The 54,000-nt window shown below is 63.5% G+C and carries 59 protein-coding genes (1 of these 59 only partly in view); 29 read left to right on the forward strand and 30 right to left on the reverse strand.

The window, feature by feature from the left end:
- Nucleotides 1–704, reverse strand: the 5' portion of a protein-coding gene (locus tag ACV1FX_RS08480; protein ID WP_473117087.1) for an acyl-CoA desaturase. Its footprint begins 328 nt before the window's first position; only the first 704 of its 1,032 coding nucleotides appear in the window; it begins with the start codon at nt 702–704; its stop codon lies beyond the left edge, outside the window.
- Nucleotides 705–957: 253 nt separating this feature from the next.
- Here ACV1FX_RS08480 and ACV1FX_RS08485 point away from each other — a divergent pair, with 253 nt between their 5' ends.
- Nucleotides 958–1,755, forward strand: coding sequence for a transglycosylase SLT domain-containing protein (locus ACV1FX_RS08485; protein WP_473117088.1), 798 nt, complete (start codon nt 958–960; stop codon nt 1,753–1,755).
- A 154-nt stretch (nt 1,756–1,909) separates the two neighbouring features.
- Here the strand turns inward: ACV1FX_RS08485 and ACV1FX_RS08490 are convergent, their stop codons facing one another.
- Entirely contained in the window at nt 1,910–2,197 is a 288-nt protein-coding gene (locus ACV1FX_RS08490) for a hypothetical protein (RefSeq protein ID WP_473117089.1), read from the reverse strand.
- Nucleotides 2,198–2,466: 269 nt separating this feature from the next.
- Between ACV1FX_RS08490 and ACV1FX_RS08495 the strand changes: the two genes are divergently transcribed.
- Nucleotides 2,467–3,450, forward strand: coding sequence for a hypothetical protein (locus ACV1FX_RS08495; RefSeq protein WP_473117221.1), 984 nt, complete (start codon nt 2,467–2,469; stop codon nt 3,448–3,450).
- 17 nt (nt 3,451–3,467) lie between these two features.
- Here the strand turns inward: ACV1FX_RS08495 and ACV1FX_RS08500 are convergent, their stop codons facing one another.
- Nucleotides 3,468–3,614, reverse strand: coding sequence for a hypothetical protein (locus ACV1FX_RS08500; protein ID WP_473117090.1), 147 nt, complete (start codon nt 3,612–3,614; stop codon nt 3,468–3,470).
- 229 nt (nt 3,615–3,843) lie between these two features.
- A complete protein-coding gene (locus tag ACV1FX_RS08505; RefSeq protein ID WP_473117091.1) occupies nt 3,844–5,250 on the reverse strand; it encodes a DUF5939 domain-containing protein in 1,407 nt (468 codons plus the stop codon).
- A 193-nt stretch (nt 5,251–5,443) separates the two neighbouring features.
- Here ACV1FX_RS08505 and ACV1FX_RS08510 point away from each other — a divergent pair, with 193 nt between their 5' ends.
- Complete coding sequence (locus tag ACV1FX_RS08510; protein ID WP_473117222.1) at nt 5,444–5,794, forward strand: zinc ribbon domain-containing protein YjdM; 351 nt, start codon at nt 5,444–5,446, stop codon at nt 5,792–5,794.
- 34 nt (nt 5,795–5,828) lie between these two features.
- A complete protein-coding gene (locus ACV1FX_RS08515; RefSeq protein ID WP_016840760.1) occupies nt 5,829–6,002 on the forward strand; it encodes a hypothetical protein in 174 nt (57 codons plus the stop codon).
- A 101-nt stretch (nt 6,003–6,103) separates the two neighbouring features.
- Here ACV1FX_RS08515 and ACV1FX_RS08520 read toward each other — a convergent pair whose 3' ends face one another.
- Together ACV1FX_RS08520 and ACV1FX_RS08525 are read right to left on the reverse strand one after the other, a co-directional pair.
- Complete coding sequence (locus tag ACV1FX_RS08520; protein ID WP_449382110.1) at nt 6,104–6,268, reverse strand: Flp family type IVb pilin; 165 nt, start codon at nt 6,266–6,268, stop codon at nt 6,104–6,106.
- Between the two features lie 184 nt (nt 6,269–6,452).
- On the reverse strand, nt 6,453–6,716 hold the full coding sequence (locus tag ACV1FX_RS08525; RefSeq protein WP_473117092.1) for a hypothetical protein: 264 nt from the start codon (nt 6,714–6,716) through the stop codon (nt 6,453–6,455).
- Between the two features lie 249 nt (nt 6,717–6,965).
- Here ACV1FX_RS08525 and ACV1FX_RS08530 point away from each other — a divergent pair, with 249 nt between their 5' ends.
- Nucleotides 6,966–7,529, forward strand: a complete 564-nt coding sequence (locus ACV1FX_RS08530) for a phasin family protein (protein ID WP_473117093.1) — start codon at nt 6,966–6,968, stop codon at nt 7,527–7,529.
- Nucleotides 7,530–7,618: 89 nt separating this feature from the next.
- Here the strand turns inward: ACV1FX_RS08530 and ACV1FX_RS08535 are convergent, their stop codons facing one another.
- Together ACV1FX_RS08535 and pdxY are read right to left on the reverse strand one after the other, a co-directional pair.
- Complete coding sequence (locus tag ACV1FX_RS08535) at nt 7,619–8,095, reverse strand: hypothetical protein (RefSeq protein WP_473117094.1); 477 nt, start codon at nt 8,093–8,095, stop codon at nt 7,619–7,621.
- Between the two features lie 159 nt (nt 8,096–8,254).
- Nucleotides 8,255–9,058 carry a pyridoxal kinase gene (gene pdxY / locus ACV1FX_RS08540; RefSeq protein WP_473117095.1) on the reverse strand — a complete coding sequence of 268 codons (804 nt, stop codon included), beginning with the start codon at nt 9,056–9,058 and terminating at the stop codon, nt 8,255–8,257.
- A gap of 282 nt (nt 9,059–9,340) precedes the next feature.
- On the opposite strand from pdxY, the gene ACV1FX_RS08545 reads away from it, so the two are divergent.
- Together ACV1FX_RS08545 and ACV1FX_RS08550 are read left to right on the forward strand one after the other, a co-directional pair.
- Nucleotides 9,341–9,673 (forward strand): GYD domain-containing protein, encoded by a 333-nt coding sequence (locus ACV1FX_RS08545; protein ID WP_473117096.1) that lies wholly within the window; start codon nt 9,341–9,343, stop codon nt 9,671–9,673.
- 529 nt (nt 9,674–10,202) lie between these two features.
- On the forward strand, nt 10,203–11,528 hold the full coding sequence (locus tag ACV1FX_RS08550; protein ID WP_473117223.1) for a hypothetical protein: 1,326 nt from the start codon (nt 10,203–10,205) through the stop codon (nt 11,526–11,528).
- 22 nt (nt 11,529–11,550) lie between these two features.
- Here ACV1FX_RS08550 and ACV1FX_RS08555 read toward each other — a convergent pair whose 3' ends face one another.
- The 5 genes from ACV1FX_RS08555 to ACV1FX_RS08575 all read right to left on the reverse strand — a co-directional run bounded on the left by ACV1FX_RS08555 (nt 11,551) and on the right by ACV1FX_RS08575 (nt 15,750).
- Nucleotides 11,551–11,931 carry a hypothetical protein gene (locus ACV1FX_RS08555; protein WP_473117097.1) on the reverse strand — a complete coding sequence of 127 codons (381 nt, stop codon included), beginning with the start codon at nt 11,929–11,931 and terminating at the stop codon, nt 11,551–11,553.
- A 29-nt stretch (nt 11,932–11,960) separates the two neighbouring features.
- Complete coding sequence (locus tag ACV1FX_RS08560; RefSeq protein ID WP_473117098.1) at nt 11,961–12,152, reverse strand: hypothetical protein; 192 nt, start codon at nt 12,150–12,152, stop codon at nt 11,961–11,963.
- A 162-nt stretch (nt 12,153–12,314) separates the two neighbouring features.
- On the reverse strand, nt 12,315–12,602 hold the full coding sequence (locus ACV1FX_RS08565) for a hypothetical protein (RefSeq protein WP_371929900.1): 288 nt from the start codon (nt 12,600–12,602) through the stop codon (nt 12,315–12,317).
- A 145-nt stretch (nt 12,603–12,747) separates the two neighbouring features.
- A complete protein-coding gene (locus ACV1FX_RS08570) occupies nt 12,748–13,689 on the reverse strand; it encodes an SH3 domain-containing protein (protein WP_473117099.1) in 942 nt (313 codons plus the stop codon).
- 135 nt (nt 13,690–13,824) lie between these two features.
- The gene (locus ACV1FX_RS08575) at nt 13,825–15,750 is read right to left on the reverse strand and encodes an FAD-binding monooxygenase (protein ID WP_473117100.1); all 1,926 of its coding nucleotides are present in this window, start codon (nt 15,748–15,750) and stop codon (nt 13,825–13,827) included.
- 118 nt (nt 15,751–15,868) lie between these two features.
- Here ACV1FX_RS08575 and ACV1FX_RS08580 point away from each other — a divergent pair, with 118 nt between their 5' ends.
- Nucleotides 15,869–16,333 carry a MarR family winged helix-turn-helix transcriptional regulator gene (locus ACV1FX_RS08580; protein ID WP_473117101.1) on the forward strand — a complete coding sequence of 155 codons (465 nt, stop codon included), beginning with the start codon at nt 15,869–15,871 and terminating at the stop codon, nt 16,331–16,333.
- 6 nt (nt 16,334–16,339) lie between these two features.
- Here the strand turns inward: ACV1FX_RS08580 and ACV1FX_RS08585 are convergent, their stop codons facing one another.
- A complete protein-coding gene (locus tag ACV1FX_RS08585) occupies nt 16,340–16,861 on the reverse strand; it encodes a DUF1993 domain-containing protein (RefSeq protein ID WP_473117102.1) in 522 nt (173 codons plus the stop codon).
- Between the two features lie 172 nt (nt 16,862–17,033).
- Here ACV1FX_RS08585 and ACV1FX_RS08590 point away from each other — a divergent pair, with 172 nt between their 5' ends.
- Nucleotides 17,034–17,465, forward strand: coding sequence for a COG4315 family predicted lipoprotein (locus ACV1FX_RS08590; protein ID WP_473117103.1), 432 nt, complete (start codon nt 17,034–17,036; stop codon nt 17,463–17,465).
- 16 nt (nt 17,466–17,481) lie between these two features.
- Here the strand turns inward: ACV1FX_RS08590 and ACV1FX_RS08595 are convergent, their stop codons facing one another.
- Entirely contained in the window at nt 17,482–17,679 is a 198-nt protein-coding gene (locus ACV1FX_RS08595) for a hypothetical protein (RefSeq protein WP_473117104.1), read from the reverse strand.
- 153 nt (nt 17,680–17,832) lie between these two features.
- Nucleotides 17,833–18,429, reverse strand: a complete 597-nt coding sequence (locus tag ACV1FX_RS08600; RefSeq protein WP_473117105.1) for a L,D-transpeptidase — start codon at nt 18,427–18,429, stop codon at nt 17,833–17,835.
- Between the two features lie 329 nt (nt 18,430–18,758).
- On the opposite strand from ACV1FX_RS08600, the gene ACV1FX_RS08605 reads away from it, so the two are divergent.
- The 5 genes from ACV1FX_RS08605 to ACV1FX_RS08625 all read left to right on the forward strand — a co-directional run bounded on the left by ACV1FX_RS08605 (nt 18,759) and on the right by ACV1FX_RS08625 (nt 21,735).
- The gene (locus tag ACV1FX_RS08605; protein WP_473117106.1) at nt 18,759–19,709 is read left to right on the forward strand and encodes a hypothetical protein; all 951 of its coding nucleotides are present in this window, start codon (nt 18,759–18,761) and stop codon (nt 19,707–19,709) included.
- A 219-nt stretch (nt 19,710–19,928) separates the two neighbouring features.
- Nucleotides 19,929–20,189 carry a hypothetical protein gene (locus ACV1FX_RS08610; RefSeq protein ID WP_473117107.1) on the forward strand — a complete coding sequence of 87 codons (261 nt, stop codon included), beginning with the start codon at nt 19,929–19,931 and terminating at the stop codon, nt 20,187–20,189.
- A gap of 352 nt (nt 20,190–20,541) precedes the next feature.
- Nucleotides 20,542–20,778, forward strand: coding sequence for a DUF6894 family protein (locus tag ACV1FX_RS08615; RefSeq protein ID WP_473117108.1), 237 nt, complete (start codon nt 20,542–20,544; stop codon nt 20,776–20,778).
- A 157-nt stretch (nt 20,779–20,935) separates the two neighbouring features.
- A complete protein-coding gene (locus tag ACV1FX_RS08620) occupies nt 20,936–21,316 on the forward strand; it encodes a hypothetical protein (protein ID WP_473117109.1) in 381 nt (126 codons plus the stop codon).
- Nucleotides 21,317–21,489: 173 nt separating this feature from the next.
- Nucleotides 21,490–21,735, forward strand: coding sequence for a hypothetical protein (locus ACV1FX_RS08625; RefSeq protein WP_473117110.1), 246 nt, complete (start codon nt 21,490–21,492; stop codon nt 21,733–21,735).
- Nucleotides 21,736–21,753: 18 nt separating this feature from the next.
- Here the strand turns inward: ACV1FX_RS08625 and ACV1FX_RS08630 are convergent, their stop codons facing one another.
- The 6 genes from ACV1FX_RS08630 to ACV1FX_RS08655 form a co-directional block, all read right to left on the reverse strand.
- Complete coding sequence (locus ACV1FX_RS08630; protein ID WP_449382128.1) at nt 21,754–21,939, reverse strand: hypothetical protein; 186 nt, start codon at nt 21,937–21,939, stop codon at nt 21,754–21,756.
- Between the two features lie 166 nt (nt 21,940–22,105).
- Nucleotides 22,106–22,387: a cell division topological specificity factor MinE gene (gene minE / locus ACV1FX_RS08635; protein WP_235546703.1), complete on the reverse strand. Its 282-nt coding sequence runs from the start codon at nt 22,385–22,387 to the stop codon at nt 22,106–22,108.
- Nucleotides 22,384–23,199: a septum site-determining protein MinD gene (minD, locus tag ACV1FX_RS08640; protein WP_473117111.1), complete on the reverse strand. Its 816-nt coding sequence runs from the start codon at nt 23,197–23,199 to the stop codon at nt 22,384–22,386. The genes minE and minD overlap by 4 nt, the downstream gene beginning before the upstream one ends.
- Nucleotides 23,200–23,220: 21 nt before the next feature.
- Nucleotides 23,221–23,913: a septum site-determining protein MinC gene (minC, locus tag ACV1FX_RS08645; protein ID WP_473117112.1), complete on the reverse strand. Its 693-nt coding sequence runs from the start codon at nt 23,911–23,913 to the stop codon at nt 23,221–23,223.
- 201 nt (nt 23,914–24,114) lie between these two features.
- The gene (locus tag ACV1FX_RS08650) at nt 24,115–24,918 is read right to left on the reverse strand and encodes an outer membrane protein (RefSeq protein ID WP_473117113.1); all 804 of its coding nucleotides are present in this window, start codon (nt 24,916–24,918) and stop codon (nt 24,115–24,117) included.
- Between the two features lie 489 nt (nt 24,919–25,407).
- Nucleotides 25,408–27,822, reverse strand: coding sequence for an autotransporter outer membrane beta-barrel domain-containing protein (locus ACV1FX_RS08655; RefSeq protein WP_473117114.1), 2,415 nt, complete (start codon nt 27,820–27,822; stop codon nt 25,408–25,410).
- Nucleotides 27,823–28,091: 269 nt separating this feature from the next.
- Here ACV1FX_RS08655 and ACV1FX_RS08660 point away from each other — a divergent pair, with 269 nt between their 5' ends.
- The 3 genes from ACV1FX_RS08660 (at nt 28,092) to ACV1FX_RS08670 (ending at nt 30,863) form a co-directional block, all read left to right on the forward strand.
- Nucleotides 28,092–28,334 carry a hypothetical protein gene (locus tag ACV1FX_RS08660; protein WP_473117115.1) on the forward strand — a complete coding sequence of 81 codons (243 nt, stop codon included), beginning with the start codon at nt 28,092–28,094 and terminating at the stop codon, nt 28,332–28,334.
- A gap of 155 nt (nt 28,335–28,489) precedes the next feature.
- A complete protein-coding gene (locus ACV1FX_RS08665; RefSeq protein ID WP_473117116.1) occupies nt 28,490–29,557 on the forward strand; it encodes a helix-turn-helix domain-containing protein in 1,068 nt (355 codons plus the stop codon).
- Nucleotides 29,558–29,819: 262 nt separating this feature from the next.
- Complete coding sequence (locus tag ACV1FX_RS08670) at nt 29,820–30,863, forward strand: AraC family transcriptional regulator (protein ID WP_473117117.1); 1,044 nt, start codon at nt 29,820–29,822, stop codon at nt 30,861–30,863.
- A gap of 69 nt (nt 30,864–30,932) precedes the next feature.
- Here the strand turns inward: ACV1FX_RS08670 and ACV1FX_RS08675 are convergent, their stop codons facing one another.
- Both ACV1FX_RS08675 and ACV1FX_RS08680 read right to left on the reverse strand, forming a co-directional pair.
- Nucleotides 30,933–31,190, reverse strand: coding sequence for a hypothetical protein (locus ACV1FX_RS08675; RefSeq protein WP_473117118.1), 258 nt, complete (start codon nt 31,188–31,190; stop codon nt 30,933–30,935).
- 66 nt (nt 31,191–31,256) lie between these two features.
- On the reverse strand, nt 31,257–32,285 hold the full coding sequence (locus ACV1FX_RS08680; protein ID WP_473117119.1) for a DUF2778 domain-containing protein: 1,029 nt from the start codon (nt 32,283–32,285) through the stop codon (nt 31,257–31,259).
- A 121-nt stretch (nt 32,286–32,406) separates the two neighbouring features.
- On the opposite strand from ACV1FX_RS08680, the gene ACV1FX_RS08685 reads away from it, so the two are divergent.
- Nucleotides 32,407–32,847: a DUF1810 domain-containing protein gene (locus ACV1FX_RS08685; protein ID WP_473117120.1), complete on the forward strand. Its 441-nt coding sequence runs from the start codon at nt 32,407–32,409 to the stop codon at nt 32,845–32,847.
- A 97-nt stretch (nt 32,848–32,944) separates the two neighbouring features.
- Nucleotides 32,945–35,029, forward strand: coding sequence for a methyl-accepting chemotaxis protein (locus tag ACV1FX_RS08690; RefSeq protein WP_473117121.1), 2,085 nt, complete (start codon nt 32,945–32,947; stop codon nt 35,027–35,029).
- A 2-nt stretch (nt 35,030–35,031) separates the two neighbouring features.
- Here the strand turns inward: ACV1FX_RS08690 and ACV1FX_RS08695 are convergent, their stop codons facing one another.
- Nucleotides 35,032–35,622, reverse strand: coding sequence for an NADPH-dependent FMN reductase (locus tag ACV1FX_RS08695; RefSeq protein WP_473117122.1), 591 nt, complete (start codon nt 35,620–35,622; stop codon nt 35,032–35,034).
- A 60-nt stretch (nt 35,623–35,682) separates the two neighbouring features.
- The gene (locus ACV1FX_RS08700) at nt 35,683–36,630 is read right to left on the reverse strand and encodes an AraC family transcriptional regulator (RefSeq protein WP_473117123.1); all 948 of its coding nucleotides are present in this window, start codon (nt 36,628–36,630) and stop codon (nt 35,683–35,685) included.
- Between the two features lie 271 nt (nt 36,631–36,901).
- On the opposite strand from ACV1FX_RS08700, the gene ACV1FX_RS08705 reads away from it, so the two are divergent.
- The 3 genes from ACV1FX_RS08705 to ACV1FX_RS08715 are packed head-to-tail and all read left to right on the forward strand — an operon-like array spanning nt 36,902 to nt 39,507.
- Complete coding sequence (locus ACV1FX_RS08705; protein WP_473117124.1) at nt 36,902–38,041, forward strand: DUF2336 domain-containing protein; 1,140 nt, start codon at nt 36,902–36,904, stop codon at nt 38,039–38,041.
- Nucleotides 38,038–38,367 carry a PilZ domain-containing protein gene (locus ACV1FX_RS08710; protein ID WP_473117125.1) on the forward strand — a complete coding sequence of 110 codons (330 nt, stop codon included), beginning with the start codon at nt 38,038–38,040 and terminating at the stop codon, nt 38,365–38,367. Before ACV1FX_RS08705 ends, ACV1FX_RS08710 begins: the two co-directional genes overlap by 4 nt.
- Nucleotides 38,368–38,388: 21 nt before the next feature.
- Complete coding sequence (locus tag ACV1FX_RS08715) at nt 38,389–39,507, forward strand: HD-GYP domain-containing protein (protein ID WP_473117126.1); 1,119 nt, start codon at nt 38,389–38,391, stop codon at nt 39,505–39,507.
- Between the two features lie 392 nt (nt 39,508–39,899).
- Here ACV1FX_RS08715 and ACV1FX_RS08720 read toward each other — a convergent pair whose 3' ends face one another.
- Nucleotides 39,900–40,577: a nitroreductase gene (locus ACV1FX_RS08720; RefSeq protein WP_473117127.1), complete on the reverse strand. Its 678-nt coding sequence runs from the start codon at nt 40,575–40,577 to the stop codon at nt 39,900–39,902.
- A gap of 140 nt (nt 40,578–40,717) precedes the next feature.
- On the opposite strand from ACV1FX_RS08720, the gene ACV1FX_RS08725 reads away from it, so the two are divergent.
- From ACV1FX_RS08725 to ACV1FX_RS08735, 3 genes are all read left to right on the forward strand, one after another.
- Nucleotides 40,718–41,680 carry an alpha/beta hydrolase gene (locus ACV1FX_RS08725; RefSeq protein ID WP_473117128.1) on the forward strand — a complete coding sequence of 321 codons (963 nt, stop codon included), beginning with the start codon at nt 40,718–40,720 and terminating at the stop codon, nt 41,678–41,680.
- A gap of 89 nt (nt 41,681–41,769) precedes the next feature.
- Entirely contained in the window at nt 41,770–42,648 is an 879-nt protein-coding gene (locus ACV1FX_RS08730; RefSeq protein WP_473117129.1) for a dienelactone hydrolase family protein, read from the forward strand.
- Between the two features lie 87 nt (nt 42,649–42,735).
- Complete coding sequence (locus ACV1FX_RS08735) at nt 42,736–42,984, forward strand: hypothetical protein (protein ID WP_473117130.1); 249 nt, start codon at nt 42,736–42,738, stop codon at nt 42,982–42,984.
- Nucleotides 42,985–43,086: 102 nt separating this feature from the next.
- Here ACV1FX_RS08735 and ACV1FX_RS08740 read toward each other — a convergent pair whose 3' ends face one another.
- The 3 genes from ACV1FX_RS08740 to ACV1FX_RS08750 all read right to left on the reverse strand — a co-directional run bounded on the left by ACV1FX_RS08740 (nt 43,087) and on the right by ACV1FX_RS08750 (nt 47,215).
- Nucleotides 43,087–44,022 (reverse strand): CobW family GTP-binding protein, encoded by a 936-nt coding sequence (locus ACV1FX_RS08740; RefSeq protein ID WP_473117131.1) that lies wholly within the window; start codon nt 44,020–44,022, stop codon nt 43,087–43,089.
- 3 nt (nt 44,023–44,025) lie between these two features.
- Entirely contained in the window at nt 44,026–45,516 is a 1,491-nt protein-coding gene (locus ACV1FX_RS08745) for an amidohydrolase family protein (protein WP_473117132.1), read from the reverse strand.
- 76 nt (nt 45,517–45,592) lie between these two features.
- Entirely contained in the window at nt 45,593–47,215 is a 1,623-nt protein-coding gene (locus ACV1FX_RS08750; RefSeq protein ID WP_473117133.1) for an ABC-F family ATP-binding cassette domain-containing protein, read from the reverse strand.
- A 300-nt stretch (nt 47,216–47,515) separates the two neighbouring features.
- Here ACV1FX_RS08750 and ACV1FX_RS08755 point away from each other — a divergent pair, with 300 nt between their 5' ends.
- The 4 genes from ACV1FX_RS08755 (at nt 47,516) to ACV1FX_RS08770 (ending at nt 53,480) form a co-directional block, all read left to right on the forward strand.
- Nucleotides 47,516–50,287, forward strand: a complete 2,772-nt coding sequence (locus ACV1FX_RS08755; protein ID WP_473117134.1) for a xanthine dehydrogenase family protein molybdopterin-binding subunit — start codon at nt 47,516–47,518, stop codon at nt 50,285–50,287.
- Complete coding sequence (locus tag ACV1FX_RS08760; protein WP_473117135.1) at nt 50,284–50,808, forward strand: (2Fe-2S)-binding protein; 525 nt, start codon at nt 50,284–50,286, stop codon at nt 50,806–50,808. The genes ACV1FX_RS08755 and ACV1FX_RS08760 overlap by 4 nt, the downstream gene beginning before the upstream one ends.
- A gap of 8 nt (nt 50,809–50,816) precedes the next feature.
- Nucleotides 50,817–51,434: an Isoquinoline 1-oxidoreductase subunit gene (locus tag ACV1FX_RS08765; RefSeq protein ID WP_473117136.1), complete on the forward strand. Its 618-nt coding sequence runs from the start codon at nt 50,817–50,819 to the stop codon at nt 51,432–51,434.
- A 264-nt stretch (nt 51,435–51,698) separates the two neighbouring features.
- Nucleotides 51,699–53,480, forward strand: a complete 1,782-nt coding sequence (locus tag ACV1FX_RS08770) for a caspase family protein (RefSeq protein WP_473117137.1) — start codon at nt 51,699–51,701, stop codon at nt 53,478–53,480.
- The last annotated feature ends 520 nt before the right edge of the window (nt 53,481–54,000 follow it).

The raw sequence follows: 54,000 nt of genomic DNA on the forward strand, positions 1-54,000 counted from the left end.
GTGGCCATGGTCATGACGTAGCTGCGGAACAGGCCGGAGAACAACACGCAGCCGATCATCGTGCGCACGCCGCCGAACGCGTAGCCGATCGCGCCCGGAATGATCACCGCCGACAGCGCGTACCAGTACCAGCGCGTCCTCGTGAAGAACATGGAGATCGGGTCGGCCAGAATATCCCTGGCGTAATATTCGCCATCGGTCGTCGCCTGGTCCCACACCCAGCCGCCTTGTGCATGCATGAACCCCTTGACGAAGCTGAGATAGCGGTTGCCGGAACCGTCATAGTACGGGCTGTGGACGTCGCCGGGCTTGTCGGAGTGAAGGTGGTGGCGGCGATGGTTGCTCACCCACTTCAGGATCGAGCCCTGCACCGCCAGCGTGGCAATCGCGGCGAAGATCGCTCGCATCACCGGACTGCAGCGAAAACTCCGGTGCACGAAGTAGCGATGCATGAAGCCGATCCCGACCGTGGTCAGCATGAACATGCCGACGAAGACCGACACCTCCACCCGGCCGATGCCCTGCCAGAAGGCCCAGACCAGCGCAGCGATCGAGCCACCGACCATCAGACCGAACGCGATATAGGAATCGAGAAACTTGGCGTCGACCACCGGGCCTTCGAGCAGCACTCCCGGGGGCATTCTCCGGTCCGCACCTTCTTCCGACGCCAAACCTTCCGACGCCAAGCCCCGAACTGCGGTCATTTTAGCCGATCCATTCATGGAAAATTAACTCTACTGCAGCGCAACCTATAGGCGCAGCCTGTTTCTCGCAAGGACTCGATCGGGCCGCTGGAGCGCGGAACCAGGAGCGAACTAGACGGTGTCGGAGGGCGGTGACGCCAGATTTCACGGCAATACCATCGACTTCGCAGGTGATGGTCGCATGGGCTCAACGCATTAACCCTGCCTCCAAAAGCCATGCCAAGGAGACTGCCAAGGACACTGCCAAGGAAACATGCCAAGGAAACGCAACAGCCTCCTCCCTCGCCTGCGCAACCTCCGGCGAAGCATCCGGTGGATGCGAAAGACATTCGGGCGGGCACCGCGCGTGTTTCGGATCGCGTGTGGCGTCGCGATGCTGCTTGCGACCATCGCGCTCCTGAACATCGCCTATCAAATGATCCGCAAGCCGACCGAGCTGTTCTTCTTTGTCGGCAACGCACTCGACAAGGAGCCGGCCGAGAATTGGCGGCAATACGGGCCGCTGTTCCGCAAGCTTTCCACCACGACGATCACGCCCGAATTGCTGGCCGCGCTGGCGCAGATCGAGAGCTCGGGCAATCCGGTGGCACGCACCTATTGGCGCTGGCGATGGAGCATCAATCCGCTCGCGATCTACCGGCCCGCCTCCAGCGCCGTCGGCCTCTTCCAGATGACCGACCCGGCCTATGCCGAGGCCGCGCGGTTCTGTGTCCGCGGCAACGCGGTCACGGATGCCGGCTGTGGGTTCACCAGCCTTTACACCCGCGCGATCCCGAGCCACGCGATCGAGCTGGCATCGGTGTATCTGGACCGCAACGTGACTGCGGTTCTCGCCCTCGCGGGCGATGTGAAAGCAAGCGCGCAGCAGAAGCAGGATCTGGCCGCGCTCATCCATCTCTGCGGTGCGGGTCCTGGCCTGGCCTACGCACGCCGTCACTTTCAGATGCTGGCCGGCGAGCGCTGCGGCGATCACCTCGTTGCGGGCTACGTCGCGAGGGTCAATGCGATGAAGCGGCAGTTTCTGCGCCTCGCAGCGGATGACGGCAATTAGCCTGCGGCCACTCAAGCCATTTGTTCTGCATCCGACTCCGCTTCGTTCTCAAAGAACGAATCGGAATCGCGCAAATCAGCCGTCGGCGAGTCTTAACGTTCTCTTGTCTTGCCGAGACTTTGAATGAGCTTGCTTGCCGCCATTCGCCTCCGCCCTACCTGATCTTCGCCAGGCAGTCCTTCAGCCGCTCCAGCTCCGAACGAACCTGCGTCTCCATCGCGTCCTGGAGTGCGGTTACGCCTCTGCTGGACAATTCCGCGGAGGCCTTTCTATCCAGGTTCTGCTTCCAGTCCCGGATGGCTTGCCTGGTGGCTCTTTGCGCCTCTGACGTCGCCTTGACGTACTCCTTCATGCAGGCCTCGGCCATCGCGCATGTCTGGCAGTCCTGAGCGGCCGCCGGACTCGAAAGAAGCAGGGCGAGTATCGCAGCAAGGACCCTCATTGCTCATCCTCCCCGCCACAGCATAGCACGTCGCAAGATGCCTGGGGGAGCAACGCGCAGCTATTTCACCTTTAAGGCGATCGGGCCACGAACTGCAGTTACGAACTGCAGCTCGCTGTCGAAGTTCAATCCTCGCCGATCGGCCGAAGGTCGCCATAATTTCTCCCTCGCGCCCGCGTTGTCTTGGGCGGCGGCGAGAACTATCCTCCTGATCGGACTGCCGTACTCATTCCGTTGACGACTGGATGGAGAGCGCTTCGGTGTCTGAGATGCACGACCCTAAACCTGACGATCCGAAGCCGGATGATGCCAAGCCGGATGAACAGCAAGGCCCGCAGCGCGCCGATGGCGAGCTGACGCGGGCCTATGAACGGATCAAGAGCGCCAATGAAGAGCTTGCACGGCTGGACCGGCTGGTTTCCGGATTGGAACGCGGCAGCGACAGCCCGCCACCTCCGCCCCCGCAGGCAAAGACCGATGCTGAGCCGGGCGACCCTGCCCCGGACAAAGCTCCGGCGCCGGAGAGCACGGTTCGCCATCAAGGCCTGAAAGAGGATCGGCCCATGCTGCGCGCCTTCGTTGGCCTGTTGCTGGCGATCGGCATCCTTGGTGCTGCCTTCGCCTCGCAATATCGCGATGAGGCCAAGGCGATCATGGCGCGATGGTCTCCGCAGGCCACGAGTCCGCGCCCGGAGGTATCGGAGGCTCGCAGCTCGGCGCAGCCGCCCGCAGTCCAGCTAGCCGCTGCGGATGAGCCGACGTCGGTGCCGGCACCGCCGGTCGCGAAAAACACGGAAAAGGAACCGGAAAAGAAGCCGGAAAAGGAACCAGACAAGCAAGCAGACAGCGTTCCGCCCGCGGCCGCCCCACCGACCGACCAGACATCCGCCGAGCTCGCGCAATCGCTCAAGACCATCACGCAGTCGCTCGCGAGCATCAACGAAAAGCTCGAGCAACAGAAGAGCCGCAACGAGCAATCGCTTCGCGAGCAGGCTGACGTCATTCAACAGCTCAAGACGGCGCAGGAGAAAGGTGCGCAGGACAATGCGCGCCTCGCCGCGCAGGTCCAGGCGCTGCAAACGCAGCTTGCTGCGTCATCCGCGAAGCCCGTCGCCCGGACCGTGATGAGGGAGAACGATACCGCTGCGCGCCAGCACGTGCCCGTAGCCGCACCTCGGCGGCCCAGGCCGGCGCGAGGCCCCTGGATGCCCCCGCCCTACATGGACGACCCTTACGGCTATCCGGATTGGTGAGTCCCTACGATGAGGCTTTAGAAAAGTCCCGGGCTGAGATCCAGCCCGTAGGTCAAGCCAAGCACGAACACGAACAGCACGGCCGCAGCGAACAGCGCCAATTGCCTGACAATGAACGTACGTGGTGACGGGGTGGCAATGGCAGCTTTCTGCGCAACGGGCATGACGGACTCCAGTATGATTTCTAGAAATGGCCGCTTAGGATGCGGCGGCCGCATCAAGCCGCGCGATCTGCAAAACAACCATTAAAGAGATCATGTCCGTTTTGAACGGCCGTACATAACGAGCCGCGTAAGCCCGGATGTCGTCAACACTCGCCTCAGCCCGCCATCGGCTACTTTGGACGGGGTTGTTTTCCGCGCTTTTTGTTTTGTCTCACCAACCCTCCCCGCGTCAGGGAATCTCGTACACCGACACCCGGTCCGCGATGCCGCTCAGGGCAACGCTGCGGCGCGTCGGCTGCAAGCCGCCGGCCTCGAGCAGGGTCCGCGCGCCGGCATGCTCCACCACAGGCTCCGTCACCACGATCGCGCGTGAGGCGGCCAGCCCCTGGACGCGCGAGGCGACGTTGACGGTCTGGCCGAAATAGTCCTGCTGGCCGTTGAGGGTGACGGCGAGGCACGAGCCTTCGTGGATGCCCATCTTGAGCAGCAGGCCCTGATGCTGGCGCTCGGCGCCGAGGTCGCTCATCGCCTCGCGCATGCGGATGGCGGCGGCGATGGCCCGGTCGGGCGTCTCGAAGGTCGCCATCACGGCATCGCCAATGGTCTTCACAATGGCGCCCCGCTCGGAAACGATGATCTCCTGCAAGAGGCGGAAATGCTCGTTGACGAGATCGAAGGCAACGAGGTCGCCGACATGCTCGTAAAGCCCGGTGGAGTCGCGCAGGTCCGAGAACAGGAAGGTCAGGCTCAGGATCTTCAGGCGCTGGCCGATGGCGAGCGTGTCGGTGCGGTAGAGATCGCGAAAGGTCTGGTTGGTGAGAAGGCGCTTTGCCGTCAGCGCCGGCTTGCGACGTGTCAGGAGATCGTCGAGCGCCTTGTTCGCGACCCACACCGCGGGCAGCACACGGCCGTCGGTGCGGTTATCCAGCGCCAGCCGCAGCGGCCCGGGGCGCAGGCTGACCGCCTCGGCGGGCGTCTCGGCCTTGTTGAAGATCATCGAGAGGTTTTGCCGCTCGCTCGTCTCCTCGCCCTTGACGTCGAGAAACTGCGCGGTGTGCGTCACGGGATCGAACACGATCAACGTGCCCTCGGGCACGTGCAGGGACAGGATGGCCCGCTCGCCCGGCGGCAGGTCGAAAGTCTCCAGCGTGACATCCCGCAGCAGCGTCTCCACGTCGCCCGGGAGATCGATGGCCGAGCTCCAGAAGATCTGGCGATAGTAGTCGGCCAGCGACAAATCATCGGGATTGTGGGCAGCGATCTTGCGCACGCGCGGGCTGATCGTGAAGGTCACCTCGACGAGATTGTCGAGCGTCGTCTCATGGCCCGCGGCGCAGAAGGCGCAATGATAATGCGGGCTGTTGAGGGTCTTCAGGCTCTTGTTGGCGGAGAGCACGCCGGCGCAGCTCGGGCAGATCACGCTCCAGGTCATCTCGGCCATGCCGAGCTGCACCGCGTGCAGCAGGCCCGCAACGACGCGCTCCTCGTCGAGGCCAGCATTTGCTGCGAGGTCCAACGCGTTCATGCGGTTCAAGGCATGGTCCGGCGCCTCCCGCACCATGCGCTCAAGCATGTCGACGACGTCCTCGTCGGCCGACTGACGCAACACACCAAACAGGGTTTCGATTTCGCTCATGCGATGATGTTACCTGGAAGAGGCGCAAGCGGTAATCCGCTCCCTCTCAGCTATGTCTCGTGAGGCAGGGCACAAGCCGTATCAGCCAATTGCTGCGTCACGATGATGGGAGCAACGCACCGCCCGGATTTCCCTTGCTTTCCCCTCCCCGGCCCCTACGGTGCGCCCGCCTGAGAAGGGGACAAGCTTGACGATGGACGATGTCATGAAATGCCCGAGCTGCCACTCGGAGCATGCCTACGAGGATCGCGGTCTCTGGGTCTGCCCGGAATGCGCTCATGAGTGGAGCACGGCGACTGAGGCGGCGCCGGAAGCAGCGCAGGAAGCGGGCGTGCGCGATGCCAACGGCAACGTGCTTGCCGATGGCGACAGCGTCGTCGTGATCAAGGATCTCAAGATCAAGGGATCGTCATCGGTCGTCAAAGGCGGCACCAAGGTCAGGAACATCCGCCTCCAGGACGCCACCGACGGCCACGACATCGCCTGCAAGATCGACGGCATCGGCGCCATGAATTTGAAGTCGGAATTCGTGCGCAAGGCGTAAGCCCGGACCCACGACCTGCAAAGCGAGGACGACCATGAATGGCAATCGCTACTACGGAGTTCGGGTCGAGGGCGCCAAATACGGCGTCGGCTTCGGTTCGGCCCTCGCCATCGCGATCTCCTACACCAAGAACCATTCGATCCTGTGGGCGATCATCCACGGCATTCTGGGCTGGCTCTACGTGATCTACGCCGCGCTGTTCGGCTGATGGGTCTTTCGGGGCGAAGGATCTCCGCTTACAAAACTTCTGATTTACGATATTTCTGGAATGGTTGCAGCCCGGATGATCCGGGCTACGCATTCACCGCTTTACTTCAACGCGGTCGCCAGCGCGGTGAGCTTCTCAACCAGATTGGTGCCGAGCGCGTAAATGACTTCGATGATGGCAAGCGCGATGCCGGCGGCAATCAAGCCGTACTCGATCGCGGTCGCGCCGGACTCGTCAGCGATGAATTTTGCGAAAATGCGCTTCAAAAGAGTATCCTTTCCGGTTGTGCAAGGCATAGCCCGCACGCAACCGGATAGGACGCGCAATCTACGATTGAGTTAATTCAGGTCCGTCAATTTGACGATATGCGAGACCCAGGCTGGGCCTGCATCGTGCTCGCAGGATGGGTCCGGCCAACGGCTGAACCCACCCTGCCCGTTAGGATCTGGCTCAGCGCGCGGTGCCGGTCGTGACCGGCGCGGTCGTTGCGGTCTTCACCCTGGCGCGCGGCGTCAGCACAGTCACCTGATGCGGAGACGGCGCGGTGGTGACGGCCGCCTGCTGGTTCACATGGGTGGCGCCGAGCAGGCCAACCTGCACGGGCGAGGCCGGGAAGCCATTGGCCTCATAGCTCGGCAACTCCGCGGCAAAAGCAGCAGTGGCCGCAGCAACCGACATGGCGGCGGCTGCAATGGTTAACGAAATCGTCTTCACACCGAATCTCCTGGGTAGAACTTGAGATCCGGAGTTATGGCCTCATGCTGCAGCGCGGTAGCCTATCTTGCTGCATTGCAACAATGCAGATTTCGCAGATGGCACTGGTGCGGGGATTCTCTCCGGCCCGCGTTCATCCAGCCAAATCTCATCACAGGCCCGCCACGCCGGCGACAAGCCGCAATCGCGATTTCAGCGCAAATACGGCGGAGGCTTGCGGCTTCATCGATATTGGGGAGTCATTTTGTAATGTTGAGTGCTGACCATACCAAGCCGACCGGGAAATCCGGCCAGCGTAACCGGAAGAAAAAGGCAAGGCAGACCAAGGCGGAGGAGCAACACGCGACCGCAACGGATCAGCTGCAGGAACCCGCGCAGGAAAATCCCGCCCTGCAGGAGAATCCCGCCTTGGAGAGCAGTCAAGCGACCGAGCTGGAGACCAGCGCGTACCTCGAACCGCAGTTCCCGTCGACTGAGGTATCCGCCGCCGAGCAAGCAGACGTGCCAGCCGCTTCGACGGAGTTCGTCCCGGTCAGCATTCAGTCGATTGCAGATGCCTATGGCGACTACACCAGAAGGTCACTGGAACACGCCTGGTCCTTCGTCGGAAAGCTCGCGAGCGCGCGCTCACCCGCGGAGGCGTTTGAGCTTCAGATGGAATTCGCCAAGCAGGCCTGCGAGGCCTTCGTCGCAGAATCGCAGAAAATCGCCGACCTGCAGGGGCAATTGGTCAAACAGCGGGTCGGAAACCTCGAAGGCTTCGTGGCGAGGATCACCCAGACCACGCTCGAAGTCCGCGCAACACGCCACTAGCTGGCCGTATTCCGGCACTCGCAAAAAAAAGAGACCGCCCGAAGGCGGTCTCATATCCCTCGGATCAAGGGGACCGGATCCGGAGGGACCTAGGCGCTTTCGGATACCTGCTCCTGCTCGGCCGGCCCATCCTCCTCCGAGGAAACGCTGCCCGCAGCTTCCATTCTGCGCTTCACCTGCTCGCATGTCTTGCGGACGTCCTCCGTGAACAGGGCGCATTCTTCAATCCTCTTGAAGATCTTGCGTCCTTCTTCACGGTAACCCGCCGCCGTTTCGCGCATATACGCGATCGCATCATGCACCTGGGCCGTCAGCGCCTCGCATTTTTGCGCAGCGCCGATCAACTCGGCCCCCATTGCTTCAATCTCTTTTGCGGCGGATTCATAATCGCGAATGACCGCCTCTGCGCTGAGGGCGCCGACGCGCGTGACACCCTCCGTGTGCTCGACATAATCAGGCAATGCAATTGAAGCTAATGAACTTCCCTGCCGAACTGACGCAATGTCCGCCTCAAGTTGAACCAGGTTTACCGAGTCCTTTCTTCGCAATTGTTCAACACTTGCCATGGGTAGGTTCTCCCGATACGCGCCCCGAACAACCCCAACGCTCCCAATGTATTACGGGGGTAACTTGCCTTCTAATTGTATCTGTTCTTGACGGCCCAAAGTTTGCCGCATTTTAGCAATCATCGGCGAGACACGTGCAGATTAAAAGGTTAGCACTTCTCAACCTTGCGGCGCGACAAGGCAGATTTCCTCCGATCCCGTGCGATGCGTGCGCGAAAGGGCCGCAAATACCCCATCTACCGCCTGCCGAACCGCGATCTCGACAGTGGCTCCCTTCGCAAGGCCCGCCGCCAGGAGCCCCGATAGCAGATCACCCGTCCCGCACGGACGTATCGGCAACCGCGCTGTCGCAAAGCGCGACAGCTTTTCGCATTGGCAGAGGATTGTCTCCACCTGCCCTTCTTGCGTATCGGCGAGCGTGCAGCCGGTCGCGATGATGCCTCGCGGGCCCTGCGCCGCGATGGCGGCGCTCGCGGCCAGCAAGCCGGCGGCATCTTTCACCCCAATACCGGACAACAGTTCCAGCTCGAACTGGTTCGGCGCGACGAAGGTCGCGGCCGGCAGCAGCCGCTTGCGGATCACATCCAAAATACCGTCGACGACGTAGACCTTGCCGTCGTCCCCAATCACGGGATCGCAGAGATAGATAAGCTTTGGATTTCGTCGTAGCGCGCGCTCGACGAAATCGGCGATGACCTCCGCGTTTGCAGCCGAGCCGAGATAACCGGTGAGAAGCACGCCTGCCCGCTCGATCAGGCCGCGCTCCTCGACGCCGACCAGAAGATCGGCCACGAGCTCCGCATCCAGCACGCGGCCGCGCAGCGTCGGATAGCGCGGGTGGTTCGATAGCAATGTCGTGGGCACCGCCGCGACATTCACGCCCTCGGCCTGCATGGGATAGACGGCGGCCGAATTGCCGACATGGCCGTGAACGACCTGGCTTTGAATGGAGATGACGAGCATGTGCGCGATTTGACTTAGAGGATGGATGGAGCGACAGCGATAGCCGTCAATTGCTCCACCAAGATGATACCTTTCGCAAGAGCTGAGCGGTCCTTCTGCGCAAGGTGGATGCATTGTCGTGCAGGAAAAAGAGACTATAGTCCCTCGCTGCTGCCACACCGGACATGCCGAAGTCCGCTTCGTTCTCAGGCAGTTTGCATGCCGTCGGCAGGCCTGATCCTCGCCCTTGCGGGCGCCTTTTTCAAAAGCTCATTGTGCGATCATCACCCAACGGAGGGAACGATGCCATTGTTCATCACCTACGTCTCATACTCGAACGCCGGCGTGAAGGGGCTCGTCGAGAAGCCGTCTGATCGTTCCGAGGTCGTCAACAAGCTGGTCGAGAAGGCCGGCGGCAAACTGCTTGGCGCGTTCATGACCACCGGCGCGCATGATGCTGTTCTTGTCACCGATATGCCCGACGGCTCCGATGCCATTGCGGTCGGCATGGCCGCTGCTGCAAGCGGTGCGGTGGCGAAGATCGAAACGGTGCGCGCATGGAAGATGGGCGAGTTCAAGTCGGTCGCCGAAAAGGCTTCGCGACTCGCTGCGGCCTACACACCGCCGGGCAAATAGAGTCGGCGATCGCGCGCGACGCTGGCGCGCTTTGGCACAAACTGCACATCGTCATGGCCGGGCGCGTCCCGGCCATGACGATTTCTCGCGCTGCATCGCGCGTTAAGTGTGTGCATTAATTGAAGTCACAGTTCTTCCGTTGCAACACGCATTTCGTAATTACGCGTGCAACAATTTTCGATTATGGTCGACACGACCGGGCAGGACGTTTGAGCTCGTGCGGATTTTGAAAACCCCGGGGCTGGCTTTGCGGTACCTACTTTCATTGGCTCTGCACTCATGACTTCAAAGGCCGCCGTTAGGCGGCCTTCTTGTTTCGACGCATCGCGATCGTGCGTCAGCTGGCGGTGGCCGTTCCCTCCGAGAAACACATGGAACCCGCGCGTGTCCGCCGGGCCACACTTGCGCCGAAAAGCTCCACACTCGCCTTTTGCGCCATTGCGCTGCCATATCCTCGCCCGAACAATTGCTGCGTCGCATGCTTGGCTGTTGCATCGGGTTCCGGCGGGAGCCTTCGGAGGCTGGGATGATGAACGATCAGCGCTCTCTCATCGTGGCGGTGTCGTGCCCTGCGGCGGTTGTCGCGGGCTCGTTTGCATTCTGGCTCGTCGCAGTTGCCCCAGCGGCAATCCAGAACAGCAGCGCCAACCTCGCTGCGGAACTCCCCGCGCAATCCATCGTCGCGCACACCGAACTTGCCGACGTCCCGCATGCGACGAGCGCGAGCGAGCCCGCCGCCGAGATCGACGTGCCGACGATCGCACTGCCGGCAGTGAGCGCAACGACCGATGTGACGCCAGCCGCGACCGCATCCGAACCAGTCACGAAGCTTGCGTCGGTCGATCCCGTGCAAATGCCGCCCGTGGAAACTTCGCCGCAACCGGCGACTTCAAACGCACCGGAACCTGTCGCCGCCGATGTTGCACAAACGCACGAGCCGACCGTCAAGCTCGCTTCCGCCGATCCGACGGACGTGCTGCCTGCTGAAGCGCCGCCGCTCGCCGCAGCCAGCGCGGCCACGCCTGAGCCCGCCGCGACTGACGCGAAGGCAACGACGCCCGAGGGTCCGGATCCGCTCGAAGTCGCGGACGAATGTCTCGTCGTCGACGTCTGCATCGACCGCTATCTCTGGGCGCTCTATCAGCGCACGCCCAAGGAGGACTCGATCAAGGAGCAGGACCGCCGCAGCGTCACGATCAAGCGGCGTGGCAGGATGGTGACGGTCACGAGGACCTTCACCAAGCTCGTCGACGAGGATTTCGCCTGGAAGGATCCAAAGGCCGCGGACAAGGCCGGGATGTCACTGATGGACTACGTGATCGGCGGCATGGACCGCAGCTTCAAGCTCAAGCTCTTCCACGCGCTGCACGCCGCGCAGGCGGCCGGTCTCGAGCCCGGCATCACCAGCGCCTTCCGCGACGACTATCGCCAGTCGATCGCGAGCGGCCTGAAAGCCGCCTCCAACCGGTCGTACCATGGCGGCAGCACTCGTGGCGGCTATGGCCATGGGCTCGCCGCCGACATCGTGAGCGTCAAGGGCGAGAACCGCGCGCAGCGCTGGGTCTCCACAGAGGCACTGTGGAAGTGGGTCGATGCCAATGGCAAGGCGCTCGGCATCGGACGGCCCTATCTCGACCACGATCCGCCGCATGTCGGCCCGATCGACGGCCAGGAATATGTCTCGCGCCGCGGCGGCGCGACCTCGAAGCAGGCCGTAGCCGAGGCGAAGCCGCACAAGAAGGTTGCCGCGCGGAAGCTCGCTGCCGCACGTGCGGCCAGGCACACCGCTGCGCGCGAGACGCGCGGCTCCAAACAGCCGCAGGCGGCCAGAGCCTCGAAGGTGCGCGCGAGTTGAGCAGGTAGCCGCGTAGGGCCGTTTACCTCTGCGGCACCGATGCCGGCGGCCGCGGCGACGACCGAGGTACAGCGCCAGACTTCGACGATTTCGCGGCCGCGCGCGGCTTGCCGGCCGGCGGGCTGTCGACGCTCTCAAGATACGCAGCGAGCGCCTTCGCCGAATCCGCGCTGCTCGCATAATGGTCCTTCAGGAACCAATAGAGCGTAAAGCTGAAACGTCCCTTGGCCAGACCGCGCGGGCTGCGGTGACAGCTCGCGCAACCATCGGCAAACAGTTTTTGCGGCGGCTTGCCCTCGTCGAGATTTTGCGCGCGCGCAATGGTCGCGGTCAGCAGCACTGCCGCGGCCACGCCAAACAGAGGCGCGACGAGCCCGCGCCCCGATCGATCAGATGACGTCAAAATAGTCCCCTGTCCCCATCAAGCGGCCGTCAGGCCGCCAGCAACGCCTCGAACTCCGCCGGCGCGTAGGCCTTGCCATTCTGGTCGGTAATCACGACCTGCCAGCCTTCGCTGGCCCACACCCGCGCCTTCGCCACAATCACAAGCCGGCTCTCACGCTCGAACCTGTACGTCTCATTGTCGCGTTCTGCGACCATCTTGTAAGCCACGATTGTCCCCATCGCACGTCCCCTGCACCCGCCTCTCACGTGCCAGCGGGCTTTGGCGGCAATTCGCCGGGAGCGTGGCAATTTGGTGCCGTCCAGAGCATCGTGCAGCCTCGCGACCGCCGCCGCGGCACGCGAAACCGTCACGTTATGGATGTCGGACGCGCTGGGCGGCGGTCAGTGCACGCGAATGACGTGCGGCCGGCCGAGGTCGATCAATCCCTGCACCGCCGAGAGGCGGTCTTCCAATGCTGCAATCGTCACAAGCAAATTATTGCGCCGCTCGTCCAAGATGCCTTTTTCGGCGTCGGACAATTTCGTCCTCGTCCGCTGCTGGTCGAGATCGAGAAGCGAGCCGCGATAGCCTGCAATCACGCGGGCGAGTTGCTTCGCTTCCTTCGACATCGATTTCATCGCGACATTTTGCCGGCGCGTCTCCGAATGGCCTTGCTGTCTCATCGTCATCCTCCCGTAAGCCCCTTGCCCCGAGTGGACGAGCGAATCATCCGGTTAAGTTGTTACGTTCAATAAAATCTACCTCTGCGCAATTACCTCAAATTGTGCAGGCCGGAAAGGAAAAGCCCGGCTCTTGGCCGGGCTTTCGCTCTTGTCAATGCCGCTCGCGGCCCGGAGGTCCGCCGGCCGGTGCTCCGCCACCATGCGGCGCAGCGTTGACGTGCGGGGCACCGCCGCCGCCGGCATGGGGCATCGCGGGCGCTGCTGCACGCGGAGCCGGTGCCTGCGCATGTGCATTCATCGGGGAGCCGTGGCTGACATTGGGCTGCGCGACGTGCGGCATCGCGGGACGTGCCGCGGGCGCCGCCGAGATGCGCGGCGCCTCGTGACCGCGCGCGGCCTGCGGCTGCGGCCGCGCCATCGGTTGCACGCGGGCAGCGGCGCGGTTGTTCTCACGGACAGCGGCACGCGCATTCTCATGCGTCGCTCGCACCGCGTTCGCGTTCTCATGCGTCATCCGTGCCTGTGCATCCGCCGGGCGACCACGGATCTCGCGAGCCTGCGATTGCTCGCGCGTCACACGCGCGGCTTCGCCGGCGCGGGTCCCGCCTCCGACCGCGATCGCACCTTCGCGCGTCGCGGCGCGGCCGATGCGCGCGGCCCGCGGATCGAGCGTCATCCGCGTCGCGTTGCGCTCATGCGACGTCCAATAATTCGTCCAATAATCGCGGCGATGATACCAGGGCCGGCCGGCATAGTAGCTCGACCAGTACGAGTTCAGCACGAACGGCACCACGGGAACGTCGACCTCGTCGACATAGTCGGGCAGATAGACGTAGTGGTTGCGGTAGAGATATTCGAGGTATTGCGACGACACCCAGCCGCGATCATCCGACCAGTTCACATCGCACCAGGCCTTGCCGTCAAGGCAACCGTGGACATTGACGCGGGAGCCTCCGGGAATCCGATCGACCATCGGAAAGCCGGGCCCCGGCCCTGCCCTCAATCCGACGGACGCAGTGACGATGCCGGGCGCCGCAAGCGCGGCAGTCGGCGCGAGCAGCACGGCTGCCGCAAAAACAAGTCTAAGCTTCATGGCGTGATCCTCCTCATGCGAGCACGAACGTTCGAGCGGAACGAGCGTTCCGCGCCATCGCGTCGAATGAGCCGAAAGATGAAAAGGTCGCTGGCGGACGGGTTCAATATTCATCCGCCATTCATCGCGCGCCGCTCAATTCAGCTGCAACATGAAGCCGTCGAAGAATGCCGCCAGCTCTGCATAGGCATCGAGCGGCAGCACATGTGCGACGTACTGGTCCGGACGCACCACGACCATGCATCCCGCATTGCGATCGATCCCGCGCATCGCAAAGATGTCGTGCCCGCCCTTGAGATCAGGGCAGAACATCTTTTCGTAGTCGCGAAGTCCATACCGTCCCTTCGCCGGCAGAAGCAGTGACGGCATCGCACCGATGGCGAGCTCGCGATGATCCTGCTGGAACACCGCGCGCACATCGATCACCGAGTCGATATCCGCATCCCCCGGCGTATAGCGCCGCACCGGAGACTCCCGTCCCTGGCTCAGGAAATTGCAGAGCGCGGCAACCGGGCCCTCGCCGGCCGCGGGATTGCCCGCACCCGCAAAGGCGAAGATGCGCCAGCGGCCGTCGGTTTTGGCGACGTGCCCGAGCTGGAGAGGCTTTGCATCGGCGAGACGTATCACCGGCGCGGAATGAAAGCGCCTGCCGATCACGAATCCGCTGGCCAGGTGCTGATGCGTGGTGTTGCCGGCGAGGAGACCTGGTCGATAATGCGTCGCCGTTCCCGCGGTATAGCGCCCGTGGCGGACAAAATAGTCCTGGGTCTTCGCCGCATCCGCGGCCTTGCCGTCGCCCTTGGCCGAGGCCAGGATCGTCGCCCATTCGCGATCGAACTCGATCAGCTCCTTTGCCATCGCCTGGCGTTCGGCCGAATAGCTGTGCAGGAGGTGCGGCGCGCACTGCTTGCGCAGGACCGAGGCGAGCTTCCAGCCCAGATTGAAGGCGTCCTGCATCGAGACATTCATGCCCTGCCCCGCCTTGGGGCTATGAGTGTGGCAGGCATCGCCGGCAATGAAGACACGCGGCAGCCGCGTTGCTGTCTCCGCGTCCGGCACGTCGTCGAACTTGTCCGTCAGACGCTGGCCGATCTCGTAGACCGACCTCCAGGCGATCTCCTTCACCTCGAGCGTGTAGGGATTGAGAATGCGGCGCGCCTTGGCGATCAAATCGTCGGAGGTGATGTTGCGGTGAGCGACGCGTTCGCCGATGTCGAGCGTCGTCAGCTCGACATAGAGGCGCACGAGATAGCCGCCCTCGCGCGGGATGACGATGATGCTGCCGTCCTTGGCCGACTGGATCAGTGCCTTGAAGCGGATGTCGGGAAAGTCGGTCACCGCGAGCACGTCCATCACGCCCCAGGCGTGGTTGGCGGAATCGCCGTGCAACTCACGGCCGATGGATTTGCGCACGGTGGAGCGCGCTCCATCGCAGCCGACGACATAGCGCGCCTTCACGGTCTCGATCTCGCCCTTGTGATCGGGATCGACCCGTTCCAGCCTCACCGTCACCGCGTGATCCTCGACGTGCGCCGCGGGATCGACATGGAGATCGATCAGACGCCGCGCGTAGTGGGGCTCGAGCTTCGCCGGCGACTTGCGCATGACGTCGAGAAAGCCGTCATGCACGCGCGCCTGGTTGAGGATGACATGCGGAAATTCGGACAGCCCATCCTCAACGTCCTGTACCCGTCCGCTGCGCACGATGTTTGCACTGTGCCTGTCGTCGGATTTCCAGAACGTCGTCTCGTTGACCCAACAGGCCTCCTTGAGCACGCGCTCGGCAAAGCCGTAGGCATGGAACATCTCCATGGTACGGCAGGCAATGCCGTCGGCCTGGCCGACGAGAAGCCGCCCGGGCTTCTGCTCGACGATGCAGGTCTTGATGTCGGGAAACGCGGCGAGCTGCGCCGCGAGCGTAAGGCCTGCCGGACCGCAACCGACGATCAAAACATCGACCTCGCCCGGAACCGAACCGGTCATGCCAGAGGCCTGAATGCGCTCTGCGGGGTCGGCGATATCGGGGTCGCCCGGCACAAAGCCGTTGAGATGGAACTGCATGAGACCTGCTCCTCCCGTGTTGCGCGGCAAACGGACCTTGTTAGGCCCTTCTTCAATATTGATCAGCATACTGACTATCAGTATACTCGTCAATAGCCCCCATCTGAAGGAGAGGCCCGTGAAAGACAACGACGACATGCCCGGCCATCTGGCCCGTCGCTTTCAGCAGATCGCAGTGGCGGTGTTCCTTGCCGAGGTGGAGGACGCAGGCTTCGATCTCACACCCGTGCAATATGCGGCGCTCGCAACCATCAAGGCTAATCCCGGACTCGACCAGGTAACTTTGGCAGGCCTGATCGCCTACGACCGCACGACGATTACCGGCGTGATCGATCGCCTCGTGCAGAAGGGACTTACCGAGCGTCGCGCCAGCAGCCGCGACCGCCGCGCGCGTGAACTCGAGATCACCGACGAGGGACGCAAGACGTTGCGTGCCATCACGCCGGCAGTCGAGGCGGCGCAGCGGATCATGCTGCGCGGTCTGACCGATAAGGAAGCCAATGAGTTGATGCGGCTGTTGCGCAAGGCGATCGCCGCAGGCAACGAGCTCAGCCGAGCGCCGCTGCGCGAGGCGCCGACCTGAGCGCGCTCACGTCTTCAGCTTCAACCGGCCGATGAAATCGCGTTTTCCGAGCGGCGCGCCCTTGTGACGAAGGATCGCGTAGGTCGTGGTCGCATGGAAAAAGAAGTTCGGCAGCGAGAACGACATCAGAAATCCTTCCGCGGTGAATGGCACCGTGCGGTCGCCGACCTTGAACGTGACATCGCGGCCGATCAGCGTATCGACGGCATCCGGCGTCAGAGCGGAGATCTCATCGCGCGCCTCGATCACCAACGCCTGAAGCGCTGCGTAATCGAGATCGGCCTTGACGCTCGGCGGGACGAACACCCCGTCCCTCGCCGCTGCAAGCGCGCCGCGCGAATGATGCGCGACCGAGACCACCTGGGCACGCAGCGGCCACATGTCCGGCGCAAGACGCGTTTCCACGACTTCGGCCGGATCGATGCCCTTCTCCTTGAAATGGACAAGGCTCTTGTCGAGGAAGCCGCCGACCGCGCCCAGAATCTGGAGATAATTTGCGACTGTTGCGTCGTAGAGCGAAAAGGCCATGGTGGATATCTCCCCGGTTGGATGCCGCGATAGGGTTCCGGCAAATCCTCGCCGATTGCAACCAATGCCCAAATTTGTCACAGCGCGGCGAAACCTGGAACTAACTTTCGGCTGCTACGGTCGCTTCGTTCTGCGCTTAACGCGCGATTAACTTTGCGATCGGGGGCCTTGGATGTTCAGGTTCGTCATGGCGGCAGCCGCCGCGCTGCTCCTTTCCGGGCAGGCGCTCGCAAACGGACATGGCTCGGATGCTCCGCCGCCCCCAAAACCCGATGCCACGACCGCACCGGCGCGCGTGATCCTGACCAAGCAAGGCCCCAAGCTCGTCGATCTCAAGGGGATGACGCTTTACTATTACGAGCGCGACACCAGCGGCAAGACGTCGAACTGCGACGGCAAATGTACCCAGAGCTGGACGCCGCTGTCGGCGCCGACCGACGCCAAGGCCGTCGGCGACTTCACCGTGATCACCCGCAATGACGGTAGCAAGATGTGGGCCTACCGCTATCGCCCGCTCTATACGTCTCCCGCCGACAAGGCGCCCGGCGATACCAATGGCAACGCCACCACCCTGCAATGGCGGATTGCCCGGCCCGACGAATAGCGTAGCCACTCGAAGCTCAATGGCTTGAACTGCTCGCGACCTTCGCATGTGTCACGGAATCGACGGCGGCGTAATTCACCTCCGGATTCCGATGCAGCGCCACGTACACGACCAGTCCTGCGAGGACTGAGCCATAAAAGCCGACGCTCGCCCACCGCCATTTTCGCGCAATGCGGCGGTCGTCCTCATTCAATTGATAAAAGAATTTCTGCATGGTGCCTCCGATGGCAGCTAGCCCATGAGGGATAGCGCACCCGCGGCAAATCCGCTGTGAGGCAGTTCACGTTTCAAGGTTCCATGGCGGAACGCAGAGGCCGATTCCGTCCGCCGCCGCTATGCGTTAAAGCTTGATGCGACTGGATATGCTCTAGCCGCGCAAGCCGTCCCCCGCCCCGGTTTGCGCGGTCCGTCCTGGGGGCAACACCACCACGGTCGAGCCGAGTTTGACCCGGTCATAGAGATCGATCACGTCCTCGTTGCGCATCCGGATGCAGCCGGACGAGATCGCCTGGCCGATATATTCCGGCTGGTTGGTGCCGTGGATGCGATACAGCGTGTCCTTGTTGCCGGCGTAGAGATACAGCGCCCGCGCACCGAGTGGATTGGCCGCACCGCCGGGAACGCGCGAAGGATAAGGCCCCAACCGCTCCTGGATCTCCGGCGTCGGGATCCAGTCCGGCCATGCGGCCATACGGCCTACGCGTGCCACACCGGAAAACGCCATCGCCTCCTCGCCGACCGCCACGCCGTAGCGGATCGCCTTTCCGTCCGGCAGGACATAATAGAGATAGCGCGCGTCGGTATCGACCAGGATCGTCCCCGCCTGCTCCTTGCGCGAATAGTCGACGATATGGCGGAGATATTGTTCGGGCACATTCGCCTGCGCGTACGGCGTATGGGCCAGCAACTGCCGATCGCGCGGCGTCATGCTTGCATCGTTGGATGGCGCCAGGGTTGCCTGCATGCAACCGCCCAGCGACAGCAACGCAACCGATAGCATCGAGAGAGAGGATTTTTGCACAGCCTGCCCCAGGTTGCGCCCCCAAACCTTCGACACATCTGTTGCCCAAATCGTGCTGAAAAAATGGCGGGGCGGAGGGAACACCGACATGTGTTCGGCAGCCTTGGGGTTCCAGCGGCCCATCCGGCAAAGGGGGCGGCCCCACACTCTCCTTCCTGCTGCCTTGCTTTGGTCAAACCCGGCTGGACTCGTGCGCATTGGGGGCGGAGGACCGACTGATCTCTTTCAATCGGCTCGCGCGAATGCGGACGACCAAGGTTTAAGGAGCTTCGATGCTCGCGACGCTGAACAGCAAGCAAATCGTCGATGAAATCGTCAAGGACACGGTGAAGGATAACGATCCGCACGACGTGCTCGATATCGCGCCCGAAATCATCCTCGCCTCGCGCGCAGACAAGGCCGCGCCCGCGCCCACACTGGTGCCTGAGAGCGCCATACGTCCGGTCCCGAAGATCAATCTGGTGACCGGGGCTCCGGCGGCGGCGCCGTCGGTCGATACCGCTGTTCGCGCAGCAGCCAGCGATCTCCACGTCAAGCGGAAGCGTTCGTCGGTCGGCAGATGGCTCAGCGGCGCGTTTGTCACCCTGCTGTTTGCCGGAGGCAGCGCCGCCGCGACCGTCGCCTGGCAGACCCATGGCGATGCGGCAAAGGCGATAATCGCTGCATGGATGCCGACCCTAGTGGCTTCGCCGTCGCAGGCAACGCCGCCGGCGACGGAGCAGCCCGCCTCTACAGAGCAGCAAGCGACTGCGGCCGATCAGCCCGCCGAGCAACCGGCAACTCCGGCTCAGGCGCAGGACAACAGCAACACGACTCCATCACCAACGGCGCCAGACGCGACACAGTCGCTGCAGTCGATGACGCGCGATCTCGCCGCCATGACGGAGCAGATCGCGCAGCTCAAGGCTAACATCGCCGAACTGAAAGCGAGCCAGGAGCAGATGGCACGCGAGATCGCGAAAGCCGCACCGCCGAAACCTGTCGAGGCAAGGATTGCCGATCCGCGCGCCAAGCTCTCAGCTTTGCCACCGCGGCCGCCGGCAGCGCCTGTGCGCAAACCCAGGCCCGTGGTCGCGAGCCCGGCCTACGCACCGACCTACGCGCCAGCGCCGATCGCACCTCCGCCGCAAGCGGCTGCCGTTCCACCGCCGCCGCTTACCTCCGCCTCGCAGCTCGCCGATGACGATGGGCCAGTGGTGCGGCCACCGATGCCGGTGCACTAAAGTGCGATGAGATGAAGTGAATCGTGATCGCGCTTTAGGTTGTTGGTTGCGCATGATCTCCGCGCAAACGCATTCCGCGTTTGTCGCGAGGGAGGCCGCTTCACACTTTTCCGGATCATGCCTTAGCCTGTCAGGCGCATGAACCGACCGACTGCACGGCGGTCCAAGGCTCAGGACCGGTTCGCTCACCGACCGGACATGCGCCTCGAGCTGACAGTCATGTTGACGATCGGACGTTTCGCTTCATCTCTATGGCTCGCGGCAGCGCCGTTGGTCATCCTGCTCGCGACCGTCGCACTGCTCGTGCCGCTCGGACTGGCAAGCTGGGTCATTTCAATGGTCGCAGGCGCGCAAGCTTCGAACAACTTCGTCGCCAACGTCATGACGCTGTTCGGGATGCTGGTGCTGTTCGCACCGCTCGCAATTCTGATCCATGCGCTCGTCTCGCTCGTGCGCTGGCTCATGCCGAAGCAGCGGTGAGGCTGTCCGAGTCGTGGCGAGGCGTTGAGTCCGGACGACTACGGTGGCGAGGATTCGTGCTTTGCTCGCCAAAGAGAAAAGGCCGTCGGGATCTATGCCGCCGGCCTTCTCTTGCAACTGCCGGTTCCCGGAGCCCGGTTCTGTTGCAATTCCATGCTGTGAGCATGACCCGCGCATACTTAATAAAATCCTAATGACCTCACGTGCTGCACATGCTTTTTGCGTCATAAGCACAGAGATTGCGCGGACGCTTCGTTCGAGAAAGATCGACTCAGTGGTACCATCAGCTTCGTGAGACTTGTCGTCGGACGTGAGTACTCACGACTCGGCAGTGAACACTGGGGGACCTCGGATGCCTTACTACTCTTTCGATCTCGTAGTTGGTGAAGAGTTCAAGAACCAGGGCGGCATTATCCTCGAAGACCTCGAGGTCGCCTCCGATCGCGCTGAACAACTCGCCAATGAGTTGTCGCAGGTAAATCCCGATCTTCAGCACAGGGGCTGCGCCGTGCGCGTCACTGACCGCGATCACAACGAGGTCTATCGCACGCCGCTCGATCCCGTTCCGAGCTGGCAACGGCCCGGCTAGGTCGTCGCGCATCGCCGCCTCCGCATTCACCTGCGCAGGTCGGGGCAGAATCGCGTCCCGACCAGACGGGCCCGGACGAGTGCGCGCGATCTTCCACCCCCCATTGCGCAGCGGAACGCCGGACGCTAGCCTCCCAAAAAAACGGGAGGACGTCGGAATGCGCTACGGTTGGTTGATCGCAGGCTTGGTGCTTATTGCTGCGCCCGCCCAGGCCGCGCCGCCGCGGTCGGTCTATGTGACGATGGTCCTGCAGGCCTTCGCCGCCAAGGTGGAATGCCCCGGCACCGATCTCGCCTACCAGGACCTGGTGAAGCGAGCGCAGGACATGCAGCTGCCCGACGGCACGACCGAAAAAGTGCGCAAGGCCATCGCCTTCATGCATACCGGCGGCAAGATGGGCGAAAAGCAGGACGATGACCTCATGGCCGAGGTCGCTGTCGCAACCCAATCGACCGATCTCGACCAGCGGCGACTCGGGATGAGCAGCTGGTGCGAAGCACAGAAGACCAACCTCGCCGGGCTCATTCACACGAAGTGACCATCGCGGCTGGCTGCACGCCTGGGCCCGCCGCAACGGCATCGTCATCGCGCGGCGCGAAACAGTGAGGCGTTCGCGCAAACGTTAGCCATGCCGCAATGGAACCGGTGGTCTTGGCCAACAATCGTCACAATCCTCGCAAGCATGCAGGCAGCTTCGTCAAGGAGACCCCGATGCGGACTGCCCACATCCTGCTTGCAGGTGTGCTCGCAGGTGCGTTGATCGCACCCGTGCTCGCCAGGAATTCCAACACCGAGCAGGCCGAAGAGAAATCGGCTGCGTCAACCTGCAGCGCCTATCAGCAGGCGCCGGACGGCGCGTGGACCCAGCTTCCCTGCAAGGAGACTGGCGAAGGCCGCAGCCAGGCACAGACGCAGCACAAGCCGCCGGCGCCGGGGGCCGAGCCCGACGCGCACTGAGGCGAGCGCTGAGCCCGTTTAGCTCTGGTGGGGGCCCTTCATGATCTTCATGGCGTCCTCGATGTGACGCCACTCCTTCGCCTCCTCGGCCTCGCCGCGGCTCTCGCAGGCCTGCGCCAATTGTGCGGCCTGAGCAATCGCAGCAAAGCCATGCTTCTCGAGCATCTGACGCGCGATGGTATGAACCTGGACCTCCGACATCATGGGCGCTCTCCCGCTTGACGCATCGCGAGCCGCAGCGTTGATGCCGCCGCGGCCTCTGTCAAACGGTCGAGCGCAAGTCGGGTTCCCGCCAAACGCAAAGAGGCAGCCCGCTGTCGCCAGCGGGCTGCCTTCTCATCCACCCCAAGTTAAACGACCCGGCCGGACCCTACCCGACCGCCACCCGCTTGCGCTCGATGTCGTTGGGCACCTCGATGTCCACCTCGAGCGTCGAGACTTCGTCGCCACGCTCCAGCCGCACGATCACCTTGGTCGGATCGAGCGTGACGTGTTTCGAGACGACGGCGAGGATTTCCTCGCGCAGCACGCCGAGCAGATCGGGCTGGCCGCGCAATCCACGTTCATGGGCAAGCAGGATCTGCAACCGTTCACGTGCGACCGGAGCAGACGCCTTGTTGCCGCGGAGAAGCCGAAGCAGACCCATGCTCATGCTGCCCTCCGTCGCAGAAGGCGATCCATGAAGCCTTTCTTCTCCGCAGGCACGCTCATCCGGATGCTTTCGCCGCACAACCGCTTGGCCGCATCCATGTAAGCCCGCGCCGGCGCACCGTCCGCATTGGACAGCGTCACGGGCGTACCGACGTTGGAGGCCTTCAGCACGTCCTGGCTCTCGGGGATGATTCCGAGCAGCGGCGTTGCGAGTATCTCGAGGATATCGTCGATGTTCAGCATCTCACCGCGCGATGCACGCGAGGGATCATAGCGCGTGATCAGGATGTGCTTTTCGACGCGTTCGCCCTTCTCGGCCCGCACCGTCTTGGAGTCGAGCATGCCGATGATGCGATCGGAGTCGCGAACCGAGGAGACCTCGGGGTTGGTGACGATCACGGCCTCGTCGGCGAACCGCATCGCCATGAAGGCGCCGCGCTCGATGCCGGCAGGGCTGTCGCAGATCACCCAGTCGAAGCGGCTGCGCAGATCGGCGATGACGGCGCGAACGCCCTCCTCCGTCAGCGCGTCCTTGTCGCGGGTCTGGGAAGCCGGCAGCAGCCAGAGATTCTCCAGCCGCTTGTCGCGGATCAGGGCCTGCGGAAGCTTTGCGACCCCCTGCACCACGTTGATAAGATCGAACACGACGCGGCGCTCGGCGCCCATCACGAGGTCAAGGTTGCGCAAGCCGACGTCGAAATCAACTACCACGACCTTGTCGCCGCGCTGCGCCAGCGCTGCCCCCAAGGCTGCGGTCGTCGTGGTCTTGCCGACCCCGCCCTTGCCTGATGTCACGACCAGTACCTTACTCATCTGAAATGTCTCCTTTGCTGGTCAGTTCAGTGCTGTAATTCGCATGGTATTCCCCTGTAGCCAGGCCTGCGCCGGCTTGCCGCGCAGGGCGGCGTCGATGTCGTCCGCGGTCTGGTAAAATCCATCAATTGCAAGCAGTTCAGCCTCGATCTTCTGACAATAGATACGCGCGGATGAGTGTCCGTTGACACCCGCCATGGCGCGCCCACGCAGCGCGCCATAGACGTGGATGGAGCCCCCTGCGACGACCTCGGCACCGGAGCCAACCGAGCCCAGGATCGTCACGTCGCCTTCGGGAAAGATCACGGTCTGGCCGGACCGAACGGGATTTTCGAGCAGCAACGAGCTCGGCTGCTTCGTGACTTCGACCTTCTTCGGTGCGCTCGGCTCGAGCCCGCAGGAACGTCCACCCGAGAGCAGCGGAGGCATGTTCGGCGTCAGCCGCGCGTCCTCCACCCCCTCGAGGCCGAGCACGCGGATATTGCGCTCCTGGAGGCTTCCAAGCAAATGCGTGATGCCGGACTGGCTGAGATCGACCGAGGACAGGTCGACCACCACGGGGCGACCGGTGAAGAATCCCGGCGAGCGCGCGATCGTGGCATCGATCTCCTTGAGCCAGTCGACGATGGGAACCGTCGGCACGAACACGAAAGCGACGTAGGAGCGGCCGCGGAGGCGCACCAGTTGGCGTTGAGGTCTTGCTGCTGCCTCCATGGCTGCCGACTCGTCCTTGTTATTGAATGGTTAACGATGCGACCGAGATGGTTAACGGCGAGTTAATGCCTCCGGCTGATTACGTGGACGAGTGCGCACTCTCAAGGCAAATCAAGCATTGCCATGACCGACGCATGGCAAAACGAAAAAGCCCCGGACGATGCCGGGGCTTTGGGTTCGTTCGAGCGCGCGAAGTCCTGCTCAATATCGGGCGAGGACCGGGCCACCGAACTTGTAGCTCACGCCGGCGCGGACGCTGTCGTATGTCGTGCCGCCCAGGGCAAACACGCCACGCGCTCCAGCGACGAACCCTGGATTGGTCGCGCCAACGATACGCGCGCCGCCGAAGTCGTAGTGCAGGTATTCCGCGCGGAAAATCCAGCTCGCGGTGGCCATGTATTCGGCACCGACGCCGGCAACCCATCCGGTGTGAGAGCGAGTCTCGTCGTATGGCCCGCTGACGGCGAGCCCGAAGCCATTGGTGACGTAGCCGCTATATCTCGTTTGGGACAACGCTGCGCCGCCCGTGACATAGGGCATGAACGAACCGGCGGCGTAACCGAGACGGCCTCTGACGCTCGCGAGCCAGTTCAGCCGGTCCGTAACATTCGAGGCAGATGCCAGGAAAGGAGCCCCAAGGACGAGCAAGGCATTGTTGCTGGCGTGGCTGACGGACGTCCAGTCGAAATCGCCTTCGATACCGAGGACGACGTTCGAGGCGGTCTGCCAGTTGTGGCCACCATGGATACCGGCGATCCAACTCGAGGAGCGCGGACTCGTAAACGCCGGACCGAGATCGTAACCGTCTGACGTGAAATCGACGAGGGTGCTACGTCCGCCGCCCCAGATCCCACCCGCGTTGGCGCCCAGGTAGAACCCGGTCCAGTCATAGACCGCCGTCGGCGCGAGCGGCGCCTTCGAATAGGGTTTGGCAGCAAGGTCGGCCGCAGAGGCCGTCCCCGTGATCGCCGCAACCGCGGTCAGCGCCAGCAAAAACGTCTTCATTTCAAAAATCTCCAACCTTGGTTTACTTGGCGGGCAAGCGCCGTTCAAATCAGTGTTTGAACTGTAGCGGGGCATGCGCGGAATTGCTGTGATCGGTCGGGTACACGCTCCCCGTCGCGACTTGGACTGTTGCGAAGTCGGCATTGCCAATAGTGAAATCGTCCTTGCGCAGGGGCGTTGTCGCGGCGGACGGATGAGCTCGCTGCGTGCCACAATAGAAAGTCCCGGACGATGCCGGAGCGGCTTCGCCTCGACGAGGCGCAAGCGCTTCGCTGGCAATACTTCCGACATAGGCGCGGCAGCTGCGCTGCGTGAGCGCAGCCGCCGCGCGACATTCGCCGGGCGCGACCGGGGCTGGCGTTGTCGCGCCGACGAAATCTGGTAGCGGTCCGAAAGGGCGAAGTATGCATGTGGCGCGCCGCCTTGAACTTGCGCATCCGATCGAGCAAGCGCCCGACGGGTGAGCGCTCTCCGCTCCGGACCATCCCGCTACCAGGCATATCGCAGGCTCGCTGTTCCCGAATAAGTCTGCGCCCTGCTCGCGAACTCGCCATCGAACTTGCCCGACAGCGTGATGCCGCTCGTGAGCTTCAGCTCGGCGCCGGCGGAGGCGAGCGCTGCGTTCTTCGCAGGTGTTGCGCCGTTGACGATGAAGCTCGCACCGGGCAGAGCCTGGAACGTCGCAGCAAGAGTCGGATCGCTCACCCAGTCGTGCGCCCAGGCCGCGCGGGCGCGCAGCGTCAGAGCGGCGTCGGGCGCGATCATGGCCGCGTGGTCGAAGCGCGCGCCGAGTTCGCTGCGCGCATCATAGGCGGTGCGGCCGTTGTAGCTCAGCCCGAATCCGGTGCCGGTGAGATCGGTCTCGCTATAGGATGGCGTCCGGAAGTTCTGCCCCTGCAACGCCGCGTAGGGCGTCACGCCGACGATCGACGTTGCGAAGCGATAGCCGCTCTCGATGCGGGCGCCGATGGTCTGGGCATTGAACCTCGCAGTGAGATGATCGCCAAGCGGCGCGAAGCGATCGATCGACATCCAATGATTAGCGGCGGCAATCGACGCAGCAAGATAGGCCGGTCCTGAGCGCACCGCCGTGTAGGCGCCGGCCTGGAACGCATCGCTCTTGCCGCCGCCGATCCCCTGCGCCAGATCCCATTTGGTGCCGCCGCCGGAGAGCGCAAAGCCAAACACCGCATCGCGGCTGAAGTGATAATCGAGCCCGGCCGCGAGGCCCATAGCGCGCGCGGTGAGGTCCTGGCTGCCGGCCACGGCATTGCCGTTGGTCTTGTTGTAGCCGCCGAATGACCCACCCCATGCGGTCCAGCGTTCTTCGAAGGCCGGCGCTGCCGGCTCCTTTATCGCCTTGCCGTAGGCCAGTACGATGTGGGCAGGCAGGCTCGCGCGCTCCGGCGCAAAGCTGAACGCCGCCTCCCCGGCCCCTCCTCCCAGTCCGCCGCGGCCGTCGACGAACGGATCGAGCATCAGGCCGAGAAACTGCCCCGTGAATTGGAACGCCCCATGTTGAGCACCGGTGGCGGCCTCGCCCGAGAGCTGCGTCAATGCGGTCGCTAGGTTGCCCCCTGCGAGACCGTAGATGGTTACGAAATTCGGCGGCAACGAACCGCCATTGTTGAAGAAGTTGTCGAGCGAATTGGCAACGTTCTGTTGATTCTGGTTGAGATTGGAGCCGGGAAGTCCGCCGAGGTTTGCCGTGAGGTTCAAGAACACATCATTCGACGAGTAGCTCAGGCTTTCGGTGAAGCCGACGGGCACGTTGCCGGTGACGCCAAGGAACTTCGTGCCCTGGAGGCCGAATGTCGAGTGCAGGATCGTGTACTGCTTCGAGACATAGCTACCGGGCGCGAATACCGTCTGAACGTTGCCACTGAGATACGCGGCTTGGGAAACATTGACCATCGAGGCCGTCGTCGGGTCGAGATGCACCAAATAGGTCGTGTTGTTTTGGAACCCGAGATCGCCGTTGACGGTGAGCGTGCCGCCGGGCGTACCAAGACCAGGCGCGAGCGTGCCGCCGTTGTTGACCTGCGCCCCGCCTACCGTGCCGGTGCCGCCGAGCACGCCTCCGTTGACGATGGCTTTGATGTTGACCATCGCGCCGTTGACCAAGAGAGTGCCGGCCTGGACATGCATGAACGCGGTATCGGTCGTCGTGCCGGTCAGCGTCCAGGTCGAGGTGCCGGTCTTCTCCAGCAACTCGAATTCGCGATACTGCTTACCCGCACCGAAGGTGGACAGGTCGAACGCACTGCTGAGATTGCCGCCGAAACGCAGCGTGTCCGTTCCGTCGCCGCCGATGACCCATCCGGTGATGTTCGATCCGGCTCGCAGTTCGAGGACATCGTCGCCGTCCCGAAGATCCATGGTCCGTCCGAGGAAATTACCGCTGATCGTGCCGGAATTTACGATGGTCTCGGCGTTGTTCGAACCATAGATCGCATAGCTCGAGGTACTCGAGATTGTGCCCGCATTGTTGATGACATTCCCGCTGCCCGCCGTATTGAGCATGATCGTCGGCTGATCGGCAGATTGAACCACGCCGCTCGACAGGACGTTCACCTGGTTGTTGGCCGAGCCATTGATGATGATCATGGCGGAAGCACCGGAAACAAGGCTCCCGATCGTGCCCCCGATGTTGATCGTATTGTTGCTGGAGTTCTCGACGACGAGATTGCTCGAGCCAAAAGCTCCGGCAGTCATGGTCGCGCCGGCATTGATGTTGACGATGTTGTTGCTGCCGCCCTGCAAGTAGATCGCCGCAGGGGTGGTGATCGTCGCCTTGTCGAACAGGGTGATGGTGCCGTTGGACGCGAAATCGAAAAAGACCCCCGGAACGACACCACCAGCCAGCGAGGTCGGCGTGCTCCCATCGCCAACCTTGACTGTCACGCCACTTGCCCCGGGGTCCGTTTCGACCGAGGTGTTACCCGCCCCTGTGCAGGTGATTGCGTCGCTCGACTCGAGTGTCAATTGCGACCCGCTTCCCACCACCACGCACGCTGCCTGCGCCGGTGCCACGAACCACGGCAGCCCCCCTCCCACGGCTAACGCGCCCATCGCGGTGCTCAGAAATGGCCGCCGCGCGGACTTTTTCGTCCGCGGCGCCGGCCAGATGCCGCGATCCTGTTCGCCCCATCGACGAAAGATGATACCGGCACGTGACGGGCATTCTCGAAACATCATTGATTCCCCTTCAACTTCCAATGTCGGGGCACCGTAGGAGGAAAGCCGCGCCGCGCGCTTGGGCAGGAGAGAAGCGCGGAACGGACGAAAATGAAATGCCGACTGGTTTTGAAGCCGCGTTGCAAGAGCGCCACGGCAACGCCGGGACTTCAGAGAAATCCGGATTGGCCTATAGGGAAATCTCGATCCCCGTCTCGGGAGAACAGCCCGAAGTTTGACCTTGCTGGGCGACAATGCGACCCGATAACCTCGATCCAGGGGAGGGCTGAAATCTAGATCAGGATGGGCGGACGTCGTGTGTTTGCGACGTCGCGTTAGCCGGATTTCCGAAAACTGCTATGGCGACCAGAATCAGAGATAGAGGGCAAGGTCAGTGGCGAAAATCGCGGACGACAATGCAGGAGAACTGAAGACCGCTACGCCAAGCATTCCACAGTCTGTCTTCGATCTGACGCCGTTACCCGTTAACGATGCCATTGCAGCCTGGCGGGAGGGTTTGGGGAGCATGTACGATATCCGGCTCTACAAGGATGGGCCCGATGAGCCGCTTCGCATTCGTACCAATGCGTACCACTTTGATAGCTTCATCCTTGGTGCCCTGCAGGTCAGAGTTAAACAGGACGTCGCACGCTCGCGTGCACGCTTCGCACGGGACGGACTCGATGGCTACACACTTCACTTCCATAGCAGGGAGTGCGTTGCCTCGCCGGAGAACCGATCCTACGAGCAAATCCTACCCGGCGACTTGCTGATCCTCGACCAAGCGCAGACGAGTTCATCCAAGCTCAATGGCCAGGACGATCTTTATATGGTCGTACCACGCCCGATGCTGGCTCCGCTGCTAAAAGCGCCAGATGAGCACAACGCTCACATCATATCTGGAAAGAGCCCGTTGGTTGCGCTGTTCCGCAGCCATTTGCACGCCTTGTACCGAGCGAGTTCTGACCTCCACCCGGAAGCCGCTCGCGCTATCACCCATCCAACGCTTGAGCTCGCCGCGGCCGTAATCAATGGGAGTGTTCGCGAAGAGAACTCCTTCGGGCCGCAGATGGCTTTGACGGCAGAAATCTGTCGCTACATCGACGATAATGCGATGGAGCGAGGCCTGGCTGCCGACAAGATCGCCGCTGCCTTCAGCATGTCGGAGCGGAGGCTCTATTATCTCATGCGCGGCCATGGCGGCGTTGCGGCCTATATCCAGAAGGTCAGGATGCGCCGTGTGCGTGCCGCACTTGTCGACCCTGCCAACCGGCACAAGACAATTGCCGGAATCGCGGAAGATTATGGGTTCACAGACCCCACGAATTTCAGCCGCGCCTTTCGCCGCATGTTCGGCATGAGCCCACGCGCAATGCGCGCCTTCGCAAACGCCGGCTGGCATGGCGAACTCTCCTCGCGCCATGGCGCCCGCACCGTGTGGGATTGGATGCGTCGTATGTGATGGCGCCCGTAAGGGTGATTCTCAAAAAGGATCTGAGCTTTACCAGGGCCTGTTTCGGACGTCCCGATTGGGATGCACGCGCCACGAATTTTTGCAGTAGTGGACGACTATTTGCAGCCGATGACAAATTGACAGCTTTGCCTGCCGATTTTCTTGAACCCGACGGCTCGGCCCCTCCAAGCTCAACAAGAGCGGGGCATCCGTTCTTGGACGGCGCCTGTTCTTTGTACCCGCGCGATGGCCTGCCTCGGAGCAACGCCTGATGCTGAAGGCGCGAATGGGATGCCGCCTGTTTGCGACATCGCGTTTGAATTTGCTTAGGGGCACATCATTGGTCGATCAACCGGACTTCCGAAAATTGCAATTCGATCTGCCCGAGACATCCGATCGTAAGACGCTGGAATGGATTCGCGAGGAATTCGGTCGCCGGCACTTCAAGGTCGATATCGAACCCGATGAAGATGTCCCGCTCCGGCTCAGTGGCGTCAGTCGTGCCCTCCCCGACTTCTCCGTCTACCGCGGCAAGTGCTCCGCGCTGCGCAGCCGGGCCATGGTCGATCCGTCTGCGCCCGAAGGCCTCGTCATCACTGTGGCCGTCGCCGGTGAGGTATCTCTGCATTTCGATGACGGAGATGTCATGCTGACGCCGGGCACGGCAGCAACGGGGCGCGGCAACGCCGGAGGTTGCCTTCGGATCGGAACGGATGCGGAATTCATGACCATTAGTGTCCGGCACCACCTGATTGAGCAGCTCGTGCCCAACCTTTCCGATCTGACTCATGCGCCAGTCGCCTCCAACTCTCAGGCAATGCGGCTCCTGTTAGGCTACGTGCGCACGCTCGACGCTGAGGACACGATTGATAGTCCCGAGATGCGCCATCTCGTAACGACACATATTCAGGATCTGGCCGCACTGACGCTCGGCCCGACGCGCGACGCGCAAGCCATCGCCGAGCAACGCGGCGGTCGCGCCGGCAGGCTGGCTGCGGTGAAGGCGGACATTGTTGCCAACCTTTCGAATCCGAACCTGTCGGTCGCGAGTGTTGCCACCCGTCAGAGCTTGACGTCACGCTATATTCACATGCTGTTCGAAGTCGAGGGAGTGACCTTCTCCGAATATGTCCTCACAAGGCGGCTGACGCGCGCCCATCGGATGTTGAGCGATCCGCGCTTTGCCAGTCGGATGATCAACACCATCGCGCTGGAGGTCGGATTCGGCGATCTCTCATATTTCAACCGCACCTTCCGTCGTCACTTCGGCATGACGCCATCGGACGCGCGCGAAGCGGCGCGGCAGCGAGGATAGTCAGGATTCATCGAGGAAAGCCGACAGCGCCCACTGCAGTTCGCCGAACGCGCGCGGTCCGACCTCCGCTCAGAGCAGCTTCGCGCTCACGAACAGCGCACGTACGGCGTTCGTCGCCTGCACGGCAAGCATCGCGTTCTCGGCGGCGCCTTCGAGCGCGGCGACCGCCTCCTCATGCAGCGAACGGAATTCCATCCACTCCATCGAATTGTAGTTGGTGAGGAATTGATAGGCCTGGCCGACGGTCGCGATCGCCAGCGTGTTGCCGTTCAGGCGAATCTTGAACGTCGTGCGCAGCGGGGTGTCGGAACTGGATGGATCGCTCATGGGCTGCTTCTGCACGAGGACGGCTTAACGAAGGGAAAACGGCAGCCCCCGCCGTTGGTTCAGACTTCAGGAGTCCGAGGCCGATGCGCGCTGCGACACCGACGTGGCGCCCTTCAAGTTCGGCACCACGATCAGACGGTTGAACTCGCCGTCGTCATAGGCCTTCAGGAAGCGCTCGTAGAACTTGATCGAGACGCAGCCGTTGGAGTCGCCGCGCGGTCCGAGCATGTAGGGGTGCGTGAGCAGCCCGACGCGGCCAAGGGCACTGGTCCCATCGACCGGCGTCATGCGCAGCGCGCGCACGCCATGGAACAGCTTTTCGCGCGGCTTCAGTTCGTAGGTCGCCGGCGGTGTCGCGCCGACCATGCGTTGGTCGACGTGGTCGGGGTCGTCCATCATGGAGCCCATGCCGGAATGCGCTTCGAGCGCCACTCCGCTCGGCAGGTACACCGCCTTCGCCGAGAGGTCGTAGATCGCGGTCTTCGGATCGTAGCCGAGCGCGGCGAGGTCAGGCCCCTGGCGGAACAGGCCGCTGTCGGGCGTCAGCGAGGCCAGCCTGACCTTGCCAGGGAACATGTCGGAGAATTTTTGCAGCAGGCTACGGTTGTCGCCCTTCGGCAGCGAATCGGCGAAAGCCTGGCTGGAGGCTACCTGGGAGGCGAGATCGGCTTGGACCGGACGCGATCGGGGCATCGGGACGTCAGGCTTTTGCGATGGGGGCGCCACCGCCTCGGCCACCTGCTTGTCTTCCTCGGTCAGGGTCGAGCGCCAATCGTCACGGACGAGCTGCTGGGCAAGCATCGCCTTGGCATCGCGGAGCTTGAGCTGGAGCATGCTCACCGCGGAGCGCTCGACGGCTCGCAAACCGGCCTCCCGCGGCGGCGAAATGGGCTGGAATCGATCGTCAAAGGAGGTCGTCGGGCCGCTGGGCGGCAAGGCGGCGGAGGCAAGCGAGGCGGTCTCGTTGCCATAGGCAATCCAGGCGGCGGCCCCGACCGACAGCGCCATCGCGGCCAACGACAGCAAAAAGGTTTCCGACCGCCCGATACGGCGGCGCGACAAGAGCGTCTTGGCCCGTGCTGCGTCGGAAACCATCAGATCCCCAAAACCCGACCCCGGGGGGTGCCCAACCCCCATCGAGACTCTATACCAGCTATCACATCAGGAACCAAAAGTTAGGCATAATCGCGGCCAGGGTGGTAGCCGGAGGTGGTTAATGAGCGATCCTTTTGACCTCGAGCGCTTCGTCCAGGCCCAGAACGACGTTTATCCGGGCGTCGTCCGGGAGCTTTCGGCGGGACGGAAGCGCAGCCACTGGATGTGGTTCATCTTCCCGCAACTGGCCGGGCTCGGCTTCAGCGCCATGTCGCAGCGCTATGCCATCGCCTCCCGGGCGGAAGCCGAAGCCTACCTCGCCCACCCCCTGCTCGGACCGCGCCTCCACGAATGCACCGGCCTCGTGCTCGCGGTGAAGGACCGCAGCATCAATGCGATCCTCGGCGCGCCCGACGACGTCAAGTTCCGCTCATCGATGACGCTGTTCGAATCCGTGTCGGACGAGGCGATCTTCGCCGAGGCGCTCGCCCGCTATTTTGCCAGCGCGCGCGATGACGCGACGCTCGGGATTCTCGCGGCGATGGGCCGCAGCGCCGGCTGACCGGCCGGGACGGCGCGGCCTATCATCGTAAACCCCGGATTAAGCGGACCCGCGTACCCTTTGGAGCGATTTACTCTCGACCATTGCCGGGCAACTCATGAAAATTGGTACGCTTCTGACTGCCGCCATCGTCTCGCTGTCGACCGTCGGCGGCGGCCTCGCCGTCTATGTCGCGGTGACGAAATATCAGACCATGGACCGGATCGCGGAGGCGCAAGACAGGCTTCAGGTCGTACGCGCGGTCGGCGATATCCCGCGCTATCTCAATCCCGAGCGCGGCTACGCCACCAACATTCTCTACGGCCCGGCGACGGTCGATCCGGCTATGCTCGCCGAGCACGAGAAGCTACGCAAGCTGACCGACGGCGCCCGCGACAAGATGAACACGCTGCGCAAGGATCAGCTTCCGGGCAGCCTCGACGACGGCAACACCATCGCAAGCGGCATCGATGCGCTGAATGCGAAGTTCTCCGCCATCCGCGAAGCCGTCGACAAGGCGATTGCTGGACCTGCGGACGCGCGCAAGGATGCCGCGCGAAAGATCGTCGCCGACAATGCGGTGTTCAACAGCGGCATCACGGCGCTTCTCAACGAGCAGGTCCGCCGCATGGCAATCCTCAATGGCGACGCTTACCGCCAGGCGAGCTACGCCAACGTGGCCTGGGCACTGCGCGACGTCGGCGGCTTCAATGCCAGCCTGTACAAGAATCTCGTCGGCTCCAAGAAAGCCGCGACGGAGGCCGAGAAGATCGACATCAGCCGCGCGCAGGGCCGCAATGACCAGATCCTGATGTCGCTCCAGGAATTGCGTGGCAATCCGACGACACCCGCGAACGTCGCGGCCGCGCTCGAGAAGATGAATTCCGACTATGTCGAGAACTTCGGCCGCGACCTCAAGCTCATCAAGGACGGTGCGGCGAGCGGCAAATACGACATCGACGTCGACACCCTCTACGCGAGCTCGCAGCGCGGCCTTGGCGCCATCATCGGCGTCCGCGAGGCGTTCTATGACAATGCCGAGCAGATTCTCGGTGCCGCCTATTCCGCTGCGCGGCTGAGCTTCATGATCGCACTCGCCGGCCTTGCTGCCGTGCTCATCGCAAGCATCGGGATGATCGCCATGGTCGGCCGGCGCGTCTGTGCACCGATCGTCGACCTGACGACGCGGATGTCGCGCCTCGCCGCAGGCGAGATGGCTGACGAGATTCCGGGCGCCGCGCGCTCCGACGAGATCGGCGCGATGGCCGCCGCCGTGCAGGTCTTCAAGGACAACATGATCAAGGCCGAGCAGCTCGCTGCCGAGAAGCAGGCCGAGAACGACGGCAAGATGCACCGTGCCCAGACCCTCGACGAATTGACGCGGGCGTTCGAAGCAAAGGTCTCCGAGCTCGTCGGCGGCCTGTCCTCGGCATCGGCCACGATGGAAAGCACGGCACAGTCGATGACCTCGACGGCGTCCACGACCAACAGCCAGGCCGCGGTCGTCGCGGCCGCCTCCGAGCAAACCTCGACCAACGTGCAGACGGTCGCGAGCGCGACCGAGGAGCTGACCTCCTCGATCGCCGAGATCGGCCGCCAGGTCGCCCAGTCCACCGAGATCGCGGCACGTGCCGTCGACAATGCGCGCCGCACCGGCGATACCGCCCGCACCCTTGCGGAGGGCGCGCAGAAGATCGGCGACGTCGTCACGCTGATCCAGAGCATCGCCGAGCAGACCAACCTGTTGGCGCTGAACGCGACCATCGAGGCCGCACGCGCCGGCGACGCCGGCCGCGGCTTTGCGGTTGTTGCGTCGGAGGTCAAATCGCTCGCCGGCCAGACCGCGAAAGCCACAACCGAAATCTCCGAGCAGATCACTGCGATCCAGTCTGCGAGCGACGAGACCGTCGCTGCGATCCGCAACGTCGCCGACGTCATTGCCGAGATCGATCAGATCGGCACGGCCATCGCCGCTGCGATCGAGGAGCAGGGCTCGGCGACCAAGGAGATTTCGCGCAGCGTCCAGGAGGCAGCGCGAGGCACCCAGGAGGTCAATTCCAACATCACAGGCGTGCAGCGCGCCGCCGACGATACCGGAGCCGCCGCCAATCAGGTGCTGGGTGCGGCCGAGCAGCTTTCCTCGCAGTCACGCGACCTTGCCGGCCAGGTCAACCGCTTCCTCGCGGAAGTCAGGGCTGCGTAACGTCAATACGGCGGCGGCTTGCGCGCGCGCTGTGCCTTGGCAGCCTCGACCCACCAGGTGAGATCGTCGGCAAAGCGCGGGAACGAGCGTTCCAGAGCCTTGCCACCCTCGCCCGTCGGCTCGCCCTCGGCCGACAGAGTCTGCGCGATCGGACCGACCGCGATCGTGCTCGAGATCACCACCATGCCCATTTCCGACAGCGTGCCGTGCCAGGCGGTTGCTGCACGTGCGCCGGAGAAACGGCCGGCTGAGTAGCTGACGATTGCGGCCGGCCGCCAGAACCATTCCTCGAGGAAATGGTCGGTGAGGTTCTTCAGCCCCGGCTGAATGCCCCAATTGTATTCGCCGGTGACGAACACGAAGCCGTCGGCCTCGCGGATCAGCGTGGCCAGCTTTTCCAGCGCCTCGGGCGCCTTCCCTTTGGGATGCTCCTTGTACATGCGGTCGAGCATGGGAAGGCCGACTTCCTTGGCGTCGATGAAGGTGACGTCGTCGCCGCGGCCGCGCAGGCGGTTCACGACGAAATGCGCAAGGCGAATGCCCATGCGGTCGGAGCGGTAAGAGCCGTAGAGAACGAGGATGCGATTACCCATGGTCGGTCATTCTAGCATGAAGCACTAAGCCAACCTATTCACGAAAGCCGCGACGAAAGCTCAGGCCTTTCGGGCGCGCTCCAGCGTCTGCGAAGGCGTTTCACCGAACTGGTGCCGATAACTTCGCGAGAAGTCGCTGAGGTGCCAGAAGCCGAAGGCAAGCGCCGCCGCCTTCACGCTCTCAGGCCGACCCAGCAATCGCTTGCGAACGAGCCACAGCCGCCACAGCCGCAAATAGCGGTGCAGGCTCATACCGCGATAGCGCTGGACCGCATCGTGCATGCTGCGCACGGACAGGCCGAGCTTCCTGGCCAGCTCCTCGCTGTAGATCGGCTGAGCGAGATCATCGCGCAGCAGCGCCCGGATCTCCTGGAAGACCCTGAAATGCCGCTCGTCGTTGGCCCGCGCGGTCCATTGCGCCGGCAATATGCCTTCGAACGCTGCGTCGATCCGGGCCAGGAGAGATTCCCTCATCGCCGATGCCTGCATCGGCCATTCGACGGCATCGATGGGTTCCGACGCCGCAGCGATCACCTCCCTGATCAACCCGCGCAGCGAGCTCAGCGCCAGGACGCTCGTTTCGCAGATGCGGAAGTTTGCCTTCGTCTCCGGCCAGCCGCGCCCCGTCACCTCGGGAGTGAACATCACCGAGGCGTATTGCCGCTCGACCTCCTCGACGCTGTTGTAGGCAGCGCCACCGCCGCCGATGACGATGGCTGCCCGATCGCGCTGCGCTCCATTGAAACGGATGGGAACCTCGTGGTCGTCCATCGTGAAGCCGATCGCGGTGCAGTTCTTCACGAGCTGCGCATCCACGATACGTGGAAAGGATTTCGTGAAATTGACGTCGCAGCCCGGCAGATTCAGGATGGTCTGCTCGGCCGCGATCTTCCGCACCAGCGGCGTGAATTCCACGTCCAGCGTTCGTATGGAACTGCGGAATTCATCAACGTCGTCAAATCGAAATATCTTCGGCCCCAAAGTTGGCGCCCCAAAATTGTCGTTCACAGCGAATCGAAAAAATCCAGTCAGCAACCGTGACCCGATTTGGTCGTCCACTCAATTGTATCTTCGGTTCTGTGCGGCGCTTGCCTGAGCGCGCAGAAGGTCGGTGGCTCGAAGGGGTTTCGAAGGCGCTTCTGCCGAATTTCGATATCGATTCAAATTTGATTGCGGTGCAAAGACACCGCCGCCCGCTCCAACGTAACCCATGTTTAACAACTTTAGCGCGCAATCAGCCCCGTAGAAACACAGTCGTTTTTAGCGGATCAGGCCCGCCATGAATGCCATTTTGCCTGCCGATATTGTTGCCGAGCTCGAGAGCACCATCGCAGGCTGCGCCTACGAGCGACGCGTCCGCATGCTCCGGCGGACGACCGACCTGCTCGTTGCGGGTCGCGATCGTCTTCAGGAACCCGAGATCAGTGCGCTGGACGAGGTCCTGCTTCGCATTGCGGAACGTATCGAGCCGAAGGCGCTTTCGCAGCTGAGCGCAGCTCTGGTCGATCTGAGCTTGGCTCCGCGGGAAACGTCGCGGCGCCTTGCCTTCCATGACGACCCGATGGTTGCGGGCCCGCTCCTTCTCAAATCGCGCACGATCTCGGCGATGGACCTTGAGACAATTGCGACCTCGCGCGGGGAACAGCATCTGCTGGCGATCTCCGGAAGGAGCTCGGTCGATCCGGCCCTGACGGACGTCCTGCTGAAACGCGGCGGCAAGAATGTCGGCCGCGCGCTGGTGAACAATCCGGGGGCCGCTTTTTCCGCCGGGGGCTATGCCATGCTGATGGCTCGGGCCGAACATGACAACGAGATCGCCAAGACGCTGGCATTCCGGCCCGACACGCCCGACAAAATTATCCGCGGGCTGTTCCCGAGGCTGAGCCCGGACGCAAGGACTTCGATACTCGATGCAGCGGCCCCCGCTTTGCGCGAGCGGATCGAGACCGTGCTCAGCCCGACACCGGCCGCGGCACGGCCAAAGCTTCCGTCATCGGTCGACTATGCGGAAGCGCGGCTGTCCGTCGTCGCGCTCAACCGCGTCGGGAAGCTCAACGACTCGACTGTCAACCGCTTCGCGATCCGGGCGGAGGCAGCCAATCTGATCGCCTCGCTCTCGGTGCTGTCGGGTGCGCCGATCGAGGTGATTGAAAAAATCATCATCGACGAGGATTGCGAAGGGTTGGTCATGGCCTGCCGCGCCTCGCGCCTGAACTGGCAGACGACGCTTGCCATCCTCTGTAATCGCGGCGGCCCGCGCCTTTCCTACGAGCAGCGTGAGCGCGCCCAAAAGCTGTTCGACGAGCTCTATCTTTCAACAAGCCAGTGGGCGGTGCGCTGGGGCGAAATGGCCGCAAGCGATGGCGCAGTGGCTGCCGACAATAACAATAAGCGCGGGAAATCCGGGGGCAGCCGATGAAATTTGACGGTCGCAAAGCACACCGCGTTCGGATGGATCACAAGCAGGCCGTCAACCTGATGGGTGCGGACGGCACCTGGCGCCGCGCCTGCGTGCTGCTTGATGTTTCGGACAGCGGCGCCAAGATCGAGGTCGAAGGAACTCTCGACGTTCTGCAAGCGAGGGAGTTCTTCATGCTGCTGTCCTCGACAGGACTTGCCTATCGTCGCTGCGAGTTGGTCTGGATCGACGGAACGATGGCAGGGATTCACTTCATCAAGGCGGGAAGCAAGAAAGGACCGGCGAAGGCCGACGACGAACGAGCGACGAAGAGCGCGAGCAAATAGCCGCCGCCGAAAGCCTCAGTCGTGCCAAGTTCCAGTCTCGTCGCGCCAGTAAAAACTCAAGGCAGCGTCCCGGAGCCTCGGGCGGCCTCCTCGTTCGTCCATGTGCTGGCCGACAGCTCGGACAAGCTCTCGGGGATTTGCTCGATCGTCGAACAAAGATTCGCCGTTGCGGGTGAACGGCTGGATGCCGAGGCACGACTGCCGCACTCGCCGCTTGCCGTTATCGTGCGCGCGGACCTTCGCGACGTCGACAATATCGCTGCGTTGAAGAAGCGAGCTGCGCGACTGGCCAAGGCGAGCAAGCGCATCTTCCTGGTCGAGCCGCCCTCCCACGTTTGCATCTCGCAGGCCTATGCGCTGGGCGCCACGCACGTGCTCCCGGGCGCGCCCAACCAGACCAAGCTCCTCGCCGCGCTGTTCGGATCGTCCACCCCGGATGCCTCATCCCTCGACGGTCAGTCGCAGCCTGACGATGCCGTCGAGGCGGCCGCAACCGCCATTGGCTCGATGTTCAGCTCGGTCATGCTCGGTCAGACGATCGATGTCGACGGAACGAAGGACGCCGGACGCAAGATCGCCAACCGCATCGCCGAGCACGGCCTGTCGGAATGGCTCACGACCGTGCGGCGTCATCACGAGGGAACCTACCAGCATTGCTTGCTGGTCACCGGCGTCGCCATCGACTTCGGGCTGAGCCTGGGCGTCCGGAAAGACGACCTCGAACGGCTATACTCCGCGGCCATGTTCCACGACATCGGCAAGGCTAAGATTCCGCTGGCGATCCTCGACAAGCCGGGACGCCTCGACGACCGGGAGCGCGCGCTGATCGAGACCCATCCGGTCACTGGGTACGAGGTTCTGAAGGAGTATGCCAACATCTCGCCCGAGATCCTCGATGCGGTGCGTCACCACCACGAATATCTCGACGGCAGCGGATATCCGGACGCACTTTGCGCTGACAGCATTACGGATGTCGTTCGAATTCTCACCATCTCCGACATCTTCGCCGCGCTGATCGAGCACCGGTCGTACCGACCGACCATGCCGCGCGAGGAGGCCTACGGCATTCTCCTGGGAATGCAGGGCAAGCTGGAAAAGGCGCTGGTCGCTTCATTCAAGCAGGTCGCACTGACCCGCTGACCGCGCGCATCGGCACCTTCAATGCGCCAGCCTCAGTGCGTCGCACGATATTTGGCGCGACGCGGGATCGACCGGCATGCCAAGCCCTCAGCCAGCCGTTTCATGTCTTCATGTTTGCCACTGCAAATCAACCGGCCGAATTCTTCGGGGGAGAACGGGAGAGTTGGATCGTCATCAACCGGATACCGCACTCGCGGCCCGAGCAACCAACGCACCAGGCTAGCCAGCCGCCGCATGTGAATTCCCTCGCGTCAGCAACAAACCTTCCACAGCGCTTATTGTTCCTCCCGGCGAGTCGAGATTGCAAGAGCCGGTTGGGAGTCCGCACCAAAAATTTCGACGGAAGAATCTTGTCTTGGTAAACCGCGACGCGCGTCTTGAACGTGCAACCTTTAGTCGGCAAATCCGACGAAACGCACGAACTCGCTGTTCTCCTCCCGATCGGATCGCACGGCATTGGCGGCAAACGCGTCGTCCGGATATCCCATCGCAACGCAGGTCATGATGACCTCGTCGTCCGGGATCTCAGCGACCTCGCGCACGATGTCGGAGCGCATGATGCCCTGCCCGTTGATTACCGAGCCAAGGCCGCGATCCCATGCCGCGAGCACGATGCCGTAGCAGAGCGCGCCGAGATCGAAGTGGCAGACCGCGCCGGGGTCGAGCACGCGATCATAGGTAAGCACCAGCGAGACCGGCGCATCGAACTGACGGAAGCCGCGCAGCACCCAATCCTGCCGCATCGGCTTGTCATCGCGCGCGATCCCCATCGCGCCAAACAATTTCTTGGCGATGTCGACCTGACGCGTGCGATGAATGCCCTGGTATTCGCCATGGCTGACGATGTCGCGCTTGACCTTGGCGCCCGCGACCATCTCTTCCATGTTGCGTCGGCGGACCTGTTCGAGCGGTGCGCCGGTGAGCACATGAACGTGCCAGGGTTGGGTGTTCATCGAGGACGGCGCGCGCTTGGCCACATCGATGATCGCCTCGATCTCCCCGCGCGGCACCGGGTCCTTTTTGAAACCGCGCACGCTGCGACGGGACTGCACCAGCTTTTCGAAATCCACTCTCTTCCCCCTGCCTCTCCTGCTTTCCGTGCCACGCAATTCGGCATGACGCGGCCGCCGGTTGCCCAGGCGGCGCGCGAAACCTATGCTAGCGCGCAAGCAAAACCAAGAACCCCGGCAAGAACTGGAAAGACCCGACGATGCCCGCACCGCTCGATCCCGTCATTGCAGAGATCATCCTGACGCTGCCGCTGCGCGATCCCGCAACGATGACGCCGCAGAGCGCCCGCGATTCCCTGCGTTCACTCGCCGCCGCTCGCGCCGCTGTGCCGCCCCCGCCGGTGGACGAGGTTCGGGATAGCGAGGTAAAGGGCGGCGCGGGACCGCTCGCTGCGCGCATTTATCGCGTCGGCTCGACCCCATCGCCGACGGTCGTCTTCTTCCACGGCGGCGGCTGGGTTGCAGGCGATCTCGACACCCATGATCGGCAGGCGCGATTCCTTGCGATCGAGACCGGCGCGGTCGTGATCTCCGTCGACTATCGACGCCCGCCGGAGACGCGCTTTCCCGGCGCATTCGAGGATGCCTTTGCCGCCGTGCGCGACGTATTCGACCGCATCGCGGAATTTGGCGGCGACTCGAAGCGCGTCGGCGTCGCCGGCGACAGCGCCGGTGGCAATCTCGCCGCCGCCACCGCAATCGCCTGCCGCGACGCCGGGATCGGACTCGCAGGACAGTTTCTGGTCTATCCCGCGACCGACGCGACCGGCAATTATGCCGATACGGCCGAGAACGCGCGCTTTCCCTCGCGCACCGAAAACGCGGAGGGTTATTTTCTGTCGCGCGCGGTGATGGAGTGGTTTGCCGGCCATTATCTCGCCGATCCCGGCCACGCGCAGGACTGGCGCGTCTCGCCGCTGCGAGCCAGATCGCTCGCCGGCGTTGCGCCGGCCGTGGTCACGACGGCCTGGTTCGATCCGCTGCGCGACGAGGGCGCGGCCTATGCGCGGGCGCTGGAAGCTGCTGGCGTTGCCGTCAGGCATCACGAGGGCGCCGGCCTGATCCACGGCTATTTCAGCATGGGTGAAGCCTCCGCGGTCGCGCGCCTCGAGGCTCAGCGTGCGCGTGCCGATTTCAAGGCGTTGCTCGCCCGCGGCGTCTGAGCCGCCGGTCAGCGCGCGCTGCAGCAAGCGGAGTTGAATCTTCGCCGCCACCAGTGTCTCCTACCGGCAGACCAGCGATTCCGACGAGCATGCCAGCCCATTTCCTCCGTATTGTCCTGGCCGCAATCACCTCGATATGGCTGATCTCCGATGCGGCAGCCGCACCGGAGACTGTCTATTTCCGCAGCGCCGACGGCCGCACGCAGCTCGTCGGCTACCTGTTCCGGCCACAGGCGGCGGGTCCAGCTGCCGCAATCGTGCTGCTGCACGGCCGCGGCGGGCCCTATTCCAGCAACGTCAACGCGGACTGCACCGTCGTTGGCCCCAAGATCTCCTCACCCTGCAACGCCGCAACCCTGTCGAAACGGCATGCGATGTGGGGGCAATACTGGGCAGCGCGCGGCTATCTCGCGCTGCTGCCGGACAGTTTCGGCCCGCGCGGCAAGGCCTACGGTTTCGGCCGCTTCACCCATGACGATCCCGATCGCGATGACGTCAACGAGAAGACAGTGCGCCCGCTCGACGCCGAAGGGGCGCTTGCCTATTTGCGCAGCCGTGGCGACGTGATCGGCAACCAGATCTTCCTCCAGGGCTGGTCGAACGGCGGCAGCACCGCGCTGAACGCGATGATCCGGCAAGGCGCCAACCTGGCAGCCGGCTTTCGCGGCGCACTCGCATTCTATCCGGGGTGCGGACCGAAGGCGCTGTTGCAGCCGACGATCTCCACGACCGCGCCGATTGCCATGTTTCTGGGCGCCAGCGACGAGGAAGTGTCACCCGCGTTCTGCCAGGAAGCCGCCGACCGGGCGCGCCAGGCCGGCAGCAAGATCGACGTCACGATCTATCCCGGCGCGACCCATGATTTCGACGATCCCTTGCCGCGGCACCAGTCGGTCGCCGCAAACCAGGCCGCGTTCAGCGACGTGCAGACCAAGGCGATTGCAGCAGTAGCACGCTGGAAAAATTGAAGCGATCGCCACACCGCGCGCTGATCCTGCTTGATTGCGCCACGATTTGGAGTTCCAATTCCCGAACCATTGTTTAGGGAGACACCCATGATGAAGCGGATTTTCCTGGCTGCCGTCGTCGCCACCTTCGCGGCCGGTTCGGCCTTCGCGGAAGATACGTGCGAAAGCAAAGCGGTCGGCAAGGACGGCAAAGCCTTGGCGGGCGCCGCCAAGACCTCGTTCATGAAGAAGTGCAAGGAAGACGCCTGCGCGCCCAAGGCGGTCGGCTCGGATGGCAAGCCGCTCGCCGGCGCCGCGAAGAGCAGCTTCATGAAGAAGTGCGAAATGGGCGCTTGAGACGCGGGCGCGATTTGCCCTCGACCCAGATACGCCCGCTTACTTCGGGCGTATCTTGCTTTTGAGCAACCGCGTCCCGCTTGAAGCGGTTGCCGGAATCCCTCACGCGCCTTCAGCGTCGAAGCAACCTTTCATGATCCGGTCGATCTCCTCGCGCGCGAGGACGCCGATCTCGGCAACGAAGACAATCCGCGTCCGCGGCGTTCCCACCGGCAGCGTACCACCCGCAGCCAGCGTCGCCCTGCCGCCGGCGAGTTGAAACACCATCACCCGCCCGGGCTGCTCGACGGTCTCGAACAGGCCCTTCGCCCGCGCCAATCGCGGCGCGAGCCGGCCGATCGCCACCTGCAACCGCGGCAACGACACCGGCCTGTCCGACGTCCAGCTGATGGTCTCGAACCGATCTGCGGCCGGCCGTTTCGGTCCCGGCTCGCGCGGCACCGGCGCACGGTCCACCTCCGGTGCAAACAGCAGCGCCGCGGGCACTTCGCCATTGACAGCATCGATGAGGACGGCCGACGGACGTATCGCCCGGATAGCATCACGCATCTGCGCGGTGCTCGCGCTATCTGCCAGATCCACCTTGCTCAGCGCGATCACATCGGCCGCCCGTAACTGCGACCGCAGCAAAGCGTCGTCGAGCATGGCCACCTGCATCGTCGCATCCACCACGCACAGCACGGTTTCCAGCGGCGCTTCGCGAAAGATCAGGGGATCCATCAGGTTGCGCACGACATCCGCCGGATCGGCCACTCCGCTGGTTTCGATCACGATGACGTCCGGTCGCGGATCACGCCGCAACAGCGCGGCGAGCGTGCGCAACAGATCGCCTTCGAGCGAGCAGCAGATGCAGCCATTGGCGAGGCTGACCACACCGTCGGCAGCGCCCGTGATCAGCTCGGCGTCGATGTTGATCGCGCCGAAATCGTTGACGACGGCTGCGATCCGCCGTCCATCGGCATTTGCCAGGAGGTGGTTCACGACCGTGGTCTTGCCCGCCCCGAGGAAGCCCGCCACGAGCAGAACCGGAACGGACACGCCTCAAGCCTCGGCGACGGGCCGGCGCACCGGCCGGCCGGGTCTTGCCGCCACATCCAGCACGCCGTCGGTGATCAGCAGATGGCCACTCACCACGAGGTGGCGCACGCCCTCCGACGCACGGTTCATCGCGGAGAATTCCGCGCGGTCGGTCAGCGTCTCGTAGTCGAACACCACGATGTCGGCATCCGCACCGGCTGCGAGCCGTCCCTTGGCATGCATCGCAGGCGTGCTGTGCTCGAGAATCTGCGCCGGAATCAGCGTGCATTTGCCGATGCCTTCCAGCAGCGACACTGCACGGCGCTCGCGCACCCATTCGCGGATGAAGCGCGTGAAGCAGCCAGCCGAGCGCGGATGGGAAGTGGCGTCCTTGGGCAGCGGCCAGGCATCGCCGGTGTAGGTGCGGCCATCGGAGAGTGTCCAGGGCATGGCGTCGGATGCGATCGCGCCACCGGGATACAGCACCGACATGTCGAGGAGATCGCGGTGGTGCGCGTTGTTCTCGATATCGAGGATGTGCCAGAGCACCAGCGTGGAAGGCTCGGCAGCCTGCGCCGCGAGCAGTTCCTCCCGATCGCGGAAGCGACGGCCGTCAGCGACGCGCTGCACCGAGTCGTAGCCGGTGCCGTTGCGTGCCACGAATTCGGGGTCACTGAAGAACGCGGCCGCAAGCACCGTCGAACCGGTGCCGTAAGGGTAAGCCTCGACCGTGATCGGAAGCCCCTGAGCCTGCGCCTTTGCCACCAGCTTCACGCAACGCTCGATGTCGGTCTTGCTGGAGGAGTTGAAGTGGCAGATGTGCATATGCGCACCGGTGGCGCCGGCATAGCCGATCAGGCGGATATAGGCTTCGGCCGCGCTTTCCGGGTCGACGCGTGACATGAAGGCGACGTGGGTGAAGGTCGGCACGTCATGGCTGGCCGCCAACTGACAAACCGCGGTGAGCTCCTGCACGCCGGCGCCGGGAGCGTAGGCGTTGAGAATGCCAATGCCGATGCCGCCTTCGTTGAGTCCGCCCGCAAGACGATCGAGGATGCCACCCACCTCCGTATCGCTCGCCACGTTGTCGATCCAGCGGCGATCGCGCATGGCATTGCCGAACGCCTCCAGCGAGCTTTCCGAGTTGGAGCCCGTCATCGCGCCGATGCGCGCGAATGCCCAGTTGGTCGACGCGCCGTAGTTGAGCACGCGTCCCTTCGCCGCCTGCTTGCGATACCAGGCGCCGACCGGCAGCACACCGGCCTCGAGATCCAGCGTTGTCGTCACGCCGTCGAACGCCTGCATGCGATCGGCGGGGATCGACTGGCCATGTGCATGCAGATCGATGAAGCCGGGCGCCACCACGAGGCCGGTCGCATCGATCGTCCGCTCGGCGCCGCCAAGGGCGGTGCCGACGGCGACGATCCGGCCGTCCATGACAGCCACGTCGCCGACAGCATCCATCCCGCTGGCCGGATCGACCACCCGGCCGCCCCTGATCACCAAGCCGCCCATTGAGCTACTCCCGCATTCCAAAAAGCGGCGCGAGCGTAGCGAGCGGCATCAACGCGTCAAGGCGCGTACGGGAATGCTAGCTCCGCAATCCCGGCGCCTCCTGCCCCGTGCGGGCAACGTATTCGGTGTAGCCGCCGCCATATTGGTGGATGCCCTCGGGCGTCAGCTCCAGCACGCGGTTGGAGAGCACGCTGAGGAAGTGCCGGTCGTGCGAGACGAACAGCATGGTGCCTTCGAAATCCGACAGCGCCGTGATCAGCATTTCTTTCGTCGCGAGATCGAGATGGTTGGTCGGCTCGTCCAGCACCAGGAAGTTCGGCGGGTCGAACAGCATCTTCGCCATCACGAGGCGCGCCTTCTCGCCGCCCGAGAGCACGCGGCAGCGCTTCTCGACGTCGTCGCCGGAGAAGCCGAAGCAGCCGGCAAGCGCGCGCAAGGACCCCTGCCCGGCGGTCGGGAAAGCGTCCTCCAGCGACTGGAACACGGTGCGCTCGCCGTCGAGCAGGTCCATCGCGTGCTGCGCGAAATAGCCCATCTTGACGCTGCCCCCCAGCGCCACCGTGCCGTGATCGGGATCGCTCGCTCCGGCCACGAGCTTGAGCAAGGTCGACTTGCCGGCGCCGTTGACGCCCATCACGCACCAGCGCTCGCGGCGACGGATCATGAAATCGAGCCCGTCATAGATGCGCTTGCTGCCATAGCCCTTGTGGACGTTTTTCAACGCGACGACATCCTCGCCCGAGCGCGGCGCAGGCAGAAAGTCGAAAGCAACGCTCTGGCGGCGGCGCGGCGGTTCGACCCGCTCGATCTTGTCGAGCTTCTTGACCCGGCTCTGAACCTGCGCGGCATGAGACGCACGTGCCTTGAAGCGCTCGATGAACTTGATCTCCTTGGCGAGCATCGCCTGCTGGCGCTCGAACTGGGCCTGCTGCTGCTTTTCGTTCAGCGCGCGCTGCTGCTCGTAGAACTCGTAATCGCCCGCGTACGTGGTGAGCGAGCCGGAATCGATTTCGACCACCTTGGAGATCACGCGGTTGATGAACTCGCGATCATGCGAGGTCATCAGCAACGCACCTTCGTAATCGTGCAGGAACTTCTCCAGCCAGATCAGGCTTTCGAGATCGAGATGGTTGCTGGGCTCGTCGAGCAGCATCACGTCGGGACGCATCAGGAGGATGCGCGCCAGCGCCACGCGCATCTTCCAGCCGCCGGAGAGCGCGCCGACATCGCCGTCCATCATCTCCTGGCTGAAGCCGAGGCCGGACAGCGCCTCGCGCGCCCGGCCGTCGAGCGCATAGCCGTCGAGCTCCTCGAAACGATGCTGCACCTCGCCATAGCGCGCGATGATCTCGTCCATCTCGTCGGCCTTGTCCGGATCGGCCATCGCCGCCTCGAGCTCGCGCAGCTCGGCCGCGACCACGCTGACCGGGCCTGCGCCGTCCATGACTTCCGCCACGGCGCTGCGGCCACTCATCTCGCCGACGTCCTGGCTGAAATAGCCGATGGTGATGCCGCGATCGATCGAGACCTGGCCCTCATCGGGCAGCTCCTGCCCGGCGATCATGCGGAACAGGGTCGACTTGCCGGCGCCGTTCGGGCCGACAAGCCCGACCTTCTCACCCTTGTTGAGGGCGGCGGAGGCTTCGATGAACAGGATCTGGTGGCCGGCTTGCTTGCTGACGTTGTCGAGGCGGATCATGAGGTCTTTTTTGGGGGAATGTTGCGTTGCGGCGTAAATAGGCCATGCCGGCCCTCAGGGGAAGCCCGGCCGCACCCGGATTCGGCCCCGCCGGAGGCCAAATTCCTGCAATTTCCCCCGAGGCACCCCGCGCGATTTCGTCCGCGACGCGGGGCGTCTTCATTCGTTGTAAACGCCCCACCCGCTTCTATTCCAGCGTGACGAATCATGACAGCTTCACGCGAGCGTTGGCGCGTACCCTCCGGGCACCGATGCCGTCAGCATCATGATGTGCTCGAAATCTTGTACGAGGATCAGGACATGCGGCCTTCGCGACGTGAGCTCGTGAAGTGGTTATCGGCAGGTGGCATCTCGGTCAGCCTGTCGCATCTCGGTCTGGCGAAGGAGGCGCCCTTCGCCTCGCACGAGACGCTTCCCGGACGCGGCAATTTCAATCCTGCGACAAAAGGTGCAGGCCGCGTCGACGGCGTCGCCAAGGTGACGGGCGCAAAGCTCTACGCCTCCGATTTCCGTGCCAATGACCTTCCGGGCTGGCCACAGGCCACTTCGCACGCGATCCTGGTCCGCGCCAATGACGCCACACATGTCTACACCGGCATGGATCTCGCGCGCCTGTCGGGTGCATTGAAGCCGTCCGTCGTCGTCACCGCCGCCGATCTCGACCGCATCGGCACGCAGGTGCCCGAATTCTACGCAGGCGATCTGTTCTGTGCACCCGGCAAGACGCCGCTCTATCTGGGGCAGCCGGTTGCGCTCCTCATCTTCGAAAAATTCGACGCCTTCGACCAGGCGCGCCTCGTCCTGCGCGACGGGACCTTCGTCAAATTCGGCGAGGAGACCGGGCCGATCATCGCGCCCGACTACGGCTCCTTCCGCTTCACCCGCGTGGCCGGCAGTGCGCCCGAGAAGCCGGACGTCTATTCGCCGATCCAGGCCGGCTGGGTTTCACCCAAGAAGGTCCAGAGCGCCGCGCTGCCGGTGTGGTCGCCGCTCGCCAAGGAGATGCCGCCCGATTACGCCAAGGCCGCAAAACATGGCGAGCAGATCCGAGCGGAGCTTGCGGCGGAGAATGCTTCGCTGCTGGTCCTCGACCGCGAATTCGAGACGCAGTCGGTCGACCCGATGTTCCTGGAGCCCGAATGCGGCCTCGCCTGGTACAACGGCAAGGGCGGCAATCTCGAGCTAGTGCTCGGCGTACAGTCCCCTTATGAGGCCGCCGAGTCGATCGCGCATCTCTTCGCCAAGGCCCGCGCACCGTACAAGCCCGCGCATATCAACGCGCAGTTCGCACATGTCGGCGGCGGCTTCGGGGGCCGCGATCACACGCCATTCATTCTCTACGTCGCCCTCGCCGCGATCTGTTTCCCGGGCAAGCCAGTGCGGCTCGCCCATGACCGCTACCAGCAGTTCCAGGGCGGCATCAAACGCCACCCGATCAAGATGCGCTCGCGCATCGGCATCGATCGCGCGAGCGGGATGATCAAGGGGTTCGCCGCCGATCACGTGCTCGACGGCGGCGGTCTCGCCAATTTCTCGGCCAACGTCGCCGTGGTGGCCGCCACCGGCGCGATCGGCATCTACGACATCCCCAAGGTCGACGTCACGACCGTGGCACTGCATTCGCGCGGCGTCACCGCAGGCTCGATGCGCGGCTACGGCACGCTGCAAACCATGACGGCACTGGAAGTGCTGATCGACGAGGCTGCAGGCGAGCTGAAGCTCGACCCGATCGAATTCCGACGCCGCAATGCGCTGAAGCAAAACGGCCGGACCATGACGGGTAATCCCTACATCGTCTCGGTGCGCACGCCCGAAATTCTGGACAAGCTGGAAAAGCATGCGATCTGGCAGCAGCGCGCGCAATTCAAGCAGGCCTCATCGGACCGCCTGGTCGGCACCGGCGTTGCCTGCGTGACCAAGGACTATGGCTCGGGCGCTGACTGCTCGCTCGGGCGCGTCGAGCTGACCGCCGACGGCAAGATCGCGATCTTTTGCGACCATGTCGAGATGGGCAACGGCGTCGGCACGGCGCTGGCGAACCGGGTGGCAGGCCATCTCGGCGCGATAGCCGACGAGGTCTCGGTCGCCCGCGTCGACAGCTACGACGCTCTCGGTCTCGTCACCTCCGGCGATCCCTACACGATGGATCAGAAGACCCAGGATGCAGCCGAGAGGAATCCGCGCTGGGTGCCGGCGATCAGTTCGGCAACGTCAGCCTCGATCGGCGCGCATGTCGGCACGCATTCGTCTGCGGAGGCTGCCCGCGTCATCTTCCGCTTCGGCCTGTGGCCGGCGGCGCTGGAGCTCTGGCGCATTCCGAAGACCGACGCACGCGCAAGGCAATGGGCCAGCGCGCATTGGCAGAACGGCCAGCTCGTCATGCCCGGCCTCGAACCGCTTGCGCTGCCAGCGCTGGCGGCAACCGCCCATGCGCGCGGCTTCGTCACCGGCGCGGCCGCGCACAGCTTTTCCCGCTGGGCCTGGTCACGCGCCCGCTTCCCGCTGTTCGGCGAGCAATACCGTGCCGACATCGACGCCCTCGCGATCCGCCGAGGTGGCGGCAAGTTCGAGCGCATCAACCGCACCAGCGTCAAGTTTCCCCCGACCGACAACAATCGCATCGGCACAGCCTACACCTCGATGTGCGGCACGGTCGTCCGTGTCGAGATCGAGCGCGCGACGGGCGCCTTGCGCATCGCCAAGGCCTACAGCGTGTTCGAATGCGGCACCGCGCTCGTGCCCGAGGTCGTCATGGGTCAGGCCCATGGCGGCTTCGCGATGGGCGTCGGCTATGCGCTGCTCGAGACGCTGCCGCCCTTCGAAGGCGGTCCGGGCAACGGCGAATGGAATCTCGGACGCTACCTCGTCGCGCGCGGCTCGGACCTTCCCCTGCGCGATCTCGAGATCGAGATGCTGAAGCCGCTGACGCCGGACGAAGAGCCCAAGGGCATGGCGGAGGTCGTCATGATCCCGATCGTGCCCGCGCTCATCAACGCCATCCATGATGCCACCGGCCACCGCTTCCGCGCGCTGCCGGTCACATCAAGCCTCTTGAAGGGAGTGCTCCCGTGACGACCCTCAGCCTCACCATCAACGGCCAGAAGCACGGTCCGGTGGAGGTGCGCGACGACCTCTCGATGAACGATTTCTTGCGCGAGATGCTCGGCATGACCGGCACGAAATTCGGCTGCGGCGCGGCGCAATGTTTGAGCTGCGCCATCATCGTCGACGAGCCCGATGGCACCAGCTACACCAGCCCGACCTGCATCGCCCCGGCCGTGAATTTCGACGGCAAGTCGATCCGCACCGTCGAGGGCCATGCCAGAGATGGCGAACTCTCCGCACTGCAAAAGGCCTTCATCGACCATTTCGCGTTTCAGTGCGGCTACTGCACGGCGGGCTTCCTCAACGAGGGACAAGTCCTGCTCGAACGCCTCACGCGCAAGCCGGTCGCCCGCGACGCGCTGGAGCAGACGATCGCCGACGCGCTCGACGGCCATCTCTGCCGCTGCACCGGCTACGTCAAGTATCACGAGGCGGTGCGCGACGTGATCCTCGCCGATTCAAATCGCTACCTCATTGCGACCAAGTGACACGAGCCATGATCTCCGACACGCGCTTCAAGACGATGGCCGTGATCGCTGCGCTCGCCAGCAGCCTTTGTGCAGGCTTTGCTGCCTCCGAGACGGCGAGCCATGCGCTGGCCTCGCCAGAGAGCTTTGCTGACATCGCCGACACAGAGAAGCGCTCGGCCGCGATCTTCACCGAGCTCGGCAAGGTGCTGACGCATCCGCGCTGCACCAACTGCCATCCGGCCGGAGACAGCCCGCGGCAAGGCGACAATCCGCATCTGCATCAGCCGCCGGTCACGCGTGGTGCCGACGGCCATGGCCTGGAGTCGATGCGCTGTCACACCTGCCACCAGAAGGCCAATTTCGAGCCCGCCCGTATCCCCGGTCATCCCGAATGGCATCTTGCCCCACGAAAAATGGCCTGGGAGGGCAAGACGATTGGCGAGATCTGCGAGCAGATCAGGGATCCCGCACGAAATGGCGGGCGCAAGGTCGAAGCGCTGATCGACCACATCGGCAAGGACACGCTGGTCGGCTGGGCCTGGAAGCCCGGCTTCGGCCGCTCGCCGGTGCCCGGCACGCAGGCGCAGGCCGGCGCGCTGGTCGAAGCGTGGGTAAAGACCGGAGCTGCGTGCCCCGCGCCGTGAGCTGGCGCATTTCAAAGTCCGTGAGTTCAGACTGCGTGATTGGGGTTCCAGTTAGTGCCTTCGACGGGCGATATCGGGCAGACATTGTCCCGCAAGCGAACATGCCGCGGACGTGCCAGGATCGACGCGAATAACCCGAAGCCGAACTCGCACTCGCCAACGTTTCCGCCAGCCTTTGCATCGATGTGTGATAGACATCACATAAGATGCGCTTGCCTTTCAGCAGTCTCTACTTACGCTGCGCACCTATTGTCGGGGACTGTAATGGGCGCTTTTCGTTGGTTTTCCTTGTTCGTTTCCATTTGGCTGATGTTCGGTTCGGCACACGCCGAGCGCCGTATCGCGCTGGTGATAGGCAACTCGGCCTATAAGAGCGTACCTAAGCTCTCCAACCCCGCAAACGATGCCGCCCTGGTGGGCGGCATGTTTAAGAAGGCAGGGTTCGATTGGATCGACATCAGGACCGATCTCAATGCGACCGAGATGCGCAAGGCCCTGCGTGACTTCGGCGGACGAGCGCGAGACGCTGAAGTCGCTGTCATCTATTACGCTGGTCATGGCATCGAGTTAGATGGGACGAACTACCTCATCCCGACCGACGCGGCTCTGGAGACTGACAGTGACGTTCTCGATGAGGCCGTGGGACTTGACCGTGCGTTGTTCGCCGTCGAGCCAGCAAAGCAGCTTCGCCTCATCATTCTGGACGCCTGCCGCGATAATCCGTTCGCTCGGTCGATGAAGCGGACTGTTGCTGCCCGTTCCATTGGGCGCGGTCTCGCCAAGGTAGAGCCGACCAGCCCCAACACCATGATTGCGTTCGCAGCGAAGGCAGGGTCTACGGCTTCGGATGGCGACAGCAAGAACAGCCCATTCGCCTCAGCGCTTGTCGAGCGCCTGCCAACGCCGGGTCTCGATCTGCGCAAGGCGTTCGGGTTCGTCCGAGACGATGTCTTGAAGAACACCAGTTACCAGCAGGAGCCGTATGTCTACGGTTCGCTTGGCGGTGACGATGTGCCGCTGGTCGCAGCGAAGCCTACGGCAACCGGCCCTCAGGCAAGCCCTGAGGAAGCGGTTCGCAGGAACTACGAGCTTGCCCTGCAACTCGGCACCCGTGACGGCTGGACAGCTTTCCTCAACCGATATGCTGATGGCTTTTATGCCGACCTCGCCAAGGGCCAACTCAACAAGATCGCGGCGGAGGAGGCCCGCTCAGCGGCTGCTGAGAAGGCGCGGCTGGCTGAGGAGGACAAGGCACGACTTGCCGCTGAACGTGCAAAGAAAAGCGAGCAGGACAAGGCCGCAGCCACGGCCAAGGCTGCCGAGGATGCGCGGCTCGCCGCCGAGAAAACCAAGCAGGTCGAAGAGGCAAAAGCCGCAGCAGCCGAACAACGGCGCAAAGAGATTGAGGCCGCTGTTGCCAAGGCTCTGTCCGATAAGCAGGCGGCAGAGAAGAAAGTTGGCCCGGAAGGCGACCAGAAGGTTGCGGCACTCCCATCGCCTGCACCTTCGCCTGAACCCGCGCAAGCGCCGCAAGAACTCGCCAAGTCAGTGCAGTCCGAACTTCGCCGCGTCGGCTGTCTTGCTGATGCGGAGACCGGCGAATGGAGCGCCAAATCGCAGCGTTCACTGACTATGTTCAACAAGTACGCCGGGACGAAGCTCAACACGGCGCTTGCAAGCTCAGATGCGTTGGATGCAATCAAGGCCCGGTCAGGCCGCGTGTGCCCGCTGGTCTGTGATCATGGTTTCAAGGCCGATGGAGATGCCTGCGTGAAGATCGCCTGTCGCGCTGGCTATCGCGTCAACGACGACAACGAATGCGAGAAAGTTCAGGACAAGAAGCCCGTCGCGACCCGAGAAGATACCAAGAAGCGAGACACAGAGCGGAAGGAGATCGAATCTGCACCCGCGAAACCGTCCGCATCTGGTCAAATGTTTTGCAATGCGGCGGGCTGTCGGGCGGTACGACCCGGCTGTCGGCTCACTAAACAGGCTTATCCGAGTGGAGCCCCTCCTGGAGGGGCGCAAACCGAAGTGTGCAATTAGGCCGTGACCTAAAACCTGCACAAGGCGTATTTGGAAGCCGTGAATGGCACGTGCCCATCGATTGGCGGCCCTTCTTGTGTTCACTCAACTCAGATGCGACCTGTTGGGTAGCGGACCAGATTTGCTGCAACACTCTACGCCGCTCCACTCGAAGCGGAACCAGCCAATCCGGTGACGCCAGCGATCACCAAGCCTGACAATGACGCGACATTGCGTGCACCGCATACACCACCACCAGCACCATACCGGACCGCTCCAAAAATCGACTTCCCTCCAACTGGTCAGCCGCGCCGGAGAGGTGATCGAGTAGGGCCTTCCATGCTGCGGTACATGAGTCTGCATATGGCCCATCGCGTCGTTTCGCAGCGACGCAATATTTTGGTGCTTCCGGAGGGAAGCGGACGTCGGATGCTGGGCATGATCGGCGGGAGGGTCGTGAATGACCCGAACCTTGACGTCGGGCTGCGTCCAAAGACCGCGCCGCTTGAACGCCACTGTCCGCACCGCAGACCTAACTACA

The organism is Bradyrhizobium ingae (genome assembly GCF_055791185.1).

Excerpts from the sequence above, each read along its gene's own strand:
- ACV1FX_RS08515 (WP_016840760.1), top strand. The coding sequence starts at position 5,829 with ATGAATGGCAATCGCTACTACGGAGTTCGGGTCGAGGGCGCCAAATAC.
- ACV1FX_RS08575 (WP_473117100.1), bottom strand. The coding sequence starts at position 15,750 with ATGCAGTTCCATCTCAACGGCTTTGTGCCGGGCGACCCCGATATCGCC.
- ACV1FX_RS08675 (WP_473117118.1), bottom strand. The coding sequence starts at position 31,190 with ATGAGCGATCCATCCAGTTCCGACACCCCGCTGCGCACGACGTTCAAG.
- ACV1FX_RS08725 (WP_473117128.1), top strand. The coding sequence starts at position 40,718 with ATGCCCGCACCGCTCGATCCCGTCATTGCAGAGATCATCCTGACGCTG.
- ACV1FX_RS08765 (WP_473117136.1), top strand. The coding sequence starts at position 50,817 with ATGATCTCCGACACGCGCTTCAAGACGATGGCCGTGATCGCTGCGCTC.
- ACV1FX_RS08695 (WP_473117122.1), bottom strand. The coding sequence starts at position 35,622 with ATGGGTAATCGCATCCTCGTTCTCTACGGCTCTTACCGCTCCGACCGC.
- minE (WP_235546703.1), bottom strand. The coding sequence starts at position 22,387 with ATGAGCATGGGTCTGCTTCGGCTTCTCCGCGGCAACAAGGCGTCTGCT.
- ACV1FX_RS08595 (WP_473117104.1), bottom strand. The coding sequence starts at position 17,679 with ATGCAGAAATTCTTTTATCAATTGAATGAGGACGACCGCCGCATTGCG.
- ACV1FX_RS08705 (WP_473117124.1), top strand. The coding sequence starts at position 36,902 with ATGAATGCCATTTTGCCTGCCGATATTGTTGCCGAGCTCGAGAGCACC.
- ACV1FX_RS08735 (WP_473117130.1), top strand. The coding sequence starts at position 42,736 with ATGATGAAGCGGATTTTCCTGGCTGCCGTCGTCGCCACCTTCGCGGCC.
- ACV1FX_RS08685 (WP_473117120.1), top strand. The coding sequence starts at position 32,407 with ATGAGCGATCCTTTTGACCTCGAGCGCTTCGTCCAGGCCCAGAACGAC.
- ACV1FX_RS08545 (WP_473117096.1), top strand. The coding sequence starts at position 9,341 with ATGCCATTGTTCATCACCTACGTCTCATACTCGAACGCCGGCGTGAAG.
- minC (WP_473117112.1), bottom strand. The coding sequence starts at position 23,913 with ATGGAGGCAGCAGCAAGACCTCAACGCCAACTGGTGCGCCTCCGCGGC.
- ACV1FX_RS08490 (WP_473117089.1), bottom strand. The coding sequence starts at position 2,197 with ATGAGGGTCCTTGCTGCGATACTCGCCCTGCTTCTTTCGAGTCCGGCG.
- ACV1FX_RS08770 (WP_473117137.1), top strand. The coding sequence starts at position 51,699 with ATGGGCGCTTTTCGTTGGTTTTCCTTGTTCGTTTCCATTTGGCTGATG.
- ACV1FX_RS08560 (WP_473117098.1), bottom strand. The coding sequence starts at position 12,152 with ATGGGGACAATCGTGGCTTACAAGATGGTCGCAGAACGCGACAATGAG.
- ACV1FX_RS08650 (WP_473117113.1), bottom strand. The coding sequence starts at position 24,918 with ATGAAGACGTTTTTGCTGGCGCTGACCGCGGTTGCGGCGATCACGGGG.
- ACV1FX_RS08500 (WP_473117090.1), bottom strand. The coding sequence starts at position 3,614 with ATGCCCGTTGCGCAGAAAGCTGCCATTGCCACCCCGTCACCACGTACG.
- ACV1FX_RS08745 (WP_473117132.1), bottom strand. The coding sequence starts at position 45,516 with ATGGGCGGCTTGGTGATCAGGGGCGGCCGGGTGGTCGATCCGGCCAGC.
- ACV1FX_RS08755 (WP_473117134.1), top strand. The coding sequence starts at position 47,516 with ATGCGGCCTTCGCGACGTGAGCTCGTGAAGTGGTTATCGGCAGGTGGC.
- ACV1FX_RS08495 (WP_473117221.1), top strand. The coding sequence starts at position 2,467 with ATGCACGACCCTAAACCTGACGATCCGAAGCCGGATGATGCCAAGCCG.
- ACV1FX_RS08505 (WP_473117091.1), bottom strand. The coding sequence starts at position 5,250 with ATGAGCGAAATCGAAACCCTGTTTGGTGTGTTGCGTCAGTCGGCCGAC.
- minD (WP_473117111.1), bottom strand. The coding sequence starts at position 23,199 with ATGAGTAAGGTACTGGTCGTGACATCAGGCAAGGGCGGGGTCGGCAAG.
- ACV1FX_RS08550 (WP_473117223.1), top strand. The coding sequence starts at position 10,203 with ATGAACGATCAGCGCTCTCTCATCGTGGCGGTGTCGTGCCCTGCGGCG.
- ACV1FX_RS08625 (WP_473117110.1), top strand. The coding sequence starts at position 21,490 with ATGCGGACTGCCCACATCCTGCTTGCAGGTGTGCTCGCAGGTGCGTTG.
- ACV1FX_RS08615 (WP_473117108.1), top strand. The coding sequence starts at position 20,542 with ATGCCTTACTACTCTTTCGATCTCGTAGTTGGTGAAGAGTTCAAGAAC.
- ACV1FX_RS08630 (WP_449382128.1), bottom strand. The coding sequence starts at position 21,939 with ATGATGTCGGAGGTCCAGGTTCATACCATCGCGCGTCAGATGCTCGAG.
- pdxY (WP_473117095.1), bottom strand. The coding sequence starts at position 9,058 with ATGCTCGTCATCTCCATTCAAAGCCAGGTCGTTCACGGCCATGTCGGC.
- ACV1FX_RS08510 (WP_473117222.1), top strand. The coding sequence starts at position 5,444 with ATGGACGATGTCATGAAATGCCCGAGCTGCCACTCGGAGCATGCCTAC.
- ACV1FX_RS08670 (WP_473117117.1), top strand. The coding sequence starts at position 29,820 with ATGCTGAAGGCGCGAATGGGATGCCGCCTGTTTGCGACATCGCGTTTG.
- ACV1FX_RS08485 (WP_473117088.1), top strand. The coding sequence starts at position 958 with ATGCCAAGGAAACGCAACAGCCTCCTCCCTCGCCTGCGCAACCTCCGG.
- ACV1FX_RS08530 (WP_473117093.1), top strand. The coding sequence starts at position 6,966 with ATGTTGAGTGCTGACCATACCAAGCCGACCGGGAAATCCGGCCAGCGT.
- ACV1FX_RS08690 (WP_473117121.1), top strand. The coding sequence starts at position 32,945 with ATGAAAATTGGTACGCTTCTGACTGCCGCCATCGTCTCGCTGTCGACC.
- ACV1FX_RS08750 (WP_473117133.1), bottom strand. The coding sequence starts at position 47,215 with ATGATCCGCCTCGACAACGTCAGCAAGCAAGCCGGCCACCAGATCCTG.
- ACV1FX_RS08535 (WP_473117094.1), bottom strand. The coding sequence starts at position 8,095 with ATGGCAAGTGTTGAACAATTGCGAAGAAAGGACTCGGTAAACCTGGTT.
- ACV1FX_RS08565 (WP_371929900.1), bottom strand. The coding sequence starts at position 12,602 with ATGACGATGAGACAGCAAGGCCATTCGGAGACGCGCCGGCAAAATGTC.
- ACV1FX_RS08680 (WP_473117119.1), bottom strand. The coding sequence starts at position 32,285 with ATGGTTTCCGACGCAGCACGGGCCAAGACGCTCTTGTCGCGCCGCCGT.
- ACV1FX_RS08610 (WP_473117107.1), top strand. The coding sequence starts at position 19,929 with ATGTTGACGATCGGACGTTTCGCTTCATCTCTATGGCTCGCGGCAGCG.
- ACV1FX_RS08730 (WP_473117129.1), top strand. The coding sequence starts at position 41,770 with ATGCCAGCCCATTTCCTCCGTATTGTCCTGGCCGCAATCACCTCGATA.
- ACV1FX_RS08570 (WP_473117099.1), bottom strand. The coding sequence starts at position 13,689 with ATGAAGCTTAGACTTGTTTTTGCGGCAGCCGTGCTGCTCGCGCCGACT.
- ACV1FX_RS08710 (WP_473117125.1), top strand. The coding sequence starts at position 38,038 with ATGAAATTTGACGGTCGCAAAGCACACCGCGTTCGGATGGATCACAAG.
- ACV1FX_RS08600 (WP_473117105.1), bottom strand. The coding sequence starts at position 18,429 with ATGCAGGCAACCCTGGCGCCATCCAACGATGCAAGCATGACGCCGCGC.
- ACV1FX_RS08620 (WP_473117109.1), top strand. The coding sequence starts at position 20,936 with ATGCGCTACGGTTGGTTGATCGCAGGCTTGGTGCTTATTGCTGCGCCC.
- ACV1FX_RS08605 (WP_473117106.1), top strand. The coding sequence starts at position 18,759 with ATGCTCGCGACGCTGAACAGCAAGCAAATCGTCGATGAAATCGTCAAG.
- ACV1FX_RS08585 (WP_473117102.1), bottom strand. The coding sequence starts at position 16,861 with ATGGCCTTTTCGCTCTACGACGCAACAGTCGCAAATTATCTCCAGATT.
- ACV1FX_RS08590 (WP_473117103.1), top strand. The coding sequence starts at position 17,034 with ATGTTCAGGTTCGTCATGGCGGCAGCCGCCGCGCTGCTCCTTTCCGGG.